Source organism: Pseudomonas sp. CP-1, from assembly GCF_021213715.1.
Taxonomy (GTDB): domain Bacteria; phylum Pseudomonadota; class Gammaproteobacteria; order Pseudomonadales; family Pseudomonadaceae; genus Pseudomonas; species Pseudomonas aeruginosa.
Genome location: NZ_JAJQKY010000009.1, coordinates 111,652 through 167,839 on the forward strand (window position 1 = coordinate 111,652; position 56,188 = coordinate 167,839).

55 protein-coding genes and 1 other RNA gene (1 of these 56 cut by a window edge) are annotated in these 56,188 nt (G+C 64.7%); 44 read left to right on the forward strand and 12 right to left on the reverse strand.

The window, feature by feature from the left end:
* Positions 1-663, reverse strand: partial view of an arabinose-5-phosphate isomerase KdsD gene (gene kdsD, locus LT948_RS18850; RefSeq protein WP_003094347.1) — the 5' portion only. It extends 318 nt beyond the left edge of the window; the window shows 663 of its 981 coding nt (coding positions 1-663); the start codon lies at positions 661-663; the stop codon falls past the left edge of the window.
* Between the two features lie 412 nt (positions 664-1,075).
* Here kdsD and LT948_RS18855 point away from each other — a divergent pair, with 412 nt between their 5' ends.
* From LT948_RS18855 to hisC, 10 genes are all read left to right on the forward strand, one after another.
* Entirely contained in the window at positions 1,076-1,885 is an 810-nt protein-coding gene (locus LT948_RS18855) for an ATP-binding cassette domain-containing protein (RefSeq protein WP_031636640.1), read from the forward strand.
* On the forward strand, positions 1,885-2,682 hold the full coding sequence (gene mlaE / locus LT948_RS18860; protein WP_003094341.1) for a lipid asymmetry maintenance ABC transporter permease subunit MlaE: 798 nt from the start codon (positions 1,885-1,887) through the stop codon (positions 2,680-2,682). The genes LT948_RS18855 and mlaE overlap by 1 nt, the downstream gene beginning before the upstream one ends.
* Positions 2,683-3,156 (forward strand): outer membrane lipid asymmetry maintenance protein MlaD, encoded by a 474-nt coding sequence (gene mlaD, locus LT948_RS18865; protein ID WP_003094339.1) that lies wholly within the window; start codon positions 2,683-2,685, stop codon positions 3,154-3,156.
* Positions 3,157-3,167: 11 nt separating this feature from the next.
* Positions 3,168-3,815: an MlaC/ttg2D family ABC transporter substrate-binding protein gene (locus LT948_RS18870; protein ID WP_003094337.1), complete on the forward strand. Its 648-nt coding sequence runs from the start codon at positions 3,168-3,170 to the stop codon at positions 3,813-3,815.
* Entirely contained in the window at positions 3,812-4,120 is a 309-nt protein-coding gene (locus LT948_RS18875) for an STAS domain-containing protein (protein ID WP_003094335.1), read from the forward strand. The genes LT948_RS18870 and LT948_RS18875 overlap by 4 nt, the downstream gene beginning before the upstream one ends.
* A gap of 116 nt (positions 4,121-4,236) precedes the next feature.
* A complete protein-coding gene (locus LT948_RS18880) occupies positions 4,237-4,476 on the forward strand; it encodes a BolA family protein (RefSeq protein WP_003094334.1) in 240 nt (79 codons plus the stop codon).
* A gap of 20 nt (positions 4,477-4,496) precedes the next feature.
* Positions 4,497-5,762 (forward strand): UDP-N-acetylglucosamine 1-carboxyvinyltransferase, encoded by a 1,266-nt coding sequence (gene murA, locus LT948_RS18885; RefSeq protein WP_003094332.1) that lies wholly within the window; start codon positions 4,497-4,499, stop codon positions 5,760-5,762.
* A gap of 17 nt (positions 5,763-5,779) precedes the next feature.
* The gene (gene hisG / locus LT948_RS18890) at positions 5,780-6,415 is read left to right on the forward strand and encodes an ATP phosphoribosyltransferase (protein WP_003094331.1); all 636 of its coding nucleotides are present in this window, start codon (positions 5,780-5,782) and stop codon (positions 6,413-6,415) included.
* 125 nt (positions 6,416-6,540) lie between these two features.
* Positions 6,541-7,863, forward strand: a complete 1,323-nt coding sequence (gene hisD / locus LT948_RS18895; RefSeq protein WP_003110025.1) for a histidinol dehydrogenase — start codon at positions 6,541-6,543, stop codon at positions 7,861-7,863.
* A 2-nt stretch (positions 7,864-7,865) separates the two neighbouring features.
* On the forward strand, positions 7,866-8,921 hold the full coding sequence (gene hisC, locus LT948_RS18900) for a histidinol-phosphate transaminase (RefSeq protein ID WP_073657112.1): 1,056 nt from the start codon (positions 7,866-7,868) through the stop codon (positions 8,919-8,921).
* Between the two features lie 42 nt (positions 8,922-8,963).
* Here the strand turns inward: hisC and algW are convergent, their stop codons facing one another.
* The gene (algW, locus tag LT948_RS18905; RefSeq protein WP_003134756.1) at positions 8,964-10,133 is read right to left on the reverse strand and encodes a Do family serine endopeptidase AlgW; all 1,170 of its coding nucleotides are present in this window, start codon (positions 10,131-10,133) and stop codon (positions 8,964-8,966) included.
* A 116-nt stretch (positions 10,134-10,249) separates the two neighbouring features.
* Here algW and LT948_RS18910 point away from each other — a divergent pair, with 116 nt between their 5' ends.
* Entirely contained in the window at positions 10,250-11,008 is a 759-nt protein-coding gene (locus LT948_RS18910; protein ID WP_003094318.1) for a Nif3-like dinuclear metal center hexameric protein, read from the forward strand.
* On the opposite strand, the gene mltB is transcribed toward LT948_RS18910, so the two are convergent.
* Complete coding sequence (gene mltB, locus LT948_RS18915; RefSeq protein ID WP_033995385.1) at positions 10,995-12,098, reverse strand: lytic murein transglycosylase B; 1,104 nt, start codon at positions 12,096-12,098, stop codon at positions 10,995-10,997. The genes LT948_RS18910 and mltB overlap by 14 nt on opposite strands.
* A 344-nt stretch (positions 12,099-12,442) precedes the next feature.
* Between mltB and cysD the strand changes: the two genes are divergently transcribed.
* Both cysD and cysN read left to right on the forward strand, forming a co-directional pair.
* Entirely contained in the window at positions 12,443-13,360 is a 918-nt protein-coding gene (cysD, locus tag LT948_RS18920; protein ID WP_003094311.1) for a sulfate adenylyltransferase subunit CysD, read from the forward strand.
* Positions 13,361-13,371: 11 nt separating this feature from the next.
* Entirely contained in the window at positions 13,372-15,273 is a 1,902-nt protein-coding gene (cysN, locus tag LT948_RS18925; RefSeq protein ID WP_003094306.1) for a sulfate adenylyltransferase subunit CysN, read from the forward strand.
* A 73-nt stretch (positions 15,274-15,346) separates the two neighbouring features.
* On the opposite strand, the gene LT948_RS18930 is transcribed toward cysN, so the two are convergent.
* The gene (locus tag LT948_RS18930) at positions 15,347-15,793 is read right to left on the reverse strand and encodes a YhcB family protein (protein ID WP_003094304.1); all 447 of its coding nucleotides are present in this window, start codon (positions 15,791-15,793) and stop codon (positions 15,347-15,349) included.
* 144 nt (positions 15,794-15,937) lie between these two features.
* On the opposite strand from LT948_RS18930, the gene LT948_RS18935 reads away from it, so the two are divergent.
* From LT948_RS18935 to zapE, 3 genes are all read left to right on the forward strand, one after another.
* Positions 15,938-16,567, forward strand: coding sequence for an alpha/beta hydrolase (locus LT948_RS18935; RefSeq protein ID WP_003094302.1), 630 nt, complete (start codon positions 15,938-15,940; stop codon positions 16,565-16,567).
* Positions 16,568-16,634: 67 nt separating this feature from the next.
* Positions 16,635-17,981 carry a tryptophan--tRNA ligase gene (locus tag LT948_RS18940; RefSeq protein ID WP_003094300.1) on the forward strand — a complete coding sequence of 449 codons (1,347 nt, stop codon included), beginning with the start codon at positions 16,635-16,637 and terminating at the stop codon, positions 17,979-17,981.
* 94 nt (positions 17,982-18,075) lie between these two features.
* Positions 18,076-19,170 carry a cell division protein ZapE gene (gene zapE, locus LT948_RS18945; protein ID WP_003094297.1) on the forward strand — a complete coding sequence of 365 codons (1,095 nt, stop codon included), beginning with the start codon at positions 18,076-18,078 and terminating at the stop codon, positions 19,168-19,170.
* Positions 19,171-19,234: 64 nt separating this feature from the next.
* Here zapE and LT948_RS18950 read toward each other — a convergent pair whose 3' ends face one another.
* On the reverse strand, positions 19,235-20,197 hold the full coding sequence (locus tag LT948_RS18950; RefSeq protein ID WP_003110032.1) for a hypothetical protein: 963 nt from the start codon (positions 20,195-20,197) through the stop codon (positions 19,235-19,237).
* Between the two features lie 158 nt (positions 20,198-20,355).
* On the reverse strand, positions 20,356-21,255 hold the full coding sequence (locus tag LT948_RS18955) for a GlxA family transcriptional regulator (protein WP_003120906.1): 900 nt from the start codon (positions 21,253-21,255) through the stop codon (positions 20,356-20,358).
* A 253-nt stretch (positions 21,256-21,508) separates the two neighbouring features.
* Between LT948_RS18955 and LT948_RS18960 the strand changes: the two genes are divergently transcribed.
* Positions 21,509-22,654 (forward strand): acyl-CoA dehydrogenase family protein, encoded by a 1,146-nt coding sequence (locus LT948_RS18960; RefSeq protein ID WP_003134747.1) that lies wholly within the window; start codon positions 21,509-21,511, stop codon positions 22,652-22,654.
* An 84-nt stretch (positions 22,655-22,738) separates the two neighbouring features.
* Here LT948_RS18960 and LT948_RS18965 read toward each other — a convergent pair whose 3' ends face one another.
* The gene (locus tag LT948_RS18965; protein ID WP_033995386.1) at positions 22,739-23,776 is read right to left on the reverse strand and encodes an NADP(H)-dependent aldo-keto reductase; all 1,038 of its coding nucleotides are present in this window, start codon (positions 23,774-23,776) and stop codon (positions 22,739-22,741) included.
* A gap of 245 nt (positions 23,777-24,021) precedes the next feature.
* Here LT948_RS18965 and rplM point away from each other — a divergent pair, with 245 nt between their 5' ends.
* From rplM to LT948_RS19000, 7 genes are all read left to right on the forward strand, one after another.
* Complete coding sequence (gene rplM / locus LT948_RS18970) at positions 24,022-24,450, forward strand: 50S ribosomal protein L13 (RefSeq protein ID WP_003094164.1); 429 nt, start codon at positions 24,022-24,024, stop codon at positions 24,448-24,450.
* Positions 24,451-24,464: 14 nt separating this feature from the next.
* Positions 24,465-24,857 carry a 30S ribosomal protein S9 gene (gene rpsI, locus LT948_RS18975; protein ID WP_003098810.1) on the forward strand — a complete coding sequence of 131 codons (393 nt, stop codon included), beginning with the start codon at positions 24,465-24,467 and terminating at the stop codon, positions 24,855-24,857.
* A 249-nt stretch (positions 24,858-25,106) separates the two neighbouring features.
* Positions 25,107-25,700, forward strand: a complete 594-nt coding sequence (gene petA / locus LT948_RS18980) for a ubiquinol-cytochrome c reductase iron-sulfur subunit (protein ID WP_003100631.1) — start codon at positions 25,107-25,109, stop codon at positions 25,698-25,700.
* Positions 25,700-26,911 carry a cytochrome b gene (locus LT948_RS18985; protein ID WP_003094159.1) on the forward strand — a complete coding sequence of 404 codons (1,212 nt, stop codon included), beginning with the start codon at positions 25,700-25,702 and terminating at the stop codon, positions 26,909-26,911. The genes petA and LT948_RS18985 overlap by 1 nt, the downstream gene beginning before the upstream one ends.
* Positions 26,911-27,693, forward strand: a complete 783-nt coding sequence (locus tag LT948_RS18990) for a cytochrome c1 (RefSeq protein WP_003455493.1) — start codon at positions 26,911-26,913, stop codon at positions 27,691-27,693. Before LT948_RS18985 ends, LT948_RS18990 begins: the two co-directional genes overlap by 1 nt.
* Before the next feature lie 85 nt (positions 27,694-27,778).
* Entirely contained in the window at positions 27,779-28,396 is a 618-nt protein-coding gene (locus LT948_RS18995; protein ID WP_003094155.1) for a glutathione S-transferase N-terminal domain-containing protein, read from the forward strand.
* Positions 28,397-28,407: 11 nt separating this feature from the next.
* A complete protein-coding gene (locus tag LT948_RS19000; protein WP_003094153.1) occupies positions 28,408-28,815 on the forward strand; it encodes a ClpXP protease specificity-enhancing factor in 408 nt (135 codons plus the stop codon).
* Positions 28,816-28,871: 56 nt separating this feature from the next.
* Here LT948_RS19000 and LT948_RS19005 read toward each other — a convergent pair whose 3' ends face one another.
* The 4 genes from LT948_RS19005 to LT948_RS19020 are packed head-to-tail and all read right to left on the reverse strand — an operon-like array spanning position 28,872 to position 32,257.
* Complete coding sequence (locus LT948_RS19005) at positions 28,872-29,450, reverse strand: BON domain-containing protein (RefSeq protein WP_003094151.1); 579 nt, start codon at positions 29,448-29,450, stop codon at positions 28,872-28,874.
* Positions 29,447-30,040: a phosphoheptose isomerase gene (locus tag LT948_RS19010; RefSeq protein ID WP_003094149.1), complete on the reverse strand. Its 594-nt coding sequence runs from the start codon at positions 30,038-30,040 to the stop codon at positions 29,447-29,449. The genes LT948_RS19005 and LT948_RS19010 overlap by 4 nt, the downstream gene beginning before the upstream one ends.
* Positions 30,041-30,068: 28 nt before the next feature.
* Positions 30,069-30,446: a YraN family protein gene (locus LT948_RS19015; protein WP_003110149.1), complete on the reverse strand. Its 378-nt coding sequence runs from the start codon at positions 30,444-30,446 to the stop codon at positions 30,069-30,071.
* A complete protein-coding gene (locus LT948_RS19020) occupies positions 30,443-32,257 on the reverse strand; it encodes a penicillin-binding protein activator (protein WP_015503531.1) in 1,815 nt (604 codons plus the stop codon). The genes LT948_RS19015 and LT948_RS19020 overlap by 4 nt, the downstream gene beginning before the upstream one ends.
* Before the next feature lie 126 nt (positions 32,258-32,383).
* On the opposite strand from LT948_RS19020, the gene rsmI reads away from it, so the two are divergent.
* The 18 genes from rsmI to lpxC all read left to right on the forward strand — a co-directional run bounded on the left by rsmI (position 32,384) and on the right by lpxC (position 51,690).
* Positions 32,384-33,232, forward strand: a complete 849-nt coding sequence (rsmI, locus tag LT948_RS19025) for a 16S rRNA (cytidine(1402)-2'-O)-methyltransferase (RefSeq protein WP_033995388.1) — start codon at positions 32,384-32,386, stop codon at positions 33,230-33,232.
* A gap of 40 nt (positions 33,233-33,272) precedes the next feature.
* An RNA gene (gene rnpB / locus LT948_RS19030) (RNase P RNA component class A) lies at positions 33,273-33,622 on the forward strand.
* Positions 33,623-33,936: 314 nt separating this feature from the next.
* On the forward strand, positions 33,937-34,392 hold the full coding sequence (gene mraZ / locus LT948_RS19035) for a division/cell wall cluster transcriptional repressor MraZ (protein ID WP_003103101.1): 456 nt from the start codon (positions 33,937-33,939) through the stop codon (positions 34,390-34,392).
* A gap of 2 nt (positions 34,393-34,394) precedes the next feature.
* Entirely contained in the window at positions 34,395-35,336 is a 942-nt protein-coding gene (rsmH, locus tag LT948_RS19040) for a 16S rRNA (cytosine(1402)-N(4))-methyltransferase RsmH (RefSeq protein WP_019485797.1), read from the forward strand.
* Entirely contained in the window at positions 35,333-35,626 is a 294-nt protein-coding gene (gene ftsL, locus LT948_RS19045; RefSeq protein ID WP_003094142.1) for a cell division protein FtsL, read from the forward strand. Before rsmH ends, ftsL begins: the two co-directional genes overlap by 4 nt.
* Positions 35,623-37,362, forward strand: coding sequence for a peptidoglycan D,D-transpeptidase FtsI (gene ftsI, locus LT948_RS19050; RefSeq protein WP_003094139.1), 1,740 nt, complete (start codon positions 35,623-35,625; stop codon positions 37,360-37,362). Before ftsL ends, ftsI begins: the two co-directional genes overlap by 4 nt.
* Positions 37,362-38,825, forward strand: a complete 1,464-nt coding sequence (locus tag LT948_RS19055; RefSeq protein ID WP_003094133.1) for a UDP-N-acetylmuramoyl-L-alanyl-D-glutamate--2,6-diaminopimelate ligase — start codon at positions 37,362-37,364, stop codon at positions 38,823-38,825. Before ftsI ends, LT948_RS19055 begins: the two co-directional genes overlap by 1 nt.
* Complete coding sequence (locus LT948_RS19060) at positions 38,818-40,194, forward strand: UDP-N-acetylmuramoyl-tripeptide--D-alanyl-D-alanine ligase (protein ID WP_033995390.1); 1,377 nt, start codon at positions 38,818-38,820, stop codon at positions 40,192-40,194. The genes LT948_RS19055 and LT948_RS19060 overlap by 8 nt, the downstream gene beginning before the upstream one ends.
* Positions 40,194-41,276, forward strand: a complete 1,083-nt coding sequence (mraY, locus tag LT948_RS19065; protein ID WP_003094129.1) for a phospho-N-acetylmuramoyl-pentapeptide-transferase — start codon at positions 40,194-40,196, stop codon at positions 41,274-41,276. The genes LT948_RS19060 and mraY overlap by 1 nt, the downstream gene beginning before the upstream one ends.
* A gap of 13 nt (positions 41,277-41,289) precedes the next feature.
* Complete coding sequence (gene murD / locus LT948_RS19070) at positions 41,290-42,636, forward strand: UDP-N-acetylmuramoyl-L-alanine--D-glutamate ligase (protein ID WP_033995392.1); 1,347 nt, start codon at positions 41,290-41,292, stop codon at positions 42,634-42,636.
* Positions 42,636-43,835: a putative lipid II flippase FtsW gene (gene ftsW / locus LT948_RS19075; protein WP_003094125.1), complete on the forward strand. Its 1,200-nt coding sequence runs from the start codon at positions 42,636-42,638 to the stop codon at positions 43,833-43,835. The genes murD and ftsW overlap by 1 nt, the downstream gene beginning before the upstream one ends.
* The gene (gene murG / locus LT948_RS19080) at positions 43,825-44,898 is read left to right on the forward strand and encodes an undecaprenyldiphospho-muramoylpentapeptide beta-N-acetylglucosaminyltransferase (RefSeq protein WP_003103107.1); all 1,074 of its coding nucleotides are present in this window, start codon (positions 43,825-43,827) and stop codon (positions 44,896-44,898) included. The genes ftsW and murG overlap by 11 nt, the downstream gene beginning before the upstream one ends.
* Complete coding sequence (murC, locus tag LT948_RS19085) at positions 44,891-46,333, forward strand: UDP-N-acetylmuramate--L-alanine ligase (RefSeq protein WP_003094121.1); 1,443 nt, start codon at positions 44,891-44,893, stop codon at positions 46,331-46,333. The genes murG and murC overlap by 8 nt, the downstream gene beginning before the upstream one ends.
* Entirely contained in the window at positions 46,330-47,289 is a 960-nt protein-coding gene (locus LT948_RS19090) for a D-alanine--D-alanine ligase (RefSeq protein ID WP_003145876.1), read from the forward strand. Before murC ends, LT948_RS19090 begins: the two co-directional genes overlap by 4 nt.
* 3 nt (positions 47,290-47,292) lie before the next feature.
* Positions 47,293-48,156, forward strand: coding sequence for a cell division protein FtsQ/DivIB (locus LT948_RS19095; RefSeq protein ID WP_003094118.1), 864 nt, complete (start codon positions 47,293-47,295; stop codon positions 48,154-48,156).
* Between the two features lie 21 nt (positions 48,157-48,177).
* A complete protein-coding gene (ftsA, locus tag LT948_RS19100) occupies positions 48,178-49,431 on the forward strand; it encodes a cell division protein FtsA (RefSeq protein ID WP_003094115.1) in 1,254 nt (417 codons plus the stop codon).
* A gap of 50 nt (positions 49,432-49,481) precedes the next feature.
* Positions 49,482-50,666 (forward strand): cell division protein FtsZ, encoded by a 1,185-nt coding sequence (gene ftsZ, locus LT948_RS19105; RefSeq protein ID WP_003094113.1) that lies wholly within the window; start codon positions 49,482-49,484, stop codon positions 50,664-50,666.
* A gap of 112 nt (positions 50,667-50,778) precedes the next feature.
* On the forward strand, positions 50,779-51,690 hold the full coding sequence (gene lpxC / locus LT948_RS19110; protein WP_003094111.1) for a UDP-3-O-acyl-N-acetylglucosamine deacetylase: 912 nt from the start codon (positions 50,779-50,781) through the stop codon (positions 51,688-51,690).
* A gap of 60 nt (positions 51,691-51,750) precedes the next feature.
* On the opposite strand, the gene LT948_RS19115 is transcribed toward lpxC, so the two are convergent.
* Positions 51,751-52,212: a DciA family protein gene (locus LT948_RS19115; RefSeq protein WP_003148130.1), complete on the reverse strand. Its 462-nt coding sequence runs from the start codon at positions 52,210-52,212 to the stop codon at positions 51,751-51,753.
* Positions 52,213-52,292: 80 nt separating this feature from the next.
* Here LT948_RS19115 and LT948_RS19120 point away from each other — a divergent pair, with 80 nt between their 5' ends.
* Positions 52,293-53,216: a M23 family metallopeptidase gene (locus LT948_RS19120; RefSeq protein WP_003094103.1), complete on the forward strand. Its 924-nt coding sequence runs from the start codon at positions 52,293-52,295 to the stop codon at positions 53,214-53,216.
* Between the two features lie 133 nt (positions 53,217-53,349).
* On the forward strand, positions 53,350-56,100 hold the full coding sequence (secA, locus tag LT948_RS19125) for a preprotein translocase subunit SecA (protein WP_003110155.1): 2,751 nt from the start codon (positions 53,350-53,352) through the stop codon (positions 56,098-56,100).
* Positions 56,101-56,188: the final 88 nt, after the last annotated feature.

Here is a 56,188-nt window from a genome sequence, read left to right on the forward strand (position 1 = left end):
CGAGGTGCCGAGCAGCACCTGCGGCAGCCCTTCGCCGACGTGCATGACGTCTTCCACCTTCAGCAGCAGTCGGCGGCCCAGCGCACCGCCCGGGTGCGAGAAGGCGAAGTCTTCCGCGGTAAAGCCGCGAGCTTCGAGCAGGGCGATCGCCAGGGCGTCGCCGAGGACCAGGGTTACGGTGGTGGAGGAGGTCGGGGCCAGGTTCAGTGGACAGGCTTCCTGGCCGACACTGGCGTCCAGGTTCACTTCCGCAGCCTTGGCCAGGGGCGACTCGGGGTTACCGGTCATGCTGATCAGGGTGATGCCCAGGCGCTTGATCAGAGGCAACAGGGTGACGATTTCGGCAGTCGAGCCGGAGTTGGACAGGGCGAGGACCACGTCGTCCTTGGTGATCATGCCCATGTCGCCGTGGCTGGCCTCGGCCGGATGCACGAAGAAGGAGGGGGTGCCGGTGCTGGCCAGGGTAGCGGCGATCTTCTTGCCGATGTGACCGGACTTGCCCATGCCGACGACGACGACCCGGCCCTTGCCGGCCAGCAGCAGCTCGCAGGCCTTGACGAAATCGTCGCCAATCCGCGCCAGCAGGCTGTCTACCGCGTCGCGCTCGAGGCCGATGGTGCGCTGGGCGGAATGGATGAAATCGAGGTTCTGGCTCATGTTCAACGAATGTGGCGCCTGGATTAAAGGCGGGATTATAACGGGAAAGCGTGTCCCGCTTACACCAGCCATGCTGTGAAGTCGGTCCGCATCCCCCGCGGCGCAATGTTGTATGGACTGCAATGCTCTGTTACGCCGCCGTTATCTGCACTCCGCGCTATGACTGCATAAATGTCGATATATTCGACGTCGACGCGATTTTTTTCTGTCCGTAGTGAACCTGAAGTGTGCGATATGTCCTAAAGGGCTGAGAGAACGCTCCGAACAAGCTGAATCCAATCTGAACGGCACGGTGCCAGGCCTTGGGCCAGAACCCGCCGCAGTGCTATAGTCCGCGCCCATTCGACCCCTCCCGGATGCGTGCCTTTGCAACGGGCAAGGCGTCCAGCATGGACGGGTCGCATCGCAAGGAGTCCTGATGAGCACCGATAGTGCCTACGCGGTCGAGTTGAAGGGCCTGACCTTCAAGCGCGGATCGCGGGCGATTTTCGACAACATCGATGTGCGTATCCCGCGCGGAAAGGTGACCGGCATCATGGGCCCGTCCGGTTGCGGCAAGACCACGTTGCTGCGGCTGATCGCCTCCCAGTTGCGTCCTTCGAAGGGGGAGGTCTGGGTCAACGGGCAGAACCTGCCGCAGCTTTCGCGCGGCGACCTGTTCGACATGCGCAAGCAGTTCGGCGTGCTGTTCCAGAGCGGGGCGCTGTTCACCGATCTCGACGTATTCGAGAACGTCGCGTTTCCGCTGCGCGTGCATACCCAACTGCCGGAAGAGATGATCCGCGACATCGTCCTGATGAAGCTTCAGGCCGTCGGCCTGCGCGGCGCCGTGGAACTGATGCCGGACGAGCTTTCCGGCGGCATGAAGCGCCGCGTCGCCCTGGCCCGGGCGATCGCCCTGGACCCGCAGATCCTGCTCTACGACGAGCCGTTCGTGGGGCAGGATCCGATCGCCATGGGCGTCCTGGTGCGCCTGATCCGCCTGCTCAACGATGCCCTCGGCATCACCAGCATCGTGGTTTCCCATGACCTGGCCGAGACCGCCAGCATCGCCGACTACATCTATATCGTCGGCGACGGCCGGGTACTTGGCCACGGGACGCCGGACGTCCTCAAGGAAACCGACGATCCTCGTATCCGCCAGTTCGTCAAGGGAATCCCGGATGGTCCCGTTCCGTTCCATTATCCGGCCCGCGACTACCGGGCCGACCTGCTGGGAGAGTGCTGATGCGTAGAGTCTCTCCCCTCGAGCGTATCCGCCTGTTCGGCCGCGCCGGCCTGGACGTGGTCGCCGCGCTCGGCCGCTCGACCCTGTTCCTCGGCCACGCCCTGCTCGGCCGGCGCACGCCAGGCACCGGGTTGCACCTGCTGGTGAAGCAACTCTACTCGGTAGGCGTGCTGTCGCTGGCGATCATCGTCGTCTCGGGCCTGTTCATTGGCATGGTGCTGGCCCTGCAGGGCTACAACATCCTGATTTCCTATGGTTCCGAGCAGGCGGTCGGGCAGATGGTGGCCCTGACCCTGCTGCGCGAACTGGGGCCGGTGGTGACCGGCCTGCTGTTCGCCGGCCGTGCCGGCTCTGCGCTTACCGCGGAAATCGGCAACATGAAGGCCACCGAACAGCTTTCCAGCCTGGAAATGATCGGTGTCGACCCGCTCAAGTACATCGTCGCGCCGCGCCTGTGGGCCGGTTTCATCTCCATGCCGCTGCTCGCCGCGATCTTCAGCGTGGTCGGCATCTGGGGCGGGGCGATGGTCGCGGTCGACTGGCTGGGCGTATACGAGGGGTCGTTCTGGGCGAACATGCAGAACAGCGTGCAGTTCACCGAGGATGTGCTCAACGGCGTGATCAAAAGTATCGTATTCGCCTTCGTGGTGACCTGGATCGCGGTCTACCAAGGCTACGACTGCGAGCCGACCTCGGAAGGAATCAGCCGGGCGACGACTCGGACCGTGGTCTATGCCTCCCTGGCGGTGCTGGGGCTCGACTTCATTCTGACTGCTTTGATGTTTGGAGATTTCTGAATGCAAACCCGCACCCTGGAAATCGGTGTCGGCCTGTTCCTCCTGGCCGGCCTGCTGGCCCTGTTGCTGCTGGCCCTGCGGGTCAGCGGCCTGAGCGTGGGCAACGCCGGCGATACCTACAAGGTCTACGCCTACTTCGACAACATCGCCGGTGTTACCGTGCGCGGCAAGGTCACCCTGGCCGGCGTGACGATCGGCAAGGTGACGGCGGTCGACCTGGATCGCGACAGCTACACTGGTCGCGTGACCATGGAGATCAACCAGAACGTGAACAACCTGCCGGTCGATTCCACGGCGTCGATCCTGACCGCCGGCCTGCTGGGCGAGAAATACATCGGCATCAGCGTCGGCGGCGACGAGGATGTTCTGAAGGACGGCAGCACCATCCACGACACCCAGTCGGCGCTGGTGCTGGAAGACCTGATCGGCAAGTTCCTGCTGAACTCGGTTAACAAAGACGAAGCCAAAAAGTGAGGTTTTCTTCCATGCTGACTCTTCTGCGTCGCGGCCTGCTGGTGTTCCTGGCGGCTTTCCCGCTGCTTTCCATGGCGGCGCCGACCCCGCAACAGGTGGTGCAGGGCACGGTCGACGAACTGCTTTCCGACATCAAGGCCAACAAGGCCGCCTACAAGGCCGATCCGCAAAAGCTCTATGCCACTCTCGACCGTATCCTCGGGCCGGTGGTCGATGCCGAAGGCATCGCCAAGAGCGTGATGACCGTCAAGTACTCGCGCCAGGCCTCACCCGAGCAGATCAAGCGCTTCGAGGAAGTGTTCAAGAACAGCCTGATGCAGTTCTACGGCAACGCGCTGCTCGAATACGACAACCAGGACATCCGCGTGCTGCCTAGCTCGGCCAAGCCGAGCGACGATCGTGCCAGCGTCAACATGGAAATCCGTGACAGCAAGGGCACGGTCTACCCGGTCTCCTACACCATGACCAACCTGGCCGGTGGCTGGAAGGTCCGCAACGTGATCATCAACGGCATCAACATCGGCAAGCTGTTCCGCGACCAGTTCGCCGACACCATGCAGAAGAACCGCAACGACCTCGAGAAGACCATCGCCGGCTGGGGCGAGGTGGTCGCCAAGGCCAAGGAAACCGCGAAAGCGGAAGAGGCCGGGGCGAAATGAGCCAGGCCAGCCTGCGCGAAGGCGCGGCCGGCGAACTGCAGCTCGCCGGCGTGCTCGACTACAGCAGCGGGCCGGCGTTGCGCGAGCAGGGCGGTCGGCTGATCCGCGCCAGCCAGGCGGCGGAACTGGTCGTCGACTGCTCGGCGGTGGAGCGCTCCAGCAGCGTGGGCATTTCCCTGTTGCTGGCCTTCATGCGCGACGCACGCAAGGCCGGCAAGGTTCTGAGCGTCAGGGCCTTGCCGGACGACATGCGGGAGATTGCCAAGGTCAGCAGCCTTCTGGAGATCCTGCCTCTGCAGGAATGACCGGACGGCGGAACGAGCGGCCCTCCGTCTGCGCGTCCCTTCCTGGGGTTCGCAGGCGGAGGGCTTTTTTGTATGATGGCCGACCGTGCGCGTAGGGCGCCCGATTGAGGTTGAGCATGCAGGCCGAAGACGTTAAGAGCCTTCTCCAGGAAAAACTCCCCGGCACCCAGGTGGAAGTCGAGGGCGAAGGGTGCAATTTCCAACTGAATCTGATCAGCGACGAACTGGCCGGCCAGAGCCCGGTCAAGCGTCAGCAGCAGGTCTACGCCCATTTGAACGCCTGGATCGCCGATGGCAGCATCCATGCCGTCACCATGAAATTCTTCAGCCGCGCCGCCTGGGCCGAGCGTTCCTGAGCCCACGGGGGATCATTGCAATGGATAAACTGATTATTACCGGCGGTAACCGCCTCGATGGCGAAATCCGCATTTCCGGCGCGAAGAACTCGGCGTTGCCGATCCTGGCCGCGACCCTGCTGGCCGATACTCCGGTCACCGTCTGCAACCTGCCGCACCTGCACGACATTACCACCATGATCGAACTGTTCGGCCGCATGGGCGTGCAGCCGATCATCGACGAGAAGCTCAACGTCGAAGTCGACGCCAGCAGCATCAAGACCCTGGTCGCGCCGTACGAACTGGTGAAGACCATGCGTGCCTCGATCCTGGTGCTGGGTCCGATGCTGGCGCGCTTCGGCGAGGCCGAAGTGGCCCTGCCGGGCGGTTGCGCGATCGGTTCGCGTCCGGTCGACCTGCATATCCGCGGTCTCGAGGCCATGGGCGCGCAGATCGAGGTCGAAGGCGGCTACATCAAGGCCAAGGCGCCCGCCGGCGGCCTGCGTGGCGGTCACTTCTTCTTCGATACCGTCAGCGTGACCGGCACCGAGAACCTGATGATGGCCGCCGCGCTGGCCAACGGCCGCACCGTGCTGCAGAACGCCGCTCGCGAGCCGGAGGTGGTCGACCTGGCCAACTGCCTGAACGCCATGGGCGCCAACGTCCAGGGCGCTGGCTCCGATACCATCGTCATCGAAGGCGTGAAGCGCCTCGGCGGCGCTCGCTACGACGTACTGCCCGACCGTATCGAGACCGGCACCTACCTGGTGGCCGCGGCCGCGACCGGCGGCCGGGTGAAGTTGAAGGATACCGATCCGACCATCCTCGAGGCGGTCCTGCAGAAGCTGGAAGAGGCCGGTGCTCATATCAGCACCGGCAGCAACTGGATCGAGCTGGACATGAAGGGCAACCGGCCGAAGGCGGTCAACGTGCGTACCGCGCCGTACCCGGCGTTCCCCACCGACATGCAGGCCCAGTTCATCTCCATGAACGCGGTTGCCGAAGGCACCGGCGCGGTCATCGAGACGGTCTTCGAGAACCGCTTCATGCATGTTTACGAAATGAACCGCATGGGTGCGCAGATCCTCGTCGAAGGCAACACCGCCATCGTCACCGGCGTACCCAAGCTCAAGGGCGCTCCGGTCATGGCGACCGACCTGCGCGCATCCGCGAGCCTGGTGATCGCCGGCCTGGTGGCCGAGGGCGACACCCTGATCGATCGCATCTACCACATCGACCGTGGCTACGAGTGCATCGAAGAGAAACTCCAGCTGCTCGGCGCCAAGATCCGCCGCGTACCGGGCTAGCGGAGGCTGTCGCGCAAATGCTGACCATCGCCTTGTCCAAGGGCCGGATTCTCGACGATACCCTGCCGCTGCTCGCAGCGGCGGGCATCGTGCCGTCGGAGAACCCGGACAAGAGCCGCAAGCTGATCATCCCGACGTCCCTGCCCGATGTGCGCCTGCTCATCGTGCGCGCCACCGACGTGCCGACCTATGTCGAGCATGGCGCCGCCGATCTCGGCGTGGCCGGCAAGGACGTGCTGATGGAGTACGGCGGCCAGGGACTCTACGAACCGCTGGACCTGCGTATCGCCAACTGCAAGCTGATGACCGCCGGCGCCATTGGCGCGCCTGAACCCAAGGGACGCCTGCGGGTGGCCACCAAGTTCGTCAATGTCGCCAAGCGCTACTACGCCGAGCAGGGCCGCCAGGTCGACGTGATCAAGCTGTACGGCTCGATGGAGCTGGCGCCGCTGGTCGGTCTCGCCGACAAGATCATCGACGTCGTGGATACCGGCAACACCCTGCGCGCCAACGGCCTGGAGCCCCAGGAACTGATCGCCACGATCAGCTCGCGCCTGGTGGTCAACAAGGCCTCGATGAAGATGCAGCATGGTCGCATCCAGTCGCTGATCGATACCCTGCGCGACGCCGTCGAGGCGCGACACCGTCACTGATACCCGTGCGGCTCCGCGCCGCACCTGCCTATCCGTGTCATAGCCAAATTTTCTCGGGTGCCCGCACGGTGGGCTTGGTAGTCTAGCGGCGCCCGAGACAACGCCATCCATAAAAGAGGCTCGCTATGACCGCTCCCTTCGCTATCCGTCGACTCAATGCCGCTGATCCGGACTTCGGGCGTCATCTGGATCATCTGCTGAGCTGGGAAAGTGTCTCCGACGATTCGGTCAACCAGCGCGTCCTCGACATCATCGCCGCCGTACGCAGCCGTGGCGACGCCGCCGTGGTCGAGTTCACCCAGCGCTTCGACGGTCTCCAGGCCGCCTCGATGGCCGACCTGATCCTGCCGCGCGAGCGCCTGGAGCTAGCTCTCACCCGTATCACCGTAGCCCAGCGCGAAGCCCTGGAAGTCGCCGCCGAGCGCGTGCGCAGCTACCACGAGAAGCAGAAGCAGGGTTCCTGGCGCTACACCGAGACCGACGGCACGGTGCTCGGCCAGCAGGTCACCCCGCTGGACCGCGCCGGGCTCTATGTGCCGGGCGGCAAGGCGTCCTACCCGTCCTCGGTGCTGATGAACGCGATCCCGGCCAAGGTCGCCGGGGTGTCCGAAGTGGTCATGGTCGTACCGACCCCGCGCGGCGAGATCAACGAGATCGTCCTCGCCGCCGCCTGCATCGCCGGTGTCGACCGTGTCTTCACCATCGGCGGGGCACAGGCCGTGGCCGCGTTGGCCTACGGCACCGAAAGCGTGCCGCGGGTGGACAAGATCGTCGGCCCCGGCAACATCTACGTGGCCACCGCCAAGCGTCACGTGTTCGGCCAGGTCGGCATCGACATGATCGCCGGTCCCTCGGAAATCCTCGTGGTCTGCGATGGCCAGACCGATCCCGACTGGATCGCCATGGACCTGTTCTCCCAGGCCGAACACGACGAAGACGCCCAGTCGATCCTGGTCAGTCCGGACGCGGCGTTCCTGGACCGCGTCGCGGACAGCATCGCTCGCCTGCTGCCGACCATGGAGCGCGCCGAGATCATCCGCACCTCCCTGGAGGGGCGCGGCGCGCTGATCCAGGTCGCCGACCAGGCCCAGGCCTGTGCGGTGGCCAACCGCATCGCCCCGGAACACCTGGAGCTGTCGGTGGCCGATCCGGAAAGCTGGCTGCCGGAGATCCGCCATGCCGGTGCGATCTTCATGGGCCGCTACACTGCCGAGGCCCTGGGCGACTACTGCGCCGGCCCGAACCACGTGCTGCCGACCTCCGGTACCGCGCGTTTCTCTTCGCCGCTGGGGGTATATGACTTCCAGAAGCGTTCGTCGATCATCAACTGCTCGGCCGAGGGCGCTTCGGTCCTCGGTCGCACCGCTTCGGTGCTGGCTCGCGGCGAGTCGTTGACCGCTCACGCGCGCAGCGCCGAATACCGCATCCTCGACGAGAAGGAGGCCTGAGCATGAGCAAATTCTGGAGTCCCTTCGTCAAGGACCTGGTGCCCTATGTGCCGGGCGAGCAGCCGAAGCTGTCGCGGCTGGTCAAGCTGAACACCAACGAGAATCCCTACGGTCCGTCGCCGCAGGCGCTCGCCGCGATGCAGGCGGAACTCAACGATGACCTGCGCCTGTATCCCGATCCCAACGGCGAGCGGTTGAAGCAGGCGGTCGCCGCGCACTACGGCGTACAGGCCAACCAGGTGTTCGTCGGCAACGGCTCCGACGAGGTGCTCGCGCACATTTTCCATGGCCTGTTCCAACACGACCTGCCGCTGCTGTTCCCGGACGTGACCTACAGCTTCTACCCGGTCTATTGCGGCCTGTACGGGATCGCGCACGAGAAGATCGCGCTGGATGAAAGGTTCCGCATCCGCGTCGAAGACTACGCGCGGCCCAACGGCGGGATCATCTTCCCCAATCCGAACGCGCCGACCGGCTGCCTGTTGCCGCTGGACGCCATCGAAGCGATGCTGAAGGCGTCGCCGGATTCGGTGGTGGTGGTCGACGAGGCCTATGTCGACTTCGGTGGCGAGAGCGCCATCGCCCTGGTCGATCGCTACCCGAACCTGCTGGTCACCCAGACGCTGTCCAAGTCGCGCTCCCTGGCCGGCCTGCGGGTCGGCCTGGCGGTCGGCCATGCCGATCTGGTCGAGGCGCTGGAGCGGATCAAGAACAGCTTCAATTCCTACCCGCTGGATCGCCTGGCGATCACCGGCGCGGCGGCGGCTTTCGAGGACGACGCCTATTTCCGTCGGACCTGCCAGGCAGTGATCGATAGCCGCGAGGCGTTGAGCGCCTCTTTGCAGGCGCTGGGCTTCGAGGTACTACCGTCGGCCGCCAACTTCGTCTTCGCCCGTCATCCGCGGCACGATGCCGGGCAGATTGCCTCGACCCTGCGCGAGCAGGGAGTGATCGTCCGCCATTTCAAGCAGGCGCGGATCGACCAGTTCCTGCGTATCACCATCGGCAGTCCGGAGCAGAACCAGGCGCTACTGGACGCCCTGCACTTCCTCAAGTGATACGAAAACGGCGCCCGAGGGCGCCGTTTTCAATGGCGAGGATCACTCGCCGCCGTCCTGTTTCTGCTGTGGAGCCGGTGCCGGCGGCGGACGCAGGCCGACCTCGGCGGTCAGGTTGACCTTCTGCCCGTTGCGCAGCACCACGATGCTGATCTTCTGTCCCGGACGGGTGCGCGCCACCTGGTTCATCGAGCGGCGGCCGTCGCTGGCTTCCTGCTTGTCGATGGTCAGGATCACGTCGCCCGGCAGCAGGCCGCCGCGCGCCGCCGGACCGTCGCGATAGACGCCGGCGACGACGATCCCGGCGGTTTCGCCGAGGCCCAGCGACTCCGCCAGTTCCGGGGTCAGCGCCTTGACCTCGACGCCGAGCCAGCCGCGGATCACCTGGCCGTGCTCGATGATCGACTGCATGACCTCCAGGGCCAGCTTGGTCGGGATGGCGAAGCCGATACCCTGGGAGCCGCCGGACTTGGAGAAGATCGCCGTGTTGATGCCGATCAGGTTGCCGGCAGCGTCCACCAGCGCGCCGCCGGAGTTACCGGGGTTGATCGCCGCGTCGGTCTGGATGAAGTCTTCGTAGGTGTTCAGGCCGAGCTGGTTGCGTCCGGTGGCGCTGATGATGCCCATGGTCACGGTCTGGCCGACGCCGAACGGGTTGCCGATGGCGAGGCAGACGTCGCCGGTGCGAATGCCGTCGGAGCGGCCGAGGGTCATCGCCGGCAGGTTCTTAAGGTCGATCTTCAGCACGGCCAGGTCGGTTTCCGGGTCGCTGCCGACCAACTGGGCGATGGTCTCGCGGCCGTCGCGCAAGGCCACGATGATCTGGTCGGCGCCAGCGGTCACGTGGTTGTTGGTCAGCAGGTAGCCTTCCGCGCTCATGATCACTGCCGAGCCGAGGCTCGATTCCATGCGCTTCTGTTGTGGCAGGTTGTCGCCGAAGAAGCGGCGGAACATCGGGTCGTCGAACAATGGGTGGGAGGGCTTGCTGACCATCTTGGTGGTGTACAGGTTGGCCACTGCCGGAGCCGCCCGGCTCACCGCATTGGCATAGGACACCGGGCCTTCCTGCAGGCGGCTGAGCAGAGGCGCCTGCTCGACGTGCACCTCCTGGCGTGGCAGGCCGACCAGCTCGGGGTTGCGCTGGATGATCAGCAGGGCCAGCAGCACGCCGACCAGCACGGGCCAGCCGAGGAAACGCAGGGCCTTGGGCATCGGGACAATCCTTGGGGTTGCGAGGCCGAAAAGCGGCCGATAAGGTGGCGCCCATTATAGGGGGAAGCCGTCCATTAGAGGAGCGGCGCGCCCTGCCTGAATGAAGAGGAATTTGCATGGCTATCGCCCTGAGCACCCTGGTCGAAGAGGCCGACCGTTATCTGGATGCCGCGCGCATCCAGGACTACTGCCCGAACGGCCTGCAGGTCGAGGGCCGGCCGCAGGTGCGGCGGATCGTCAGCGGGGTCACTGCCAGCCAGGCGCTGCTGGATGCCGCCGTGGAGGCCGACGCCGACGTGGTGCTGGTGCATCACGGCTACTTCTGGAAGGGGGAGAATCCCTGCGTGGTCGGCATGAAGCAACGGCGCCTGAAGACCCTGCTGAACAACGATATCAGTCTGCTCGCTTACCACCTGCCGCTGGATCTGCATCCGGAGGTGGGCAACAACGTGCAGCTCGCCCGGCAGCTCGGCTTCGAAGTGGAAGGGCCGTTGGAGCCGGGCAACCCGCGTTCCATCGTCCTCCTCGGTTCGCTTGCCGAGCCGATGCAGCCTGCCGATTTCGCTCGGCATGTGCGCGATGCGCTGGGGCGCGAGCCGCTGCTGGTCGACGCCGGCCAGCCGATCCGACGCATCGCCTGGTGCACCGGCGGCGCCCAGGGTTATATCGACCAGGCGATCGCCGCCGGCGTCGATGCCTACCTGACCGGCGAGGTTTCCGAGCAGACCGTGCACAGCGCACGGGAGAACGGCATCAGCTTCATCGCCGCCGGACACCATGCCACCGAGCGCTATGGGGTGCAGGCGCTGGGCGACTACCTGGGCAAGCGTTTCGCCATCGAGCACCTGTTCATCGACTGTCCTAATCCTGCCTGACGACGGAGCGATGACGTACCCGGTCGACCTCCTTGCCCAGTTCCCAGACGGCCATCGCGTAGTGGGTGCTGTGGTTGTAGCGGGTGATCACGTAGAAGTTCGGCAAGCCGTACCAGTACTGGTAGTTCCTGCCCATGTCCAGGCGCAGCAGGCTGGCTTGCCGGTGGCCGCCGAGCGGACCCTGCGGGCGTAGTCCGGCGGAAGCGAGCACGTCCAGCGGGTACAGCGTCTTGAAGCCATCCTCCAGCGAGGGCGCCCGGCCGCTGGCGGGAACCGCCACGCGATCGCCGTTGACCCAGCCGTGCTGCTTGAAATAGTTGGCGACGCTGCCGATCGCGTCACGCGGATTCCACAGGTCGATATGCCCATCGCCGTCGAAGTCCACTGCGTACTTGGTGAATGAAGACGGCATGAACTGGCCGTAGCCCATGGCGCCGGCATAGGAACCGCGCAGGGCCAGCGGATCGGCACCTTCCTTGCGAGCCTGGAGGAGGAATTGTTCCAGCTCGCCACTGAAGAACTCCGCGCGGCGAGGGTAGGAGAAGGACAGGGTGGACAGCGCATCGATGATCCGCGTCTTGCCCATCACCCGCCCCCAGCGGGTTTCCACGCCGATGATGCCGACGATGATCTCCGGCGGCACGCCGTAGATGCGCGACGCCCGTTGCAGGTCGGCTTCGTATTGGTCCCAGAACAGCACGCCGTTCTGTACGTTGCCTGGCGTGACGAACTTCTTCCGGTAGCGCAGCCAGGCGCCGTTCGGTCCGCTGGGTGGGGTATAGGTCGGAGCTTGCCGGTCCATCAGGCGGATCACCCAGTCCAGGCGCTGGGTCTGGGCGAACAGGTCGTGCAGTTGCTGGCGGTTGAAGCCGTGCTGGCTGACCATCCTGTCGATGAAGCGCTGTGCCGCCGGATTGTTCGCGTAATCGCCGCGCAGCGGCAGTATCGGTTGCACCGACTGGCGTACGGGGCGGGGGGAAATGACAGTGCGGGCCTGGGGTTTGGTGGCGGGTTTCGGTGGTGGCGTCGGTTCGCTGCTGCATGCTGAGACCAGAAGGAACAGGGGCAGGGCGAGGGCGGTACGGCGCATCTGGGGTCTTCTTGGCGGAATGACGATGCCCGCTATGCTAGCGCAGTGCCGCTGGCGTACAAGTCGAGCCGCCGAAAGGGGGGCGGACCGTCCTCTCGCGGTTGCGGCGGTGGCTTCGCTCGGTCCGGGGGCGATGCCGTCGCAGGCCTGTCCGTCCGCTCCGCGAAACGCCCAGGAAAGCCTCTCCATGCCAGTGTTTTCGCCGGCTGCAACCCTGAGCGCTGATGGCTATATGGGTATATTTTTTCGGTATAAATGGCGAATCTTTTAGAGCCTTGCGCTGTGATAGAGTGCGCGTTCGTCTACGGCCCGACGGCCGTCCATAAGCAATTCCGTGAGTAGCCATGGTCGACAAACTGACGCACCTGAAACAGCTGGAGGCGGAAAGCATCCACATCATCCGCGAGGTGGCCGCCGAGTTCGATAACCCGGTGATGCTGTACTCGATCGGCAAGGATTCCGCGGTCATGCTGCACCTGGCCCGCAAGGCCTTCTTCCCCGGCAAGCTGCCCTTCCCGGTGATGCACGTGGACACCCGCTGGAAATTCCAGGAGATGTACAGGTTCCGCGATCGGATGGTCGAGGAAATGGGCCTGGACCTGATCACCCACGTCAACCCGGACGGCGTCGCCCAGGGCATCAACCCGTTCACCCACGGCAGCGCCAAGCACACCGATGTGATGAAGACCGAGGGACTCAAGCAGGCCCTGGACAAGTACGGTTTCGACGCTGCCTTCGGCGGTGCGCGCCGCGACGAGGAAAAGTCGCGGGCCAAGGAACGGGTCTATTCGTTCCGCGACAGCAAGCACCGCTGGGACCCGAAGAACCAGCGTCCCGAGCTGTGGAACATCTACAACGGCAAGGTGAAGAAGGGCGAGTCGATCCGCGTCTTCCCGCTGTCCAACTGGACTGAGCTGGACATCTGGCAATACATCTACCTGGAAGGCATCCCGATCGTCCCGCTGTACTTCGCCGCCGAGCGCGAGGTTATCGAGAAGAACGGCACGCTGATCATGATCGACGACGAGCGCATCCTCGAGCATCTCTCTGACGAAGAGAAAGCCCGCATCGAGAAGCGCATGGTGCGCTTTCGTACCCTCGGCTGCTACCCGCTCACCGGCGCGGTCGAGTCCAGCGCCACCACGCTGCCGGAAATCATCCAGGAAATGCTCCTGACGCGTACTTCCGAACGCCAGGGCCGGGTCATCGACCATGACCAGGCCGGTTCGATGGAAGAAAAGAAACGTCAGGGCTATTTCTGAGGGTACGCAGCATGTCTCATCAATCCGATCTGATCAGCGAGGACATCCTCGCCTACCTGGGGCAGCACGAACGCAAGGAACTGCTGCGCTTCCTTACCTGCGGCAACGTCGATGACGGCAAGAGCACCCTGATCGGGCGCCTGCTGCATGACTCCAAGATGATCTACGAGGATCACCTCGAGGCCATCACCCGCGACTCGAAGAAAGTCGGCACCACGGGCGACGACGTCGACCTGGCGCTGCTGGTCGACGGCCTGCAGGCCGAGCGCGAGCAGGGCATCACCATCGACGTGGCGTACCGCTACTTCAGCACCGCCAAGCGCAAGTTCATCATCGCCGACACGCCCGGCCATGAGCAGTACACCCGCAACATGGCCACCGGTGCCTCGACCTGCGACCTGGCGATCATCCTGATCGATGCCCGCTACGGCGTGCAGACCCAGACCCGCCGGCACAGTTTCATCGCGTCCCTGCTGGGCATCCGGCATATCGTGGTCGCCATCAACAAGATGGACCTGAAGGACTTCGACCAGGGTGTCTTCGAACAGATCAAGGCCGACTACCTGGCCTTTGCCGAGAAGATCGGTCTGAAGACCAGTTCGCTGCACTTCGTGCCGATGTCGGCGCTCAAGGGCGACAACGTGGTCAACAAGTCCGAGCGTTCGCCCTGGTACGCCGGCCAGTCGCTGATGGAAATCCTCGAAACCGTCGAGATCGCCGCCGACCGCAACCTCGATGACATGCGCTTCCCGGTGCAGTACGTGAACCGGCCGAACCTGAACTTCCGCGGTTTCGCCGGTACCCTGGCCAGCGGCGTGGTGCGCAAGGGCGACGAAGTGGTGGCGTTGCCGTCGGGCAAGGGCAGCAAGGTGAAATCCATCGTCACCTTCGAGGGCGAACTGGAGCAGGCCGGTCCCGGCCAGGCCGTCACCCTGACCCTGGAAGACGAGATCGACGTTTCCCGCGGCGACATGCTGGTGCATGCCGACAATCGCCCGCTGGTCACCGACGGCTTCGATGCCATGCTGGTGTGGATGGCCGAGGAGCCGATGCTTCCGGGCAAGAAGTACGATATCAAGCGCGCTACCAGCTATGTGCCGGGTTCGATTCCGAGCATCGTCCACAAGGTGGACGTGAATACCCTGGAGCGGACCCCGGGCAGCGAGCTGAAGCTGAACGAGATCGCCAGGGTCAAGGTCAGCCTGGACGCGCCCATCGCGCTCGATGGCTATGAGCAGAACCGCACCACCGGCGCCTTCATCGTCATCGATCGCCTGACCAACGGCACCGTTGGCGCCGGCATGATCGTCTCCGCTCCGCCGGCGGCCCATGGCAGCAGCGCGCATCACGGTTCGAATGCCCATGTAACGCGCGAGGAGCGTGCCGGCCGCTTCGGCCAGCAGCCGGCGACCGTACTGTTCAGCGGCCTCTCCGGCGCCGGCAAGAGCACCCTGGCCTACGCCGTGGAGCGCAAGCTGTTCGATATGGGCCGCGCGGTCTACGTGCTGGACGGGCAGAACCTGCGCCACGACCTGAACAAGGGGTTGCCGCAGGACCGCGCCGGACGCACCGAGAACTGGCTGCGTACCGCCCATGTCGCCAAGCAGTTCAACGAGGCCGGGTTGATCAGCCTCTGCGCCTTCGTCGCGCCGAGCGCGGAAGGGCGTGAGCAGGCCAGGGCGCTGATCGGTGCCGAGCGCCTGATCACCGTCTATGTGCAGGCGTCGCCGCAGGTCTGCCGCGAACGCGATCCCCAGGGGCTGTATGCGGCGGGCGAGGACAATATCCCCGGCGAGTCCTTCCCCTACGACGTGCCGCTGGATGCCGACCTGGTGATCGATACCCAGTCGCTGAGCGTCGAGGACGGCGTGAAGCAGGTGCTCGACCTGTTGCGCGAACGCCAGGCGATCTGATCGTCTCGCAGCCATGAAAAAGCCCCGCGGATGCGGGGCTTTTTCATGGGCGTCGGCAGGTTCGCGCAGTGCGTCAGTACTTGCCTTTCAGGCCGTAGGTGGCGTCGAGGGTGCCGGGGCTGTCCGGGCTCTTCGGCGCATAGTCCTTCGGCACTTCGCCGGAGGCCGGCGGAGTCAGGCGCTCGCGGCGCTCGGCCGGGTAGGCCTCGTCGGCATGCAGCGCAGCCAGCAGACGCTGGCGGGTCTGTTCGTCCAGGGCCAGGCGCTGGGCGCCGTCGGAGAGGTGCTCCTGCACGTCCTGGTAGCTCTGGGTCAGCTTCTTCACGAGGCTGGCGGTGGTGTTGAAATGGGTCACGACTTCGCGCTGATAGCTGTCGAAGCGGTCCTGCAGGTCGTCCATCTGGCGTTGCACCTTGTTCGGCGCGGCGTTGGGCAGCAGGCGGGCGATCAGAAAACCGATGGCGACCCCGGCGACCAGGGCGAGGGCCGGCAGCAGCCAGGCGGTGAGCGACTGTTCCACGCGAATCCTTCCTCTATAGACGGCTTTGCTTTACGTTAACGGCTTGAGTCCGAGCTGTATACCACGGCGCGCGAGTAAGTGCCTGTGTCGCTTGGAGTAATCTGCTAGACGAGTCGACCCGAGCCGGGGTCACGGAGTTTCTGTTTGTCTACCCGCGAAATCCCTGTATCCATCGATGGCCCCTGCGGGCCGCTGGAAGCCCTGCACCTCGATCTGCCCGATGCCCGCGGCATCGCTCTGGTCTGCCATCCGCACCCGCTGTTCGCTGGCACCATGCAGAACAAGGTGGTCGCCACTCTGCAACGCAGCGCCCGCGATGCCGGCCTGGCGACCCTGCGTTTCAACTTCCGTGGCGTTGGCCAGAGCGCCGGCAGCTATGGCGAGGGGATCGGCGAAATCGACGACGCCGAGGCCGCTGCGCGCTGGTTGCTGGCACGCCATCCGGGGCTGCCGCTGACACTGATGGGCTTTTCCTTCGGTTCCTGCGTTGCCGGCAATCTGGCGGGTCGCCTGGAGGCGGAGGGTGTCGGGCTGGCGCGGCTGTTCATGATCGCGCCGCCGGTGGAGCGCTTCGCGGTCAGCCTGCCTGCGCGCTGCCCGCTGACCGTGGTGCAGCCGGAGGACGACGACGTGGTCACGCCGGCCGCGGTATATGCCTGGAGCGAGTCCCTGGCACGACCGCACGAGCTGTTGCGGGTGGCAGAAAGCGGACATTTCTTCCATGGCAAGCTGATCGATCTGAAGGACCTGTTGCTGCCACGCCTGCAGGACTGACGTCGTCGCGCCGGCCCTGCTACCATCCGGCGCGCCATTCTTTTCTTTGCCTGACATCTGGTATCGCATGACTACTCGTATCCTGACCGGCATCACTCCTACCGGCACTCCGCACCTGGGCAACTACGCCGGCGCCATCCGCCCGGCGATCCTCGCCAGCCGTCGGAGCGACGTGGATTCGTTCTACTTCCTGGCGGACTACCACGCCTTGATCAAGTGCGACGATCCCGCTCGTATCCAGCGCTCGCGCCTGGAAATCGCCGCGACCTGGCTGGCCGGCGGCCTGGACGTCGAGCGTGCGACCTTCTACCGGCAGTCGGACATCCCCGAGATTCCCGAGCTGACCTGGTTGCTCACCTGCGTCAGTGCCAAGGGTCTGCTCAACCGCGCGCATGCCTACAAGGCCGCGGTGGACCGCAATGTCGAGGCCGGCGAAGACCCGGACGCCGGCGTGACCATGGGCCTCTACAGCTATCCGGTGCTGATGGCCGCGGACATCCTGATGTTCAACGCGCACAAGATCCCGGTCGGCCGCGACCAGGTGCAGCACGTGGAGATGGCCCGCGACATCGGCCAGCGTTTCAACCACCTGTTCGGCAACGGCCGCGAGTTCTTCGTCCTGCCCGAAGCGGTGATCGAGGAAAACGTCGCCACCCTGCCGGGCCTGGACGGACGCAAGATGTCCAAGAGCTACGACAACACCATCCCGCTGTTCAGCCCGTCCAGGCAGCTCAAGGACGCCATCGCACGCATCGTCACCGACTCGCGCGCGCCGGGTGAGCCGAAGGACCCGGACAGTTCGCACCTGTTCCTTCTTTACTCGGCCTTCGCCAGCGCCGAACAGGTCGCCGCGTTCCGCCAGGAACTGCTCGACGGCCTGGCCTGGGGCGAAGCCAAGCAGCGCCTGTTCCAGTTGCTCGACAACGAACTGGGCGAGGCTCGCGAGCGTTACCAGGCGCTGATCGCCAAGCCCGACGATATCGAGGACATTCTCCTCGCCGGCGCCGCCAAGGCGCGCCGCATCGCCACCCCATTCATCGCCGAGTTGCGCGAGGCAGTCGGCCTGCGCTCCCTGCGCGAGCCGCTGAAAAGTACCGAGAGCGGCAAGAAGAAGGCCGCCAAGGCTGCGCGCCTGGTCAGCTTCCGCGACGACGACGGCAGCTTCCGCTTCCGCCTGCTGGACGCCGCCGGCGAACAGCTGCTGCTGTCCCGCGCCTTCGCCGACGGCAAGGCCGCCGGTGCGGTGAGCAAGCGCCTGCTGGCTGGCGAGACTGCTGACCTGCGGGCCGAGGGCAATGCCTTTGGCCTGTGGCTGGATGGCGAGGCGGTGGCGCAGAGCCCGGCCTTCGCCGACGCCGCCGCCCGTGACGCCGCCATCGAGCGCACCCGCGAAGCGCTGGCGCCGCAGGAGTAGGCCTCCCCGGTGCATCCTCGACGGATGGCCGATTGCCAAGAGACGGGGTCGTCGCTAAAGTGACGGCCCCGTTTTCGTTGCATTGCTACCGATCATGACGCCCCTCGAGCGCTACCAGGCCGATCTCCAACGCCCCGATTTCTTCCACGATGCCGCACAGGCGAATGCCGTGAAGCATCTGCAACGCCTCTACGATGACCTGGTCGCCGCCGACCACGCCAAGCCCGGCCTGTTCGGCAAGCTGCTCGGCAGGAAGTCCGGCGGGCCGGTGAAGGGCCTGTATTTCTGGGGCGGCGTCGGCCGTGGCAAGACCTACCTGGTGGACACTTTCTTCGAGTCGCTGCCGTTCGAGCAGAAGGTGCGCACGCACTTCCACCGCTTCATGAAGCGGGTGCACGAAGAACTGAAGACCCTCAAGGGCGAGAAGAACCCGCTGACCATCATCGGCAAGCGCTTCGCCGACGAGGCGCGAGTGATCTGCTTCGACGAGTTCTTCGTCTCCGACATCACCGATGCGATGATCCTCGCCACCCTGCTGGAAGAGCTGTTCAAGAACGGCGTGAGCCTGGTGGCGACCTCCAACATCGTGCCGGACGGCCTGTACAAGGACGGCCTGCAACGCGCCCGTTTCCTGCCGGCGATCGCCCTGCTCAAGGAGCATACCGAGATCGTCAACGTCGATAGCGGCGTCGACTATCGCCTGCGCGCGCTGGAGCAGGCCGAGCTGTTCCACTGGCCGCTCAGCGAACAGGTCGAGGAGGAGATGGCGCGCAGCTTCAAGGCCCTGACCCCGGACTGCGCCAAGGCCCAGCGCGACGAGGCGCTGATGATCGAGAACCGCGAGATCCGCGCGCGCCTGACCTGCGACGACGTGGCCTGGTTCGAATTCCGTGAGCTGTGCGACGGCCCGCGCAGCCAGAACGACTACATCGAGCTGGCGAAGATTTTCCACGCCGTGCTGATCTCCAACGTCGAGCAGATGGGCGTCACCAAGGACGACATGGCGCGGCGTTTCATCAACCTGGTGGATGAGTTCTACGACCGCAGCGTCAAGCTGATCATCTCCGCCGAGGTCGAGCTAAAGGATCTCTACAGCGGCGGCCGGCTGGAGTTCGAATTCCAGCGCACCCTCAGTCGTCTGCTGGAAATGCAGTCCCACGAATACCTCACGCGTCCGCACCGGCCCTGATCCGGGGCGGAAACGAGAAAGGGGTTGCCGATGGCAACCCCTTTTTTCATGGACGCGCGGCGTTTCAGCGCTGCGCGGTGTTCTGCTCGAAGCCGGCGAGGAGCTTCTTCGCATGGGCCACTTCGAGGGCTTCCATGGCGTTGATCGGCTTGATCGCCACGGCCTGCTTCAGTTGGGCGATGGCCTTCTCCCGCTCGTCGTCGCCGTATACGTAGGTCAGCGCGTTGGCGTACTCGTAGTGGCCGATCGGCAGGTCGTTGGCCTGGCGGAAGGAGCGGGCGAAGTACTGTTCCATCTTGTCGGCGCTGACCCCGTAGGTCATCTTGCCGACCAGCTTGCCGACCTTGCGGATCACTCCCGCCTCGTAGCCGCCGTAGAGCGCCAGGGCGAACGGCTGGTTGGGTTGCCTGGCCAGGAGGGCGTCCAGTTCCTTGGGGATTTCGCTGGTATAGCCGCGCTTGAGCACTACCGGTACCGATAGCTCCTCGGCCAGGCGCGCCTTGGCGTAGACGCTGCCGAACTGGGCGACGATATCGGCCTTGACCAGCGGGCCGGCCTGTTCGGTGTAGTCGATGACCTCTTCGAGCAGGCGCTGTTTCTCCGCCTGGTCGGGAGCCAGGAACATGGCGTAGAGCACCTGGGCGAACATCGCCGGTACCTGGCCGCCGACTCCCAGGGCCAGTCCCTGCTCCTTGGCCTTGGCGTAGTCGCCGCGGAACAGCAGGCGCCAGACATCCTGCAGGCGCGCCGCATATTGCGCGGCCTCTTCCGGCTTGCCGGTGAAGCCGGTGCCGGCCTTCACGGTCTTTTCCAGGGCATCCGGATGGGCGGTCGCCATGTTCACCACCCAGTCGGCGTCCGGATAGGGATAGTCGCCGAAGCCGCGGGTCAGGCGCGGCCAGGCTTCCTTCAACTTGTCGCCTGGATAGTCATAGGCGCTCTGGTCGTAGGGGAAGGCTTTCCAGTTGTCGGCGGCCATAGCATTCATACCGAAGAGGGCCAGGAAGGCGAGCAGATAAAGGCGCATGGCAAAGGTCCGTTCTTGTCGTTGTTCGGAACGCCCGCGTCTGCGGCGGGCCTGCGGATTCATGAGAACCCGCGAAGGCCGACCTGGCTACCTATCCTAGGTTCTGTAGGGAAAGCGCCGGCGCCGATGCCGTTCGGGCAGGCCCGGCGATGTCCGGCTCAGCTTTCCTTCTGCATGAACTGGCGACGGTAATGGTGGGGAGAGAGTTCGGTGTGCTGGCGGAACAGGCGGGCGAAGAAGCTGGCGTCGTCGTAGCCGACCTCGTAGCTGATCGTCTTGATGCTCTTGCGCGTGCTCGAGAGCATGCCCTTGGCGGTCTCGATCCGCAGTCGCTGCAGGTAGTGCAGTGGCTTGTCGCCGGTAGCGGCCTGGAAGCGCCGCATGAAGTTGCGGATGCTCATGCCGTGGTCGCGGGCGACGTCCTCGAAACGGAACTTGTCGGCGAAGTGGTCTTCCAGCCATTGCTGGATCTGCAGGATCGTCGGGTCATGGTGCAGCTTCTGTCCGCCGAAGCCGATACGCCCTGGGGTGTAGCTGCGCTGTACTTCGTAGAGGGTATCCCGGGCCACCGCCTGGGCCACCGATCCGCCGCAGAAACGCTCGATCAGATAGATGTAGAGGTCGCAGGCGGAGGTGACGCCGCTGGCGCAGAACAGGTCGTCGGCATCGGTCAGGTGCTTCTCCTGGTTGAGCAGCACGTTCGGGAAGCGTTCGGCGAATTCCCGATAGAAGCGCCAGTAGGTGGTCGCTTCCTTGCCATCCAGCAGGCCTGCCTGGGCCAGCCAGAAGACCCCGGTCGCCTCGCCGCAGAGGGCGGTTCCCTCGGCATGGCTGCGGCGCAACCAGGGAACGATTTGCGGATAGCGCCGTTCGAGCGCGTCGAAGTCGCCCCAGAAGGCGGGCAGGACCACTATATCGCAGGCGGCGAGGGGACCGTCGACGGCGATGCTGTCGCCGCTGAAGCTGCGTACCGGCTGGCCGTCGGGGCTGAGGATGCGGGTGCGGAAGGCCGGCTGGAGACCGAGGCCCTGCTGCTTGCCGTGGCGCAGGCTGGCCATGTGGAAGAAGTCCTTGGCCTGCATCAGGGTCGAGGCGAAGACGCCGTCGATGGCGACGATGCCGACATGTTTCAGCACCGGAGCGGATTGAGCGCGCATGGATTTTTATCGTTGTTGTGAGTAAGGGAAAGCGGTCAAAAGGCGGCTGGATCGTCTTATTTTTTGGCGCAACTGTCCAGTGCGTCGGTCGGGGCATTTCCCTACAGTCGAAGACCTGCCGCGTGCAGCCAACCCGATCCCAGACCGTTTCCAGGTGACCACGATGATACCGAGAACCCTGTTCAGCTCCGACCACGAACTGTTTCGCGACAGCGTGCGCAAGTTCCTCGAACAGGAAGCCGTGCCTTTCCATCACCAATGGGAAAAGGATGGGCATGTCGACCGCGCGCTCTGGAACAAGGCCGGCGAGGCCGGAATGCTCTGTTCGCACCTGCCGGAAGAGTATGGCGGGATGGGCGCGGACTTCCTCTACAGCGCCGTGGTCATCGAAGAGATCGGTCGGGCCGGCCTGACCGGGATCGGTTTCTCCCTGCATTCGGACATCGCTGCGCCCTACATCCTCCACTACGGCAGCGAGGCGCTGAAGCGCAAGTACCTGCCGAAGCTGGTATCCGGCGAGATGGTCGCGGCCATCGCCATGACCGAGCCGGGGGCCGGTTCCGACCTGCAAGGGGTGAAGACCACGGCGGTACTGGATGGCGACGAGTACGTCATCAATGGCTCGAAGACCTTCATCACCAACGGCTTCCTCGCCGACCTGGTGATCGTGGTGGCGAAGACCGATCCGAAGGCTGGCGCCAAGGGCATAAGCCTGTTCGTGGTCGAGGCGGGTACGCCGGGCTTCAGCAAGGGCAAGCGCCTGGAGAAGGTCGGGATGAAGGCCCAGGACACCTCCGAGCTGTTCTTCCAGGATGTGCGGATTCCCCGGGAGAACCTGCTCGGCAAGGACGGCCAGGGATTCATCTACCTGATGCAGGAGCTGCCGCAGGAGCGCCTGACCGTCGGTATCGGCGCGCTGGCGTCGGCCGAGGCGGCCCTGCAATGGACGCTCGACTACACTCGCGAGCGCAAGGCGTTCGGCAAGTCGGTGGCGGACTTCCAGAATACCCGCTTCAAGCTTGCCGAGATGGCTACCGAGATCCAGGTCGGCCGGGTCTTCGTCGATCGCTGCATGGAGCTGCATCTCCAGGGCAAGCTGGACGTACCCACCGCCGCCATGTGCAAGTACTGGACGACGGACCTGCAATGCAAGGTGCTCGACGAATGCGTGCAGTTGCACGGCGGCTACGGCTTCATGTGGGAATATCCGGTGGCGCGGGCCTGGGCCGATGCCCGGGTACAGCGGATCTACGCCGGTACCAACGAGATCATGAAGGAGATCATCGCGCGGGCCCTGTGAGGCGCTCCTGGCCACCGGGAGGGGCGAACGACCGCATCGCGCGGTTGTCCGCCGAACCCGCGGCAGCGCCAGGCCCCTGGAGCCTCAGGGAGCCGGGTTCGGTTGCTCCCGGTGGATCGCATCGATACCGGCGAGTACCTCCTCGTCCAGCCTCAGGTCGACGCTGCCGAGATTGGCTTCCAGCTGTTCCAGCGAGGTCGCGCCGATGATGTTGCTGGTCACGAACGGCCGCGAGGTGACGTAGGCCAGTGCCATCTGCGCCGGTTCCAGTCCATGTTCGCGGGCCAGCGCCACGTAGCGCGCGCAGGCCGCTTCCGCCTGCGGGTTGGTGTAGCGGGTGAAGCGGCTGTAGAGACTGATGCGCGCGTTGGCCGGGCGGGCGCCGTCCGCGTACTTGCCGGAAAGCATGCCGAAGGCCATCGGCGAGTAGGCCAACAGGCCGCACTGCTCGCGGATGGCGATTTCCGCCAGGCCCACCTCGAAGCTGCGGTTGAGCAGGTTGTAGGGGTTCTGGATCGATACCGCGCGCGGCCAGCCGCGCTCCTCGGCGAGCCTGAGGAAGGTCATGGTGCCCCAGGGTGTCTCGTTGGACAGGCCGATGTGGCGGATCTTGCCGGCGCGCACCTGCTCGTCGAGCACTTCCAGGGTTTCCTCCAGCGGTGTGAAGCTCTCTTCCTGGTGCTGGTAGCCGAGCTGGCCGAAGAAGTTGGTCCGCCGCTCCGGCCAGTGCAACTGGTAGAGGTCCAGCCAGTCTGTCTGCAGGCGCTCCAGGCTGGCATCGAGGGCGGCGACGATGTGCTGGCGGTTGAACTTGAGGTTGCCGTCGCGCACATGGCTGATGCCGTTGCCGGGGCCGGCGATCTTGCTGGCGAGGATCCAGTCGGCGCGGTCGCCGCTGCGGCGGAACCAGTTGCCGATGATGCGCTCGGTGCTGGCGTAGGTCTCGGCGCGGGGCGGCACCGGATACATTTCGGCGGTATCCATGAAATTGATCCCGGTGGCCTTGGCCCTGGCGATCTGGGCGAAGGCGTCCTGCTCGCTGTTCTGCTCGCCCCAGGTCATGGTGCCGAGGCAGAGGGCGCTGACTTTCAGATCGGTGCGGCCGAGCGGGCGATACTCCATGCGGGTGTCCTCGTGAAATTAAGTGGTTAATGCGGTTGTAAATTCTGGCGAAATCTGCATAATTCCGCAGCCTTTCATCGGTGGGGGATGCCAAGCCTGCCGATCGATGTATCTAGTCGTTACGGACGCACACCGACCCGAGCCCCAATTCGTGTCTGTTTTCGGCTGTCCTTGACTTGTCAAGGCAACCACTGTCCAGTAAGATTCGCCGTCTTATTTTCAGGCGGCCCCTGAGGCTATAACGAATGAAAACCTATACCGCGAAACCGGAAACTGTACAGCGCGACTGGTTCGTCGTCGACGCTGCCGGCCAGACCCTGGGTCGTCTGGCGACCGAAATTGCCCGCCGCCTGCGTGGCAAGCACAAGCCTGAGTACACTCCGCACGTTGACACCGGCGACTACATCGTCGTCATCAACGCCGAGCAGGTGCGTGTGACCGGTGCCAAGACCACCGACAAGATGTACTACCACCACTCCGGCTTCCCGGGCGGCATCAAGTCGATCAACTTCGAGAAGCTGATCGCCAAGGCCCCTGAGCGCGTCATCGAGACCGCTGTAAAAGGCATGCTGCCGAAGAACCCTCTGGGTCGCGATATGTATCGCAAGCTGAAGGTGTACAAGGGTGCCAGCCACCCGCACACCGCTCAGCAGCCCCAAGAACTGAAGATTTAACGGGATAGCTCATTATGTCGGCGACTCAAAATTACGGCACTGGCCGTCGTAAGACCGCTACCGCTCGCGTCTTCCTGCGTCCGGGTACTGGCAAGATTTCCATCAACAACCGTGGTCTCGATCAGTTCTTCGGTCGTGAAACCGCTCGCATGGTCGTGCGTCAGCCGCTCGAGCTGACCGAGACCGTCGAGAAGTTCGACATCTTCGTTACCGTCGTTGGCGGTGGCGTAAGCGGTCAGGCCGGTGCGATCCGTCACGGCATCACCCGTGCCCTGATCGAGTACGACGAAACCCTGCGTAGCTCGCTGCGCAAGGCCGGCTACGTGACTCGCGATGCCCGTGAAGTCGAGCGTAAGAAAGTCGGTCTGCGTAAAGCGCGTAAGCGTCCGCAGTACTCCAAGCGTTAATTCGACGCTTGCTGAAAAACGCCCACCTCTTCGGAGCTGGGCGTTTTTTTATGTCTACGCTTTAACTCTGCGGCAAGGTGTCGCATGGCCGAAGGGCGCGCCCTACAAGGGTTTCGGGCGTTTTGTGTCAGGCTATTACCTTGTCATCAAAGGGGGTTTTCTTTACCATTTGGCGAATTTTTTGCGCGGCTCGAATTTTTACTTAAAGGCCTGATTAGAACAGGTCTGAAGCTGATGGGAGACGACTGAATGAGTAATGACGGCGTGAATGCAGGCCGGCGTCGCTTCCTCGTCGCGGCCACCTCTGTGGTTGGCGCGGCGGGAGCGGTGGGTGCTGCGGTCCCGTTCGTAGGGTCATGGTTCCCCAGTGCCAAAGCCAAGGCTGCTGGCGCGCCGGTGCAGGTGAACGTGGGCAAGATCGATCCAGGTCAGCAGATCATCGCTGAATGGCGCGGCAAGCCTGTATTCATCGTGCACCGCACGAAGGAGATGCTGGACGCCCTGCCGAGCCTCGAAGGACAACTGGCCGACCCGGACTCCAAGGCCTCGGAGCAGCCGGAGTACGTCGATCCCAAGCTTCGCTCGATCAAGCCGGAACTGGCGGTGATCGTCGGCATCTGCACCCACCTGGGCTGCTCGCCGACCTTCCGTCCCGAAGTCGCCCCCGCCGACCTCGGTCCGGACTGGAAGGGTGGCTACTTCTGCCCTTGCCACGGCTCCCATTACGACCTCGCCGGTCGTGTCTACAAAGGCCAGCCAGCGCCGCTGAACCTGCCGATTCCGCCTTATACGTTCGATGCTGACGACGTCATCACCATCGGCGTGGACCAGGAGAAAGCCTGATGAACAAGTTCATGGCTTGGGTCGATGCGCGTTTTCCCGCGACCAAGATGTGGGAAGACCATCTGAGCAAGTACTACGCACCGAAGAACTTCAACTTCTGGTATTTCTTCGGTTCCCTGGCGCTGCTGGTGCTGGTCAACCAGATCCTCACCGGCATCTGGCTGACCATGAGCTTCACGCCGTCGGCCGAAGAGGCGTTCGCTTCCGTCGAATACATCATGCGCGATGTCGACTACGGCTGGATCATTCGCTACATGCACTCCACCGGTGCATCGGCGTTCTTCATCGTGGTCTACCTGCACATGTTCCGCGGCCTGCTCTACGGCTCCTATCAGAAGCCGCGCGAGCTGGTGTGGATCTTCGGCATGCTGATCTACCTGGCGCTGATGGCCGAGGCCTTCATGGGCTACCTGCTGCCTTGGGGTCAGATGTCCTACTGGGGCGCCCAGGTGATCATTTCCCTGTTCGGCGCGATTCCGGTGGTCGGCGAAGACCTGGCCCAGTGGATCCGCGGTGACTTCCTGATCTCCGGCATCACCCTGAACCGCTTCTTCGCCCTGCATGTGATCGCCCTGCCGATCGTCCTGCTCGGCCTGGTCGTGCTGCACATCCTGGCGCTGCACGAAGTCGGTTCGAACAACCCGGACGGCGTTGACATCAAGAAGAAGAAGGACGAGAACGGCGTACCGCTGGACGGCATCGCGTTCCATCCGTACTACACCGTGAAGGATATCGTCGGTGTGGTGGTGTTCCTGTTCATCTTCTGCACCGTGATCTTCTTCTTCCCGGAAATGGGCGGCTACTTCCTCGAGAAGCCCAACTTCGAGATGGCCAACCAGTTCAAGACCCCCGAGCACATCGCTCCGGTCTGGTACTTCACCCCGTTCTACGCGATCCTCCGCGCGGTTCCGGACAAGCTGATGGGCGTGGTGGCGATGGGTGCGGCGATCGCCGTGCTGTTCGTCCTGCCGTGGCTGGATCGCAGCCCGGTTCGCTCGATCCGCTACAAGGGCTGGCTGAGCAAGCTGTGGCTGGTGATCTTCGCGGTGTCCTTCGTGATCCTCGGCTACTACGGCGCCCAGGCTCCGAGCCCGCTGGGTACTACCCTGTCGCGCGTTTGCACCGTCCTGTATTTCGCCTTCTTCATCCTGATGCCGTTCTACACCCGGATGGAGAAGACCAAACCGGTTCCGGAAAGGGTGACTGGCTGATGAAAAAGCAATTCGCTGCACTGATTCTGGCGGTACTGCCAGTCCTGGGTTTTGCCGCTGGCGGCCATGGGCCGCAACTGGATCATGTCGACATCGACCTGACCGACAAGGCGGCCATGCAGGATGGCGCGCGTACCTTCGCCAACTACTGCATGGGCTGCCATAGCGCCAAGTTCCAGCGTTACGAGCGTGTCGCCACCGACCTGGGCATTCCTACCGATCTGATGATGGAGAAGCTGGTGTTCACCGGCGCCAAGATCGGCGACCACATGGACATCGGCATGAAGCCGGCCGACGCCAAGACCTGGTTCGGCGCCGCTCCGCCGGACCTGACCCTGGTTGCCCGCGTACGCGGCACCGACTGGCTGTACAGCTACCTGCGCTCGTTCTACGAGGATCCCAAGCGTCCGTGGGGCGTGAACAACGTGATCTTCCCCAACGTCGGCATGCCGAACGTCCTGGCGCCCCTGCAGGGACGCCAGGTGATCGGCTGCAAGCAGGTACAGGTGGTCGAGGATGGCAAGAAGCAGTTCGATCCGTTGACCGGTACCCCGCTGACTCACGAAGCTTGTGACCAGTTGACCGTGGTGCCGAAGACCGGCGAGCTGAACGAAGCCCAGTTCGACGAGAAGGTCAAGAACCTGGTGACCTTCCTGGCCTATTCGGCCAACCCGAACAAGCTGGCCTCCGAGCGTATCGGTACCTACGTCCTGCTCTACCTGGCCTTCTTCTTCGTATTCGCCTATCTCCTCAAGCGCGAGTACTGGAAGGACGTGCACTAACCCGCACGTTGGTCTTCGAAGCGGGGGCCCTACGGGGCGCGCGCGTCTTTTCACCTCCCACAAGTCGACCTGCGAGGAGGGCTCCATGGCTTCAATCAACAAGCTGACCTGCTATTCCGACCCTGCCGATCATTACTGCCATCGCATCCGCCTGGTCCTGGCCGAGAAGAACGTGGCGGTAGAGGTGATCGATATCGAGGCGGGCCGCTGTCCGCCGATGCTGGCGGAGGTCAACCCCTACGGCAGCGTACCGACCCTGGTCGATCGCGACCTGGCGCTGTATGAGCCGACGGTGGTCATGGAATACCTCGACGAACGCTATCCGCATCCGCCGCTGCTGCCCGATTATCCGGTGAAGCGTGCCAACAGCCGCCTGTTGATCCATCGTATCCAGCGGGACTGGTGTTCCCTGGTGGACCGGATCCTGGATGCGCGCAGCAAGGAGGCCGAGCGGGTCCAGGCGCGCAAGGAGTTGCGCGAGAGCCTGACCGGGGTTTCCCCGCTGTTCGCCGACAAGGCATATTTCCTCAGCGAGGATTTCAGCCTGGTGGATTGCTGCCTGTTGCCGATCCTCTGGCGTCTGCCGCTGCTGGGCATCGAGTTGCCGCGGCAGGCCAAGCCGTTGCTCGACTACATGGAGCGCGGATTCGCCCGGGAAAGCTTCCGGGCCAGCCTGTCTTCCGTTGAACGAGATATGCGTTAAGGAACATGAAGATGAATTCCAGCCGTCCCTATCTGGTCCGCGCGCTCTATGAATGGATCGTCGACAACGATTGCACGCCGCATATCCTGGTGAACGCAGAGTTCGCCGGGGTAAAGGTGCCTCCGGGCTATGCCAGCGATGGGCAGATCGTGCTCAATGTCTCGCCCTCTGCCGTGCGGCATCTGCACATGGACAACGAGGCGGTCAGCTTCGAGGGGCGTTTCGGCGGCGTGGCGCAGAGCCTGTACATTCCAGCGCTGGCGGTAATGGCCATCTACGCCCGGGAAAACGGCCAGGGCATGGTCTTCGATCTGGAGCAGCCGGGTCCGGTGGACGACGAGCCGGGCGATGACGATGGTGGGCCGTCCGATGAGCCGCCGCGTCCCAGTGGCAGGCCATCCCTGAAGGTGGTCAAGTAAACGGCGAGCAATGAAAAAGGCGATCGAAGGATCGCCTTTTTTTCGTTCGCTGTTCTTCAGTTTATGTATTCGAACAGCTTGACGATCTTCTGCACCCCGTCGACGCCCTGGGCGACGCGGACAGCCTGGGCGGCTTCCTGCTGGTTGACCAGGCCCATCATGTAGACGATGCCGTTCTCGGTGACCACCTTGATCCGCGACGAGGGCACGTTGGGATCGCTGAGCATCTGGGTCTTCAGCTTGGTGGTGATCCAGGCGTCGTTGTTGCGGGCGAGCAGGGAGGAGGGCGAGGTCACCTGCAGTTCGTTATGCACGTTCTTGACCTTCTGCACCGTGCGCGCGGCCTGTTCGGCCTTGCTCTTGAGGTCAGCGCGCGGGGTCTGGCCGGCGATCAGCACGATGCCGTTGTAGCTGACCACGACGATGTGAGAGTCCTTGTCCAGGGCCGGATCGGCCTTGGCGATGTTCACCGCGGCCTTGGTCTCGATCAGCGAGTCGTCGATCTTGCTGCCGATGGTTCGGGTCCCGCGATCGTCGTCGATCGGTTTGTCCCGGGTGGCGCTGAGGAAACTGCTGCAGCCTCCCAGGGCCAGGCTCAGGGCCAGGGTGGCGGCGACGAAGGCGGTACGGCTCATTCTTCACTCCCGAACAGTTGGCGGTCGATCAGGTCGCAGAGGCAGTGGATGGCCAGCAGGTGGACTTCCTGGATGCGTGCGGTGATCTTGGAAGGAACGCGAATCTCCACGTCTTCCGGCAGCAGCAGCGAAGCCATGCCGCCACCGTCGCGGCCGGTCAGGGCGACCACCAGCATCTCGCGGTCGTGGGCAGCCTGGATGGCCTGGATCACGTTGGCCGAATTGCCGCTGGTGGAAATCGCCAGCAGGACGTCGCCCGGCTGGCCCAGGGCGCGGATCTGCTTGGAGAAGACTTCGTTGTAGCTGTAGTCGTTGGCGATCGAGGTGATGGTCGAGCTGTCGGTGGTCAGGGCCACGGCCGGCAGGCTCGGACGTTCGCGCTCGAAGCGGTTGAGCAGTTCGGAGGAGAAGTGCTGGGCATCGCCGGCCGAGCCGCCATTGCCGCAGGAGAGGATCTTGCCCTCGTTGAGCAGCGCATTGACCATCACCAGGCTGGCTTGCTCGATATAGGGAGGCAGTACTTCCAGGGCCTGCTGCTTGGTCTCGATGCTGGCCTGGAAGAGCTGGCGGATACGGTGTTGCATGTCCATCGGTAATGACCTTCGGTGGGGCGGCTGATCAGGCGTCGAATGCGTTCTGAATCCAGTCCAGTCGCGGTGGTGATTGTCCGTCGCTGGTATCGACGGTGACCACATCGAAGCGACAGGGGCGTTTGGCCCAGCGCGCCTCCTGTTGCAGAAAAAGTTCGGCGGAGAGAATCAGGCGTTGCCGCTTGCGCGCGTCGATGCTCTCCAGGGCTCCGCCCCAGGCGCGATGCCGGCGGGAGCGGACTTCGACGAATACTACTGTATCGCCGTCGAGCATGACCAGATCGAGCTCTCCGCGGCGACAGGTCCAATTCTTGCCAAGTGTGGCAAGGCCCTGTCGCCGTAGATGGGCGCAGGCCAGTTCCTCGGCCTGGCGCCCCTTGTCCCGGGAGCTTTCCCTATCGGTCAAAAGCTGCTGGTCCCCAGCGGCTGGACCTGGCCATTGCGGAACTCGGCCCATTGCAACTGGCGTTCGATGCGCTGGGTCGGATTCAGGCTCAGGGTACCGGTCAGGCCGTCGATCTGCAGGCTCGGCACGGCCTTCAGTTCAGGCAGACGCGGAGCGAGGCGGTAGGCGTCGACGCCCATGGCGTAGAGGCGGCCCATGCTGCCGTTGGCCTGGGGCCATTGGGCGGCGACCTGCTGGCGGGTCGGGTCGCTGGGGTTGAGCAGCCACGGGGTCTCGCAGAAGCGGATGCCGTTGAGGTCCTGGTCCTGGGTCGGGTTGTTGGTCCCGGTGTAGAGGTGCGAAGTGGCGTAGACCGGAAGGTCGCCGGCGTACTGGAAGGCCAGGGTCGGCTTGATCTGGCGGGCCTGCTGCGGGGTGGCGGCGAGGAACACGAAGTCGATGTCCTGGCGGCGCGACGGCTGGGTGGCGATCTGGCTGCCGAGGGCGCCCTGCAGGCGCTGGGCGCGGCCTTCGCTCTGGCGCAGTTGCAGCAGGTCGGCGATCTGTTGCGCCAGTTGTACCGGCTGGTCGACATGCTCGGCGGCGATCAGGCTGCCGCCCGCGGACTGCCAGCTCTGGCTGAAGGCGGCCAGCACGCGGTCGCCCCATTCGCCGCGCGGCACCAGCGCCACGGCCCGGCGCATGCCGTCGCCCCAGGCCCGGCTGGCCACCGCGCGCGCTTCGTCCTCGGCGGCGAGGCCGAACTGGAACAGCTGCGCCGGGCCTTCCTGGCTGTTGTCGCTGTAGTTGAGTGCGAGGGTGGTGATCGGTAGTTGCTCGCGGCTGGCGAGTTGCTTGACCAGCGGCTTCTCCAGTGGACCGACGACCAGTTCGACGCCATCGGCCTGGGCCTGGCGGTAGAAGTCATCTAGCGAGCGCACCTGGGTACTGTCGTAGAGTTTGATCGAAGGAGGGTTCTGGCCGGCCTGCTGGGCCTGGAAGTGGGCGGCGAGGAAGCCGTCCTGCAGGGCCCGGGCGACGTTGGCCAACTGCCCCTGCTGGGGTAGCAGGAGGGCGATGCGGGTCAGCGGCTGCTGGGACAGCGTCTTGAGTTTCTCCAGCGCCGCCGGCAAGTGCTTGGCCGCCGGGTGCTCGGGGTTCTGCTGTTGCCAGCTCTCGATGCTGGCCTGCTGTTGCTGCAGGGTCGGCGAGGTCTTGGTGATGCGTGCCAGGGCCAGCCAGCCACTGAGGTCGCCTTCGTTGGCGCTCGGTTGCAACTGGTCGACCGGCAGGCTGCTGACCAGGGTCCAGATCTTTTCCTGGTTCTCGATCACCGCCGGGCCCTCGAGCAGCGGGGCGAAGTAGATGCGCTCCTTGGCTGCGGCAAGGACCTGGCCGTCGGCGGCGAGGGCCTGGGCCTTGGCGCGCTGGGTACGAACCTGCTGGGTCACCGGCAGCTCGCTGAGATGCTGCATGCTCGGATGCTGCAATGCCTGCAGGGCGGCCTTGGGCTTGCTGCGGGCGAGGGCCAGTTCGGCGTTCAGGGTGCTGGCGAAGACCTGCTGGGCCGGCTTCAGGCTTTCCAGCGGGATCTGTCCCAGGATGGCGGTGGACCTGGCGAGGTCCTTCTGCTGGTAGGCAAGGTCCGCTGCCGAGAGGCGCAGCAGCGCCGCTTCCTCGGGCTTGCTCTGGCTGGCCTGTTGCAACAACTGCTCGATGCTGGCATTCGGCGTACGGGGAAGTTCGCCCAGTCCGGAATTGGACGAGGTCGCGCAGGCGGTCAGCAGACCGGCCAGGATCAGAGCAGAAAGCGGACGCAGGCAAGCGATCATATAGGGCTTCTCATGGCGCATTCACGAAGAGTCGCCGATTGTACCGGAGGCCCGCCTCGGGTGCGATGGCGGCACCCTGAATCGCGATACAATGCCGCCTTTTCAGATAGCTCCCGAGGTATTTTCGTGTCAGCAGGCACTCTGTTCGTAGTGGCGACCCCGATCGGCAATCTCGACGACATCACCCCGCGCGCCCTGCGGGTGCTGCGGGAGGTGGCCCTGGTGGCTGCGGAGGATACCCGCCATTCGATCCGGCTGTTCCAGCACTTCGGCATCGAGACGCCATTGGCGGCCTGCCACGAGCACAACGAGCGCGAGGAGGGCGGGCGCTTCATCTCCCGGCTGCAGGGGGGGGAGGACGTCGCGCTGATCTCGGACGCCGGTACCCCGCTGATTTCCGATCCCGGCTTCCACCTGGTGCGCCAGGCACAGGCGCTGGATATCCGGGTGGTCCCGGTGCCGGGCTCCTGCGCGCTGATCGCGGCGCTGTCGGCGGCGGGATTGCCGTCGGACCGGTTCATCTTCGAAGGTTTCCTGCCCGCCAAGGCTGCGGGACGACGCAGCCGCCTCCAGGCGGTACAGGAAGAGCCACGCACGCTGATTTTCTACGAGGCGCCCCATCGTCTGCTGGAAAGCCTGGCGGACATGCGCGACGTGTTCGGCGGGGAGCGCCGTGCGGTGCTGGCGCGGGAGCTGAGCAAGACCTTCGAGACCATTCGCAGCCTGCCGTTGGCCGAACTGCACGATTGGGTCGCGTCGGACAGCAACCAGCAGCGCGGCGAGTGCGTTGTGCTGGTGGCGGGGTGGCAGGCGCCGGAAGGCGAGGAGTCGATCGGTGCAGAGGCGCTCAGGGTGCTCGACCTGCTGCTTGCCGAGCTGCCGTTGAAGAAAGCCGCGGCGCTGGCGGCGGAAATCACCGGGGTGCGAAAAAACCTTTTGTATCAACAGGCTTTGCAACGCCAAGGGAAGAGTTGAGCTTGTTCTTCGCGCCTGCTCCCGCTAACCTTGTCGGCGGAGAGTCGATTGGACAGTCGCTGTCGCGCAATAGCGCGGTGGAGGAAAGTCCGGGCTCCATAGGGCAGAGTGCCAGGTAACGCCTGGGAGGCGCGAGCCTACGGAAAGTGCCACAGAAAATAACCGCCTAAGCGCAACAGCGCCGGTAAGGGTGAAAAGGTGCGGTAAGAGCGCACCGCACGGCTGGCAACAGTGCGTGGCTAGGTAAACCCCACTCGGAGCAAGACCAAATAGGAATCCATTGGCGCGGCCCGCGTTGGATTCGGGTAGGTCGCTTGAGGCGTACAGTGATGTGCGTCCCAGAGGAATGGCTGTCCTCGACAGAACCCGGCTTATAGATCGACTCTCCCACTTCTTCCCACTCTCTTCGCTTTTTCCCGGTTTTATCCGTCCGTCGCAAAAGCGAAAAGCCGCAACTCTTGATAAATCACTTTAAGTTCGAAGGCTAAGACTTTGGACTTATTGTGTTTTGTCATCTCTTTTACTTCTAAAAGCGCTCCGCAACCTTCCAAAAGCACGCTAAATCTCCGTCCTGTAAGGATTTTTCACTTCTGACGCGCCTTGACGGTGGGGAGTGTGGATTTCTATAGTGTGCAGAAGTGGTATGAAGTGGGTAAAAGTGGGATCAATTGGCATGGAAAGCCAACCACAGGGGAAGCGCTGACGTGTTTCGCGGAGCTAATGCCATAAGTCTTGACGCCAAAGGGCGCCTCGCGATGCCGAGTCGGTATCGTGACGAGCTCGTTTCGCGTTGTGCCGGCCAGCTCATCGTCACTATCGACGCAGTCGACCCCTGCCTCACCGTTTACCCCTTGCCCGAATGGGAACTGATCGAAGCCAAGCTGCGCGAGCTGCCTTCTTTGCGAGAAGAAACGCGGCGCCTGCAGCGGCTGCTGATCGGTAATGCCGTCGATCTGGAACTGGACGGAAACGGGCGTTTCCTGATTCCGCCGCGCCTGCGCGAGTACGCCAAGCTGGACAAGCGGGCGATGCTGGTGGGGCAACTGAACAAGTTTCAGTTGTGGGATGAGGATGCCTGGAACGCCATGGCTGAAGCCGACCTGGCGGCAATCAAACAACCCGGTGGGCTGCCGGACGAACTACGCGACCTGATCCTTTGACTATGAATGCCACCTACCGCCATATCACCGTTCTGCTCGAGGAGGCCGTTTCCGCACTGGCCCCGCGGGAGGACGGCTGCTATCTGGACGGTACCTTCGGAAGAGGGGGCCATAGTCGAGCCTTGCTCGAGAAACTGGGCACCGGGGGACGCCTGCTCGGATTCGACAAAGATCCCCAGGCCATCCAGACAGGAAAAGCATTGGCGGCCGAAGACGGCCGCTTCGTCATTGTGCAGCGCTCGTTCGCCGAACTGGGCGATGAGGTGCGCGCACGCGGTCTCGAAGGGCGGGTCGATGGCGTCCTGCTCGACCTTGGCGTGTCGTCGCCGCAACTCGACGATCCCGAGCGCGGCTTCAGCTTCCTCAACGATGGTCCCCTGGACATGCGCATGAATCCCGGCCAGGGCATCAGCGCAGCGGAGTTCATCGCCAATGCCGCCGAAGAGGAAATCGCCCGGGTCTTCAAGGAATATGGCGAAGAGCGCTTCGCCAAGCGGATGGCCCGCGCCATCGTGCAGCGCCGCCAGGAGCGCCCGTTCGAACGGACCGCCGATCTGGCCGAAGTGATCACGGTTGCCAACCCCGCCTGGGAGAAGGGTAAGAATCCGGCGACCCGCGCATTCCAGGGCCTGCGCATCCATGTGAACAATGAATTGGGCGATCTCGAGCGCGGCCTTGACGCCGCGCTCGAATCGCTGGCCGTCGGCGGCCGCCTGGTGGTGATCAGTTTCCATTCCCTGGAAGACCGCATCGTCAAGCTGTTCATGCGCAAGCACGCCAAGGGCGAGGCGGACAACCTGCCGCGCGACCTGCCGATCCGTTCCAAGGTCTTCGAACCGCGCCTGAAGCTGCTGGGCAAGCCGCAGTACGCTTCGGAAGAAGAACTCAAGGCCAACCCGCGCTCGCGCAGCGCGGTCATGCGCGTGGCGGAGAAGCTGAGATGAGCCGTCTCTTCGTCAAGCGCCTGCCTACCGGCAGCTTCCTCATGTTGCTGCTTTATATAGGTCTGCTGCTCTCGGCGATAGCCGTGGCCTACAGCACCTACTGGAACCGGCAACTGCTCAACTCGCTGTATTCCGAGCTGAGTGTGCGCGACAAGGCGCAGGCCGAGTGGGGCCGGTTGATTCTCGAGCAGAGCACCTGGACCGCCCATAGCCGTATCGAAAGCCTGGCGGTGGAACAGTTGCGCATGCGCGTTCCCGACCCGGCCGAGGTCAGGATGGTGGCGCCATGAAACTGAATTATTTCCAGGGCGCTCTCTACCCATGGCGGTTCTGCGTGATCGTCGGCCTGCTGCTGGCGATGGTCGGCGCCATCGTCTGGCGAATCGTCGACCTGCACGTGATCGACCATGACTTCCTCAAGGGCCAGGGCGACGCGCGTAGCGTGCGGCATATCGCCATCCCTGCGCACCGGGGCCTGATCACTGACCGCAACGGCGAACCGCTGGCGGTGAGCACCCCGGTCACCACCCTGTGGGCCAACCCCAAGGAGCTGATGACCGCCAAGGAACGCTGGCCGCAACTGGCGGCGGCGCTCGGGCAGGATACCAAGCTGTTCGCCGACCGCATCGAGCAGAACGCCGAGCGCGAGTTCATCTACCTGGTCCGTGGGCTGACCCCGGAACAGGGCGAAGGTGTGATCGCCCTGAAGGTGCCGGGCGTGTACTCCATCGAGGAGTTTCGGCGTTTCTACCCGGCTGGCGAAGTGGTGGCCCATGCGGTCGGCTTCACCGATGTCGACGACCGTGGTCGCGAAGGTATCGAGCTGGCTTTCGACGAATGGCTGGCCGGCGTGCCGGGCAAGCGCCAGGTGCTCAAGGATCGCCGTGGCCGCGTGATCAAGGACGTGCAGGTCACCAAGAATGCCAAGCCGGGCAAGACCCTGGCGCTGTCCATCGACCTGCGCCTGCAGTACCTGGCTCATCGCGAACTGCGCAACGCTCTGCTGGAGAACGGCGCCAAGGCCGGCAGCCTGGTGATCATGGACGTGAAGACCGGGGAGATCCTGGCCATGACCAACCAGCCCACCTACAACCCGAACAATCGTCGTAACCTGCAGCCGGCGGCCATGCGCAACCGGGCGATGATCGACGTGTTCGAGCCGGGCTCGACGGTCAAGCCGTTCTCGATGAGCGCGGCGCTGGCCAGCGGGCGCTGGAAACCCAGCGATATCGTCGACGTCTACCCGGGCACCCTGCAGATCGGCCGCTACACCATTCGCGACGTATCGCGCAATTCGCGGCAACTCGATCTCACCGGCATCCTGATCAAGTCGAGCAACGTCGGCATCAGCAAGATCGCCTTCGACATCGGCGCCGAATCCATCTACTCGGTCATGCAACAGGTCGGCCTCGGGCAGGACACGGGGTTGGGCTTCCCCGGCGAGCGCGTCGGCAACCTGCCCAACCACCGCAAGTGGCCGAAGGCGGAAACCGCGACCCTGGCCTACGGCTACGGTCTCTCGGTCACCGCGATCCAGTTGGCGCATGCCTATGCGGCCCTGGCCAACGACGGCAAGAGCGTGCCGCTGAGCATGACCCGAGTCGACCGCGTGCCGGATGGCGTGCAGGTGATTTCGCCGGAAGTGGCTTCCACCGTGCAGGGCATGCTGCAACAAGTGGTCGAGGCCCAGGGCGGGGTGTTCCGCGCCCAGGTGCCGGGTTACCACGCCGCCGGCAAGAGCGGGACCGCGCGCAAGGTCTCGGTCGGCACCAAGGGCTACCGGGAAAACGCCTATCGCTCGCTGTTCGCCGGTTTCGCCCCGGCCACCGATCCGCGCATCGCGATGGTCGTGGTGATCGACGAGCCGAGCAAGGCGGGCTACTTCGGCGGCCTGGTGTCGGCGCCGGTGTTCAGCAAGGTCATGGCTGGCGCGCTGCGCCTGATGAACGTGCCGCCGGATAACCTGCCGACGGCCACCGAACAGCAGCAGGTCAATGCTGCGCCCGCAAAAGGAGGGCGTGGCTGATGCCTATGAGCCTGAACCAACTGTTTCCCCAGGCCGAGCGCGATCTGCTGATCCGCGAGCTGACCCTGGATAGCCGCGGCGTTCGTCCGGGCGACCTGTTCCTGGCGGTGCCGGGCGGGCGCCAGGATGGTCGCGCGCACATCGCCGATGCCCTGGCCAAGGGCGCGGCTGCCGTGGCTTACGAGGCGGAAGGCGCCGGAGAGCTGCCGCCCAGCGATGCGCCGCTGATCGCGGTGAAGGGGCTGGCCGCACAACTGTCGGCGGTCGCCGGGCGTTTCTACGGCGAGCCGAGCCGCGGGCTGGACCTGATCGGCGTCACCGGCACCAACGGCAAGACCAGCGTCAGCCAACTGGTGGCCCAGGCCCTGGATCTGCTCGGCGAGCGCTGCGGCATCGTCGGCACCCTCGGCACCGGTTTCTACGGCGCCCTGGAGAGCGGCCGGCACACCACGCCGGACCCGCTCGCGGTGCAGGCCACTCTGGCCACGCTGAAGCAGGCTGGCGCCCGCGCGGTAGCGATGGAAGTGTCTTCCCACGGCCTCGACCAGGGCCGCGTGGCGGCGCTCGGTTTCGATATCGCGGTGTTCACCAATCTGTCCCGCGACCACCTCGACTATCACGGTTCGATGGAAGCCTATGCCGCCGCCAAGGCCAAGCTGTTCGCCTGGCCGGGCCTGCGCTGCCGGGTGATCAACCTGGACGACGATTTCGGCCGTCGATTGGCCGGCGAGGAACAGGACTCGGAGCTGATCACCTACAGCCTCACCGACAGCTCGGCGTTCCTCTATTGCCGCGAAGCGCGCTTCGGCGACGCCGGCATCGAGGCGGCACTGGTCACTCCGCACGGCGAGGGCCTGCTGCGCAGCCCGTTGCTCGGCCGCTTCAACCTGAGCAACCTGCTGGCGGCGGTCGGTGCGTTGCTTGGCCTGGGTTATCCCCTGGGCGATATCCTCCGCACCTTGCCGCAACTGCAGGGGCCGGTCGGCCGCATGCAGCGCCTGGGAGGCGGCGACAAGCCGCTGGTGGTGGTGGACTACGCGCATACTCCCGACGCCCTGGAAAAAGTCCTGGAGGCCCTGCGTCCGCACGCGGCCGCGCGCCTGCTGTGCCTGTTCGGCTGCGGCGGCGATCGCGATGCCGGCAAGCGTCCGCTGATGGCTGCGATCGCCGAACGCCTGGCGGATGGGGTGCTGGTCACCGACGACAACCCGCGCACCGAGGCCAGTGCGGCGATCATCGCCGATATCCGCAAAGGCTTCGCTGCCGCTGACAAGGTTACCTTCCTGCCGTCGCGCGGTGAGGCGATCGCCCATCTGATCGCTTCCGCTGCGGTGGATGACGTGGTGCTCCTGGCTGGCAAGGGTCACGAGGATTATCAGGAGATCGACGGCGTACGCCATCCGTTCTCCGACATCGAGCAGGCCGAGCGCGCCCTGGCCGCCTGGGAGGTGCCGCATGCTTGAGCCTCTTCGCCTCAGCCAGTTGACGGTCGCGCTGGACGCCCGCCTGATCGGCGAGGACGCCGTCTTTTCGGCGGTTTCCACCGACAGTCGCGCCATCGGGCCCGGCCAACTGTTCATTGCCCTGAGTGGGCCGCGTTTCGACGGCCACGACTATCTCTCCGAGGTTGCCGCCAAGGGCGCGGTGGCTGCGCTGGTGGAGCGCGAAGTCGCCGACGCGCCCCTGCCGCAATTGCTGGTGCGCGATACCCGTGCGGCCCTGGGGCGACTGGGCGCGCTGAACCGGCGCAAGTTCACCGGCCCGCTGGCGGCCATGACGGGCTCCAGCGGCAAGACCACGGTCAAGGAGATGCTCGCCAGCATCCTGCGTACCCAGGCCGGCGATGCCGAGTCGGTGCTGGCTACCCGTGGCAATCTGAACAACGACCTCGGCGTACCGCTGACCCTGCTGCAACTGGCGCCGCAGCACCGTAGCGCAGTGATCGAACTGGGCGCCTCGCGCATCGGCGAGATCGCCTACACGGTCGAGCTGACCCGCCCGCACGTGGCGATCATCACCAATGCCGGCACCGCCCATGTCGGCGAGTTCGGCGGACCGGAGAAGATCGTCGAGGCGAAGGGCGAGATACTCGAAGGGCTGGCCGCCGACGGCACCGCCGTGCTGAACCTGGACGACAAGGCCTTCGACACCTGGAAGGCCCGTGCCAGCGGCCGTCCGTTGCTGACTTTCTCCCTCGACCGGCCCCAGGCCGATTTCCGCGCCGCCGATCTGCAGCGCGATGCGCGCGGCTGCATGGGCTTCAGGCTGCAGGGCGTAGCGGGTGAAGCGCAGGTCCAGCTCAACCTGCTGGGGCGGCACAATGTCGCCAATGCCCTGGCTGCCGCCGCTGCCGCCCATGCACTGGGCGTACCGCTGGGTGGGATCGTCGCCGGGCTGCAGGCGCTGCAACCGGTCAAGGGCCGCGCGGTAGCGCAACTGACCGCCAGCGGGCTGCGTGTGATAGACGACAGCTACAACGCCAACCCCGCGTCAATGCTGGCGGCGATTGATATACTGAGCGGCTTTTCCGGGCGCACCGTCCTGGTCCTCGGAGACATGGGCGAACTCGGTTCCTGGGCCGAGCAGGCCCACCGCGAGGTGGGCGCCTACGCCGCTGGCAAGGTGTCCGCGCTCTATGCGGTCGGACCGCTGATGGCCCACGCCGTACAGGCGTTCGGCGCCACGGGCCGGCACTTCGCCGACCAGGCCAGCCTGATCGGGGCGCTGGCCACCGAACAACCGACAACCACCATTTTGATCAAGGGTTCCCGCAGCGCGGCGATGGACAAAGTCGTCGCGGCGCTGTGCGGTTCCTCCGAGGAGAGTCACTAATGCTCCTGCTGCTGGCCGAATACCTGCAACAGTTCTACAAGGGCTTCGGCGTCTTCCAGTACCTGACCCTGCGCGGCATTCTCAGCGTGCTCACTGCGCTGTCGCTGTCGCTGTGGCTGGGGCCCTGGATGATCCGTACCTTGCAGATCCGCCAGATCGGCCAGGCCGTGCGCAACGACGGTCCGCAGTCGCACCTGTCGAAGAAGGGCACCCCGACCATGGGCGGCGCCCTGATCCTTACCGCCATCGCCATCAGCACGCTGCTGTGGGCGGATCTTTCCAACCGCTACGTGTGGGTGGTGCTGGTCGTTACCCTGCTGTTCGGTGCCATCGGCTGGGTGGACGACTACCGCAAGGTGATCGAGAAGAACTCCCGCGGCCTGCCGAGCCGCTGGAAGTACTTCTGGCAGTCGGTGTTCGGCATCGGCGCCGCCGTGTTCCTCTATATGACTGCCGAAACCCCGATCGAGACTACCCTGATCGTGCCGATGCTGAAGAGCGTCGAGATCCAGTTGGGCATCTTCTTCGTGGTCCTGACCTACTTCGTCATCGTCGGTTCGAGCAATGCGGTGAACCTCACCGACGGTCTCGACGGCCTGGCGATCATGCCGACGGTAATGGTTGCCGGCGCGCTGGGCATCTTCTGCTACCTGTCGGGCAACGTGAAGTTCGCCGAGTACCTGCTGATTCCCAACGTACCGGGCGCCGGCGAGCTGATCGTGTTCTGCGCCGCGCTGGTCGGCGCCGGCCTCGGCTTCCTCTGGTTCAACACCTATCCGGCGCAGGTCTTCATGGGCGACGTCGGCGCGCTGGCGCTGGGCGCCGCGCTGGGCACCATCGCGGTGATCGTGCGCCAGGAGATCGTGCTGTTCATCATGGGTGGGGTGTTCGTCATGGAAACCCTCTCGGTGATGATCCAGGTCGCTTCCTTCAAGCTGACCGGACGCCGCGTCTTCCGTATGGCGCCGATCCATCACCATTTCGAACTGAAAGGCTGGCCGGAGCCGCGCGTGATCGTGCGCTTCTGGATCATCACCGTGATCCTGGTGCTGATCGGCCTCGCCACCTTGAAGCTGCGTTGAGGACGAAGAGAGCATGAGCCTGATCGCCTCCGACCACTTCCGCATCGTTGTCGGCCTCGGCAAGAGCGGCATGTCCCTGGTGCGCTACCTGGCGCGCCGCGGCTTGCCTTTCGCCGTGGTCGATACCCGAGAGAACCCGCCGGAGCTGGCCACCCTGCGTGCCCAGTATCCGCAGGTGGAAGTGCGTTGCGGCGAACTCGACGCCGAGTTCCTCTGCTCCGCCCGCGAACTCTATGTCAGCCCCGGCTTGTCGCTGCGCACCCCTGCGCTGGTACAGGCCGCCGCGAAAGGCGTGCGCATCTCCGGTGACATCGATCTCTTCGCCCGCGAGACGAAGGCCCCGATCGTCGCCATCACCGGTTCCAACGCGAAGAGTACCGTGACCACCCTGGTGGGCGAAATGGCGGTGGCCGCGGACAAGCGTGTCGCCGTCGGCGGCAACCTCGGCACCCCGGCGCTCGACCTGCTGGCCGACGACATCGAGCTGTACGTGCTGGAGCTGTCGAGCTTCCAGCTGGAAACCTGCGATCGCCTCAACGCCGAGGTGGCGACTGTGCTGAACGTCAGCGAAGACCATATGGATCGCTACGACGGCATGGCTGACTACCACCTGGCCAAGCACCGGATCTTCCGCGGTGCCCGCCAGGTCGTGGTGAATCGCGCCGATGCCCTGACCCGACCGCTGATCGCCGATACCGTGCCGTGCTGGTCGTTCGGCCTGAACAAGCCGGACTTCAAGGCTTTCGGCCTGATCGAGGAAGACGGCCAGAAGTGGCTGGCGTTCCAGTTCGACAAGCTGCTGCCGGTTGGCGAACTGAAGATCCGTGGCGCCCACAACTATTCCAACGCGCTCGCCGCGCTGGCGCTGGGCCATGCGGTCGGCCTGCCGTTCGACGCCATGCTCGGCGCGCTGAAGGCGTTTTCCGGCCTGGCTCATCGCTGCCAGTGGGTACGCGAGCGGCAGGGCGTGAGCTACTACGACGATTCCAAGGCCACCAACGTCGGCGCCGCCCTGGCGGCGATCGAGGGGCTGGGTGCCGACATCGACGGCAAGCTGGTGCTGCTCGCCGGCGGAGACGGCAAGGGCGCCGATTTCCATGACCTGCGCGAGCCGGTCGCGCGCTTCTGCCGGGCGGTGGTACTGCTTGGCCGTGACGCCGGGCTGATTGCCCAGGCACTGGGCAACGCGGTACCGCTGGTGCGCGTCGCAACGCTGGACGAAGCAGTCCGGCAGGCCGCCGAGCTGGCCCGCGAAGGCGATGCGGTGCTGTTGTCGCCGGCCTGCGCGAGCCTGGACATGTTCAAGAACTTCGAAGAACGCGGACGCCTGTTCGCCAAAGCCGTAGAGGAGCTAGCGTGATGCTGTCGGTGTTGCGCCCCTTCCCGTCGCCGCTGTTGAGCCGGCACGGCATCGACCTGGACTTCCCGCTGCTGGCGGGTTGCCTGGCGCTGCTCGGCCTCGGCCTGGTGATGGTGACTTCCGCCTCTTCCGAGGTGGCGGCGGCGCAGTCGGGCAACCCGCTGTACTTCTCCGTCCGTCACCTGATCTACCTGGTGATCGGCCTGATTTCCTGCGGCCTGACCATGATGGTCCCGATGGCCACCTGGCAGCGCTGGGGCTGGAAGCTGTTGCTGGTCGCCTTCGGCCTGCTGGTGCTGGTGATCACCCCCGGTATCGGCCGCGAGGTGAACGGCTCGATGCGCTGGATCGGCTTCGGCCTGTTCAACATCCAGCCTTCGGAGATCGCCAAGGTCTGCGTGGTGATCTTCATGGCCGGCTACCTGATCCGCCGCCAGCAGGAGGTCCGGGAAAGCTGGATGGGCTTCTTCAAGCCCTTCGTGGTGTTGCTGCCGATGGCCGGCCTGCTGCTGCGCGAGCCGGACTTCGGCGCCACCGTGGTAATGATGGGCGCTGCCGCGGCCATGCTGTTCCTCGGCGGGGTGGGGCTGTTCCGCTTCGGCCTGATGGTGCTGCTGGCGGTCGGCGCGGTGGTCCTGCTGATCCAGACCCAGCCCTACCGGATGGCACGCCTGACCAACTTCACCGACCCCTGGGCCGACCAGTTCGGCGCCGGCTATCAGTTGAGCCAGGCGCTGATCGCCTTCGGCCGCGGCGGCTGGTTGGGCATGGGACTGGGCAACAGCATCCAGAAGCAGTTCTACCTGCCGGAGGCGCACACCGATTTCGTCTTCGCCGTGCTTGCAGAGGAGCTGGGCATCGTCGGCGCCCTGGCGACCGTCGCCCTGTTCGTGTTCGTCAGCCTGCGCGCGCTGTACATCGGCATCTGGGCCGAGCAGGCCAAGCAGTTCTTCTCCGCCTACGTGGCCTACGGCCTGGCCTTCCTCTGGATCGGCCAGTTCCTGATCAACATCGGGGTGAACGTCGGCCTGCTGCCGACCAAGGGCCTGACCCTGCCGTTCCTCAGCTACGGCGGCAGTTCGCTGGTGATCTGCTGTGCCTGTCTGGGGATGTTGCTGCGCATCGAATGGGAACGGCGAACCCACCTGGGTAGCGAGGAATATGAGTTCAACGAAGAGGACTTTGCCGATGAAAGGTAATGTCCTGATCATGGCGGGTGGCACCGGCGGACACGTGTTCCCGGCGCTCGCCTGTGCGCGGGAGTTCCAGGCGCGCGGCTATGCCGTGCACTGGCTGGGGACGCCGCGCGGCATCGAGAATGACCTGGTACCCAAGGCCGGCCTGCCGTTGCACCTGATCCAGGTCAGCGGGCTGCGCGGCAAGGGCCTGAAGTCGCTGGTCAAGGCGCCGCTGGAGCTGCTCAAGTCGCTGTTCCAGGCGCTGCGGGTGATCCGCCAGCTGAGGCCGGTCTGCGTGCTCGGCCTGGGTGGCTATGTCACCGGCCCGGGCGGCCTGGCTGCGCGCCTCAACGGCGTGCCGCTGGTGATCCACGAGCAGAACGCCGTGGCCGGCACCGCCAACCGCAGCCTGGCGCCGATCGCCAGGCGCGTCTGCGAGGCATTCCCGGATACCTTCCCGGCCAGTGACAAGCGTCTGACCACCGGCAATCCGGTGCGCGGCGAGCTATTCCTCGACGCGCACGCCCGCGCGCCGCTGACCGGCCGTCGGGTCAATCTGCTGGTGCTCGGCGGCAGCCTTGGCGCGGAACCGCTGAACAAGCTGTTGCCAGAGGCCCTGGCGCAGGTGCCGCTGGAAATCCGTCCGGCAATCCGCCATCAGGCCGGTCGTCAGCATGCCGAGATTACCGCCGAGCGTTATCGCACAGTGGCGGTCGAAGCGGACGTCGCGCCCTTCATCAGCGACATGGCCGCGGCCTATGCCTGGGCCGACCTGGTGATCTGTCGCGCCGGCGCGCTGACCGTCAGCGAGCTGACGGCGGCGGGATTGCCCGCCTTCCTGGTGCCGTTGCCTCACGCGATCGACGATCACCAGACCCGCAATGCCGAATTCCTGGTACGCAGCGGCGCCGGCCGCCTGCTGCCGCAAAAGTCTACCGGCGCGGCCGAACTGGCTGCGCAGCTGTCCGAGGTCCTGATGCATCCCGAAACCCTGCGCTCCATGGCAGACCAGGCACGCAGCCTGGCGAAACCCGAGGCTACCCGGACGGTGGTCGATGCCTGCCTGGAGGTGGCCCGTGGTTAAAGAACCGAATGGCGTCACCCGGACCATGCGCCGTATCCGCCGCATCCATTTCGTCGGCATCGGCGGCGCCGGTATGTGCGGGATCGCCGAAGTGCTGCTGAACCTCGGCTACGAGGTATCCGGCTCGGACCTCAAGGCCTCGGCGGTGACCGAGCGCCTGGAGAAGTTCGGCGCGCAGATCTTCATCGGCCACCAGGCGGAAAACGCCGACGGCGCCGACGTGCTGGTGGTGTCCAGTGCCATCAACCGGGCCAACCCGGAAGTGGCATCGGCCCTGGAACGGCGGATTCCGGTGGTGCCGCGTGCGGAGATGCTCGCCGAGCTGATGCGCTACCGGCACGGCATCGCGGTAGCCGGCACCCACGGCAAGACCACCACTACCAGCCTGATCGCCTCGGTGTTCGCCGCCGGCGGCCTGGACCCGACCTTCGTCATCGGCGGCCGGCTGAACGCCGCCGGGACCAACGCCCAGCTCGGCGCCAGCCGCTACCTGGTGGCCGAGGCCGACGAGAGCGACGCCAGCTTCCTGCACCTGCAACCGATGGTCGCGGTGGTCACCAATATCGACGCCGACCACATGGCGACCTACGGCGGCGACTTCAACAAGCTGAAGAAGACCTTCGTCGAGTTCCTCCACAACCTGCCGTTCTACGGACTGGCGGTGATGTGCGTGGATGATCCGGTTGTGCGTGAGATCCTCCCGCAGATCGCCCGCCCGACCGTGACCTACGGCCTCAGCGAAGACGCCGACGTGCGCGCGATCAACATCCGCCAGGAAGGCATGCGCACCTGGTTCACCGTGTTGCGCCCGGAGCGCGAGCCGCTGGACGTCTCGGTGAACATGCCCGGCCTGCACAACGTGCTGAATTCCCTGGCGACCATCGTCATCGCTACCGACGAGGGCATCTCCGACGAAGCCATCGTCCAGGGGCTGTCCGGCTTCCAGGGCGTAGGCCGGCGCTTCCAGGTCTACGGCGAGCTGCAGGTCGAGGGTGGCAGCGTGATGCTGGTGGACGATTACGGCCACCATCCGCGCGAAGTCGCCGCGGTGATCAAGGCGATCCGTGGCGGTTGGCCGGAGCGTCGCCTGGTGATGGTCTACCAGCCGCATCGCTATACCCGTACCCGCGACCTGTACGAAGACTTCGTGCAGGTGCTGGGCGAAGCCAACGTGCTGCTGTTGATGGAGGTCTATCCGGCCGGCGAAGAGCCGATCCCGGGAGCCGACAGCCGCCAGCTGTGCCACAGCATCCGCCAGCGCGGCCAGCTTGACCCGATCTACTTCGAGCGCGACGCCGACCTGGCGCCGCTGGTCAAACCGCTGCTGCGCGCTGGCGACATCCTGCTTTGCCAGGGCGCTGGCGATGTCGGCGGCCTGGCCCCGCAACTGATCAAGAACCCGCTGTTCGCCGGCAAGGGAGGGAAGGGCGCATGAACCTTTGCCTCGATAGCCTGCTGAACGGCACCCAGGATCCCAAGGCGTTCGGCCGTGTCGCCGTGCTGTTCGGCGGCAAGAGCGCCGAGCGCGAGGTGTCGCTGAAGTCCGGCGCGATGGTCCTGCAATCCCTGCTGGCCGCCGGGGTCGATGCCTTCGGCATCGATGTCGGCGAAGACCTGCTGCAACGCCTGGTCGAGGAGAAGATCGACCGTGCCTTCATCATTCTCCACGGTCGTGGCGGCGAGGATGGCAGCATGCAGGGCCTGCTCGAGTGCGCGGGCATTCCCTACACCGGCAGCGGCGTGCTGGCCTCGGCGCTGGCGATGGACAAGCTGCGGACCAAGCGGGTCTGGCTCAGCCTCGGCCTGCCGACCCCGGACTACGCGGTGCTGGCCAACGAGGATGACTGCCGCGAAGCGGCGCAGCGACTGGGTTTCCCGCTGATCGTCAAGCCGGCTCACGAAGGCTCGAGCATCGGCATGGCCAAGGTCGGCGGGCTCGACGAATTGATCGCGGCGTGGCGCGAAGCGGCCCGCTACGACTCGCAGGTGCTGGTCGAGCAGTGGATCAGCGGCCCGGAATTCACCGTGGCGACCTTGCGCGGGCAGGTGCTGCCGGCGATCCGCCTGGGCACGCCGCACACCTTCTACGACTACGACGCCAAGTACCTGGCCAGCGATACCCGCTACCAGGTGCCCTGCGGTCTCGACGAGGCCAAGGAACGCGAGCTGAAGGAACTCACCGCGCGCGCCTGCGACGCCCTGGGCATCCAGGGCTGGGGGCGGGCGGACGTGATGCAGGACGCCGAAGGGCGTTTCTGGCTGCTTGAAGTCAACACCGCACCGGGCATGACCGACCACAGCCTGGTGCCTATGGCCGCGCGGGCCGCCGGCCTGGATTTCCAGCAACTGGTGCTGGCGATCCTGGCCGATAGCCGCGAGGCGAGGGGATAAGCCATGAATGGCGTACTGCTCCGTCATCAGCAACCCGGTGGACTCGGCCGCGCTCCGCGCAAGCCGATGCCGCGCGGCGCCAGCCGTCTGGTGGCCAAGGAACCGCTGAGCGTGCGCCTGCCGAAAGCCGACTTCAGTTTCCTCAAGTACCTGGCCTGGCCGCTGTTGCTGGCCGTTCTCGGCTATGGCGCCTATCGCGGCGCCGAGTACATCCTGCCGTACGCCGACCGGCCGATCGCCAAGGTCAGTGTCGAGGGCGACCTCAGCTACATCAGCCAGCGCGCGGTGCAGCAGCGGATCTCCCCGTACCTGGCGGCGAGCTTCTTCACCATCGACCTGGCGGGCATGCGCGGGCAACTGGAACAGATGCCCTGGATCGCCCACGCCGAGGTGCGCCGGGTGTGGCCGGACCAGGTGGTGATCCGCCTGGACGAGCAACTGCCGATCGCGCGGTGGGGCGACGAAGCGCTGCTGAACAACCAGGGACAGGCTTTTACGCCAAAGGAACTGGCGAATTATGAACATCTGCCCCGCTTGCATGGTCCACAGCGGGCGCAACAGCAGGTGATGCAGCAATACCAGTTGCTCAGCCAGTTGCTGCGTCCCCTCGGGTTCTCCATCGCCCGCCTGGAAATGAGCGATCGCGGCGGTTGGGCGCTGACCACGGCCCAGGGCGTCGAGATCCAGATCGGGCGCGACCACGTGGTAGACAAGATTCGCCGCTTCGTAAGCATCTACGACAAGGCACTCAAAGATCAGATTTCGAACATTGCGCGGATCGACCTGCGTTACCCCAACGGCCTCGCCGTTGCGTGGCGCGAGCCGGTCACGCCCGCGACGGTGGCCACGGCCAGCGCCGTGCAGTGAGTTGAGGAGACAGTAATAACCATGGCAAGCGTGCAGAGCGGCAAGATGATCGTCGGCCTCGACATCGGTACCTCCAAGGTGGTGGCGCTGGTGGGCGAGGTGACGGCCGATGGCCAGCTGGAGGTCGTTGGCATCGGTACTCATCCGTCCCGCGGCCTGAAGAAGGGCGTGGTGGTGAACATCGAGTCCACCGTGCAGTCGATCCAGCGCGCCATCGACGAGGCCCAGCAGATGGCCGGTTGCCGTATCCACTCGGCGTTCGTCGGCATCGCCGGCAACCACATCCGCAGCCTCAATTCCCACGGCATCGTGGCGATCCGCGATCGCGAGGTGAACCCGGCGGATATCGAACGGGTACTGGATGCCGCCCAGGCGGTGGCGATCCCGGCGGACCAGCGGGTGCTGCATACCCTGGCCCAGGATTACGTGATCGATAACCAGGAAGGCGTGCGCGAGCCGCTGGGCATGTCCGGGGTGCGCCTGGAAGCCAAGGTGCACGTGGTGACCTGCGCGGTGAATGCTTCGCAGAACATCGAGAAGTGCGTGCGCCGCTGCGGCCTCGAGGTCGACGACATCATCCTCGAGCAGTTGGCCTCGGCCTATTCGGTGCTGACCGAGGACGAGAAGGAACTGGGCGTGTGCCTGGTGGATATCGGCGGCGGCACCACCGATATCGCGATCTTCACCGAAGGCGCGATCCGCCATACCGCGGTGATCCCGATCGCCGGCGACCAGGTCACCAATGACATCGCCATGGCCCTGCGTACGCCGACCCAGTACGCGGAAGAGATCAAGATCCGCTACGCCTGCGCCCTGGCCAAGCTGGCCGGTGCCGGCGAGACCATCAAGGTGCCCAGCGTCGGCGACCGGCCGCCGCGCGAACTGTCGCGCCAGGCCCTGGCCGAAGTGGTCGAGCCTCGTTACGACGAGCTGTTCACCCTGGTCCAGGCCGAGCTGCGCCGCAGCGGCTACGAGGACCTGATCCCGGCAGGGATCGTCCTCACCGGCGGCACCTCGAAGATGGAAGGCGCGGTCGAGCTGGCCGAGGAAATCTTCCACATGCCGGTACGCCTCGGCGTGCCGTATAGCGTGAAGGGCCTCACCGACGTGGTGCGCAACCCGATCTATTCGACGGGCGTCGGCCTGCTGATGTACGGACTGCAGAAGCAGTCCGATGGCATGTCGATGTCTGTGTCAGGCAGCAGCTACAGCAGCGACGAACCCAAGGCACCTGTCCTGGAGCGGCTCAAACGCTGGGTCCAGGGCAATTTCTGATTCAACGCGGTAACAGTAGGCGACAAAACTAGAAAGGAAGGAGAGGGGAAATGTTTGAACTGGTCGATAACATCGCACAAACCGCCGTCATAAAAGTGATCGGTGTAGGTGGTGGTGGCGGCAACGCCGTCAATCACATGGCCAAGAACAACGTCGAGGGCGTCGAGTTCATCTGCGCCAACACCGACGCACAAGCGCTGAAGAACATCGCGGCGCGCACCGTTCTGCAACTCGGCCCGGGCGTCACCAAGGGGCTGGGTGCCGGCGCCAATCCGGAAGTCGGTCGTCAGGCGGCTCTGGAAGATCGCGAGCGCATTTCCGAAGTGCTGGAAGGCGCCGACATGGTCTTCATCACCACCGGCATGGGTGGCGGCACCGGTACCGGCGCCGCGCCGATCATCGCCGAAGTGGCGAAGGAAATGGGCATCCTCACCGTCGCGGTGGTGACCCGCCCGTTCCCGTTCGAAGGTCGCAAGCGCATGCAGATCGCCGACGAGGGCATCCGCGCGCTGGCCGAGAGCGTCGATTCGCTGATCACCATCCCGAACGAGAAGCTGCTGACCATCCTCGGCAAGGACGCCAGCCTGCTGGCCGCCTTCGCCAAGGCCGATGACGTGCTGGCCGGTGCCGTGCGCGGTATCTCCGACATCATCAAGCGTCCGGGCATGATCAACGTCGACTTCGCCGACGTGAAGACCGTCATGAGCGAAATGGGCATGGCGATGATGGGTACCGGCTGCGCCAGCGGTCCGAACCGTGCCCGCGAGGCCACCGAGGCGGCAATCCGCAACCCGCTGCTGGAAGACGTCAACCTGCAGGGCGCGCGCGGCATCCTGGTGAACATCACCGCGGGTCCGGACCTGTCCCTGGGCGAGTACTCCGATGTCGGCAACATCATCGAACAGTTCGCTTCCGAGCACGCCACTGTGAAGGTGGGCACCGTGATCGACGCGGACATGCGCGATGAGCTGCACGTCACCGTAGTCGCCACCGGCCTGGGCGCGCGCCTGGAGAAACCGGTGAAGGTCGTCGACAACACCGTGCAGGGCAGTGCAGCCCAGGCAGCCGCTCCGGCCCAGCGCGAGCAGCAGTCGGTGAACTACCGCGACCTCGACCGTCCTACCGTGATGCGCAACCAGTCTCACGGCAGCGCGGCGACCGCGGCCAAGCTGAACCCGCAGGATGACCTGGATTACCTGGATATCCCGGCGTTCCTGCGTCGTCAGGCCGATTGAAGTAATTAATCAGGAGTAGAGATGTGATTGGTGTTCAGCAAAGGCCGGTTCTGCTATCATCGCCGGCCATTGTTGAAAACAGTTCGCAGTCAGCGCTTAAGCGGCCAAAGCCATGATCAAACAACGCACCTTGAAGAACATCATCCGGGCTACTGGCGTCGGTCTGCACTCGGGGGAAAAGGTTTACCTGACCCTGAAACCGGCGCCGGTGGACACCGGTATCGTGTTCTGCCGCACCGACCTGGATCCGGTCGTGGAAATCCCGGCCCGGGCCGAGAACGTCGGCGAAACCACCATGTCGACCACCCTGGTCAAGGGTGACGTCAAAGTGGATACGGTGGAGCACCTGCTCTCGGCCATGGCCGGCCTGGGTATCGACAACGCCTACGTCGAGCTGTCCGCTTCGGAAGTGCCGATCATGGATGGCAGCGCTGGTCCGTTCGTATTCCTGATCCAGTCCGCCGGATTGCAAGAGCAGGAAGCTGCCAAGAAGTTCATCCGCATCAAGCGCGAAGTCAGCGTGGAAGAGGGCGACAAGCGCGCCGTCTTCGTTCCGTTCGACGGCTTCAAGGTCAGCTTCGAGATCGATTTCGATCATCCGGTCTTCCGTGGTCGCACCCAGCAGGCCTCGGTCGATTTCTCCAGTACTTCCTTCGTCAAGGAGGTCAGCCGCGCCCGTACCTTCGGGTTCATGCGCGACATCGAGTACCTGCGTTCGCAGAACCTGGCACTCGGCGGTAGCGTGGAGAACGCGATCGTGGTCGACGAGAACCGCGTGCTCAACGAAGACGGCCTGCGTTACGAGGACGAGTTCGTCAAGCACAAGATCCTGGATGCCATCGGCGACCTGTATCTGCTCGGCAACAGTCTTATCGGCGAGTTCCGTGGCTTCAAGTCCGGCCATGCCCTGAACAACCAACTGCTGCGTACGTTGATCGCAGACAAGGATGCTTGGGAAGTGGTGACCTTCGAAGACGCGCGTACCGCGCCTATTTCCTATATGCGCCCGGCGGCGGCAGTGTAGGAAAACTCTCCTTTCCATATTTGGAGGCCACCTCAGGGTGGCCTCTTTTTATTTCGGGATTTATTCTTGCCGGCTTTTCTCGGCGCGGCTTGCCAACCGCTCGAGCGCTTCCCGCAGGCGTGGATTGCCGACGATCTCGGCGGATTCGCGAAGGTTTTCCGCCGCGACGGCAGACAGGGTCAAGCTGCGACGTGCCGCACGTTGTGTGGACGTGGTGGGTTGCACCTTGAAAAGGATTTTCGCTAAGTTCGCGAATTCTTCGAAAGCCTGCAGCTGCCGCTGCAGGCGCCGCTGCTGATAGCGCAGGCGTGTGGCCCAGTGGCCATCGGTGACGATCAGCAGCAGGCAACCGCCGCGCCACGAAGCCACATGGCAGTACGGGCGCGCCGCCGGTTGCAACTGGCTTTCCAGCAGTTGCTGCAGGCGGCAGATGCGCTGGGCTTCGGCGAACAGCATCTGCAGCGGCCTGGCCTGGCGCAGCAACTGGGTCGATGCCTGGGCGGGCAAGGGACGAAAAGACATGGCGGGAAGCCTGGGGGTTACTGAGTCGGAATGGTAGCAGAAAGCGTTTCGCTACTGCCGGCCCGTATGAAGGATAAGTCATGCACATCATTTTTCTGAGCCGGCACCATGGGGCCGCTCGCTCCGTCCATCTGCAGCCGCGGTTGCTGATGCTGGCCGGGGCCTGCGTGGTCGGTGCCAGCCTGTTGGCCGGGGGCTTCATGGGCGCCTGGCTGTTCCGCGCGCCGGCTCCGGTGGCCGGCATCGAAGTCGATGCCGCGCTGCAGGCGCAGAGCGCCGAGATCAGCAGCGCCCGCGAGGACGCGCAGCGGCAGATGGACGCACTGAGCGTGCATCTCGGCGAACTGCAGGCGCGCCTGGTTCGGCTGGATGCCCTCGGCGAACGTCTCACCGAGCTGGCCGACGTCGACCCCGACGAGTTCGACTTCTCCCTGAGCGTCGGCCAGGGTGGCGTCGACGAACCGCTGGAGGGCAGCGCCTATGCCCCGCCGTCGTTCATGGCGACGCTGGACGAACTGGCGGCACGCCTGGATACCCGCGAGCAGCAGCTCGAGGTGCTGGAGCAACTGCTCGCCGACAAGCACATCAGCCAGTCGACCTACCTGGCCGGCCAGCCGGTGCGCCAGGGCTACATCTCCTCGCCGTTCGGGCGCCGGGTCAATCCGGTGAGCGGCCGCCTGAGCATGCACAAGGGCATCGACTTCGCCGCGCCGGCCGGCAGCGACGTGGTGGCCGTGGCGGCGGGGGTGGTGACCTGGTCCGGGCGCAAGAACGGCTATGGCAACGTGGTCGAGGTCGGGCACGCCGATGGCTACACCACGTTGTATGCCCATAACCAGAAGAACCTGGTCGAGGTCGGTGACCTGGTCAAGCGCGGCCAGGTGCTGGCCAAGGTCGGCAGCACCGGACGCTCCACCGGCTACCACGTACATTTCGAAGTGATGAAGGATGGCCGGGTAATGAATCCGCAAAGCTTCATCGCACGCGCGTCTGTTTCCGAGTGAGCGACGCGCATTGATCTGCTGTACTTTTCTCATACCCGTTTCCGGGTAGAATGTTCCCTTTCATGCCGTTGATCGGCACGGGCCGCCGGATGGGTGAGCCTTCCATTCCCCACGTGTGGATGACCAAGTCGATATGTTTGCGCCTTTGTTGAAGAAACTCTTTGGAAGCAAGAACGAGCGTGATGTAAAGCGCATGGCCAAGGCTGTACAGGCCATCAATGCGCTCGAGCCCCAGATGGTGGCGCTCTCCGACGAGCAGTTGAAGGCGAAAACGGCTGAATTCCAGCAGCGCTACGCCAAGGGCGAAACGCTCGACCAATTGCTGCCCGAAGCCTTCGCCGTGGTTCGCGAGGCTGGCAAGCGGGTGATGGGCATGCGCCACTTCGACGTCCAGCTGATCGGTGGCATGACCCTGCACGACGGCAAGATCGCCGAAATGCGTACCGGCGAGGGCAAGACCCTGGTGGGCACCCTGCCGGTCTACCTCAACGCGCTGTCCGGCAAGGGCGTGCACGTGGTCACGGTGAACGACTACCTGGCGCGCCGCGACGCCAACTGGATGCGCCCGCTGTACGAGTTCCTCGGCCTCAGCGTCGGCGTGGTCACTCCCTTCCAGCCGCCGGAAGACAAGCGCGCCGCCTACGCCGCCGATATCACCTACGGCACCAACAACGAATTCGGCTTCGATTACCTGCGCGACAACATGGCCTTCAGCCTGGACGACAAGTTCCAGCGCGAGCTGAACTTCGCCGTGGTCGACGAAGTGGACTCGATCCTCATCGACGAGGCGCGTACCCCGCTGATCATCTCCGGCCAGGCCGAAGACAGCTCCGAGCTGTACATCAAGATCAACAAGCTGATCCCGCGTCTCAAGCGCCAGGTCGAAGAGGTCGAGGGCAAGCCGACCGAGGAAGGCCACTACAGCATCGACGAGAAGACCCGCCAGGTCGAACTCAACGAGCAGGGCCACCAGTTCATCGAGGACCTACTGAGCCAGAACGGCCTGCTCGGCGAAGGCGAGAGCCTCTACTCGGCGCACAACCTGAGCCTGCTGACCCACGTCTACGCAGCGCTGCGCGCGCACACCCTGTTCCACCGCAACGTCGAGTACATCGTCCAGGGCGACCAGATCCTCCTGATCGACGAGCACACTGGCCGCACCATGCCTGGCCGTCGCCTGTCCGAGGGCCTGCACCAGGCCATCGAGGCGAAGGAAGGCCTGCCGATCCAGGCCGAGAGCCAGACCCTGGCCTCCACCACCTTCCAGAACTACTTCCGCCTGTACAACAAGCTGGCCGGCATGACCGGCACCGCCGATACCGAGGCCTTCGAGTTCCGCCAGATCTACGGTCTCGACGTGGTGGTGATCCCGACCCACCGGCCGATCGCGCGCAAGGACTTCAACGACCTGGTCTACCTGACCCAGGAAGAGAAGTACGCGGCGATCATCACCGACATCAAGCAGTGCCAGGCCCTCGGCCGGCCGATCCTGGTCGGCACCGCGTCGATCGAGAGTTCCGAGTACGTTTCCAAGCTGTTGCAAGAGGCAGGCATCGAGCACAAGGTGCTCAACGCCAAGTACCACGAGAAGGAAGCCGAGATCATCGCCCAGGCTGGCGCGCCCGGTTCGGTGACCATCGCCACCAACATGGCCGGCCGCGGTACCGACATCCTCCTCGGCGGCAACTGGGAAGTCGAAGTCGCGGCCCTGGAGAACCCCACCGAGGAGCAGATCGCCCAGATCAAGGCCGAATGGCAGAAGCGCCACCAGCAGGTGATCGAGGCGGGTGGCCTGCACGTGATCGCCTCCGAGCGCCACGAATCCCGCCGGATCGACAACCAGTTGCGCGGCCGTGCCGGTCGTCAGGGCGACCCGGGTTCCAGCCGCTTCTACCTGTCGCTGGAAGACAACCTGATGCGGATCTTCGCCTCCGACCGGGTGAAGAACTTCATGAAGGCGCTGGGCATGCAGTCCGGCGAGGCGATCGAGCACCGCATGGTGACCAACGCCATCGAGAAGGCCCAGCGCAAGGTCGAAGGGCGCAACTTCGACATCCGCAAGCAACTGCTGGAATTCGATGACGTAGCCAACGAGCAGCGCAAGGTGATCTACCACATGCGCAACACCCTGCTGTCGGCAGAGGACGTGGGCGAGACCATCAAGGAGTTCCGCGAGGAAACCCTCAGCGCCACCATCAACCAGCACATTCCGCCGCAGTCGCTGCCCGAGCAGTGGGACATCGAAGGCCTGGAGGCTGCGCTGTACAGCGACTTCGCCGTGCGCCTGCCGATCCAGCAGTGGCTGGACGAAGACGACAAGCTGTACGAGGAAACCCTGCGTAGCAAGATCCTCGAGCAGATCGTCGCCGCCTACTACGAGAAGGAAGAGCTGGCCGGCGCCGAAGCCCTGCGCGCCTTCGAGAAGCAGATGCTGCTGCGGGTACTGGACGACCTGTGGAAGGACCACCTGTCGACCATGGACCACCTGCGGCACGGCATCCACCTGCGTGGCTACGCGCAGAAGAATCCGAAGCAGGAATACAAGCGCGAGTCCTTCACCCTGTTCCAGGAGCTGCTGGACTCGATCAAGCGCGACACCATCCGCGTGCTGTCCCACGTCCAGGTCCGTCGCGAAGACCCGGCCGAAGAGGAGGCCCGCCTGCGTCGCGAGGCCGAGGAACTGGCCAAGCGCATGCAGTTCCAGCACGCCGAGGCTCCCTCGATGGAGCAGGCCGTGGCCGGCGAGGAAGAAGCGCTTCCCGAGGGCCCGGCTCCGGTCGTGCCGCTCGAGCCTGTGCGCAACGAGCAGAAGATCGGCCGCAACGAGCCTTGCCCGTGCGGTTCCGGCAAGAAATACAAGCACTGCCACGGGCAGCTGGACTAAGCTTCCCGCCTGGTTCACCAACGCCGCGACCGGTCCTGCCGCTCGCGGCGTTTGTTCGAATTGGCGCCAGACCGGCGCCGATGCGTTT

Bases quoted from the DNA above. Each gene is read 5' to 3' on its own strand.
- LT948_RS18855 (WP_031636640.1), top strand. From the start codon at position 1,076: ATGAGCACCGATAGTGCCTACGCGGTCGAGTTGAAGGGCCTGACCTTC.
- mlaE (WP_003094341.1), top strand. From the start codon at position 1,885: ATGCGTAGAGTCTCTCCCCTCGAGCGTATCCGCCTGTTCGGCCGCGCC.
- mlaD (WP_003094339.1), top strand. From the start codon at position 2,683: ATGCAAACCCGCACCCTGGAAATCGGTGTCGGCCTGTTCCTCCTGGCC.
- LT948_RS18870 (WP_003094337.1), top strand. From the start codon at position 3,168: ATGCTGACTCTTCTGCGTCGCGGCCTGCTGGTGTTCCTGGCGGCTTTC.
- LT948_RS18875 (WP_003094335.1), top strand. From the start codon at position 3,812: ATGAGCCAGGCCAGCCTGCGCGAAGGCGCGGCCGGCGAACTGCAGCTC.
- LT948_RS18880 (WP_003094334.1), top strand. From the start codon at position 4,237: ATGCAGGCCGAAGACGTTAAGAGCCTTCTCCAGGAAAAACTCCCCGGC.
- murA (WP_003094332.1), top strand. From the start codon at position 4,497: ATGGATAAACTGATTATTACCGGCGGTAACCGCCTCGATGGCGAAATC.
- hisG (WP_003094331.1), top strand. From the start codon at position 5,780: ATGCTGACCATCGCCTTGTCCAAGGGCCGGATTCTCGACGATACCCTG.
- hisD (WP_003110025.1), top strand. From the start codon at position 6,541: ATGACCGCTCCCTTCGCTATCCGTCGACTCAATGCCGCTGATCCGGAC.
- hisC (WP_073657112.1), top strand. From the start codon at position 7,866: ATGAGCAAATTCTGGAGTCCCTTCGTCAAGGACCTGGTGCCCTATGTG.
- algW (WP_003134756.1), bottom strand. From the start codon at position 10,133: ATGCCCAAGGCCCTGCGTTTCCTCGGCTGGCCCGTGCTGGTCGGCGTG.
- LT948_RS18910 (WP_003094318.1), top strand. From the start codon at position 10,250: ATGGCTATCGCCCTGAGCACCCTGGTCGAAGAGGCCGACCGTTATCTG.
- mltB (WP_033995385.1), bottom strand. From the start codon at position 12,098: ATGCGCCGTACCGCCCTCGCCCTGCCCCTGTTCCTTCTGGTCTCAGCA.
- cysD (WP_003094311.1), top strand. From the start codon at position 12,443: ATGGTCGACAAACTGACGCACCTGAAACAGCTGGAGGCGGAAAGCATC.
- cysN (WP_003094306.1), top strand. From the start codon at position 13,372: ATGTCTCATCAATCCGATCTGATCAGCGAGGACATCCTCGCCTACCTG.
- LT948_RS18940 (WP_003094300.1), top strand. From the start codon at position 16,635: ATGACTACTCGTATCCTGACCGGCATCACTCCTACCGGCACTCCGCAC.
- zapE (WP_003094297.1), top strand. From the start codon at position 18,076: ATGACGCCCCTCGAGCGCTACCAGGCCGATCTCCAACGCCCCGATTTC.
- LT948_RS18950 (WP_003110032.1), bottom strand. From the start codon at position 20,197: ATGCGCCTTTATCTGCTCGCCTTCCTGGCCCTCTTCGGTATGAATGCT.
- LT948_RS18955 (WP_003120906.1), bottom strand. From the start codon at position 21,255: ATGGCCAGCCTGCGCCACGGCAAGCAGCAGGGCCTCGGTCTCCAGCCG.
- LT948_RS18965 (WP_033995386.1), bottom strand. From the start codon at position 23,776: ATGGAGTATCGCCCGCTCGGCCGCACCGATCTGAAAGTCAGCGCCCTC.
- rplM (WP_003094164.1), top strand. From the start codon at position 24,022: ATGAAAACCTATACCGCGAAACCGGAAACTGTACAGCGCGACTGGTTC.
- rpsI (WP_003098810.1), top strand. From the start codon at position 24,465: ATGTCGGCGACTCAAAATTACGGCACTGGCCGTCGTAAGACCGCTACC.
- petA (WP_003100631.1), top strand. From the start codon at position 25,107: ATGAGTAATGACGGCGTGAATGCAGGCCGGCGTCGCTTCCTCGTCGCG.
- LT948_RS18985 (WP_003094159.1), top strand. From the start codon at position 25,700: ATGAACAAGTTCATGGCTTGGGTCGATGCGCGTTTTCCCGCGACCAAG.
- LT948_RS18990 (WP_003455493.1), top strand. From the start codon at position 26,911: ATGAAAAAGCAATTCGCTGCACTGATTCTGGCGGTACTGCCAGTCCTG.
- LT948_RS18995 (WP_003094155.1), top strand. From the start codon at position 27,779: ATGGCTTCAATCAACAAGCTGACCTGCTATTCCGACCCTGCCGATCAT.
- LT948_RS19000 (WP_003094153.1), top strand. From the start codon at position 28,408: ATGAATTCCAGCCGTCCCTATCTGGTCCGCGCGCTCTATGAATGGATC.
- LT948_RS19005 (WP_003094151.1), bottom strand. From the start codon at position 29,450: ATGAGCCGTACCGCCTTCGTCGCCGCCACCCTGGCCCTGAGCCTGGCC.
- LT948_RS19010 (WP_003094149.1), bottom strand. From the start codon at position 30,040: ATGGACATGCAACACCGTATCCGCCAGCTCTTCCAGGCCAGCATCGAG.
- LT948_RS19020 (WP_015503531.1), bottom strand. From the start codon at position 32,257: ATGATCGCTTGCCTGCGTCCGCTTTCTGCTCTGATCCTGGCCGGTCTG.
- rsmH (WP_019485797.1), top strand. From the start codon at position 34,395: ATGAATGCCACCTACCGCCATATCACCGTTCTGCTCGAGGAGGCCGTT.
- ftsL (WP_003094142.1), top strand. From the start codon at position 35,333: ATGAGCCGTCTCTTCGTCAAGCGCCTGCCTACCGGCAGCTTCCTCATG.
- ftsI (WP_003094139.1), top strand. From the start codon at position 35,623: ATGAAACTGAATTATTTCCAGGGCGCTCTCTACCCATGGCGGTTCTGC.
- LT948_RS19055 (WP_003094133.1), top strand. From the start codon at position 37,362: ATGCCTATGAGCCTGAACCAACTGTTTCCCCAGGCCGAGCGCGATCTG.
- LT948_RS19060 (WP_033995390.1), top strand. From the start codon at position 38,818: ATGCTTGAGCCTCTTCGCCTCAGCCAGTTGACGGTCGCGCTGGACGCC.
- mraY (WP_003094129.1), top strand. From the start codon at position 40,194: ATGCTCCTGCTGCTGGCCGAATACCTGCAACAGTTCTACAAGGGCTTC.
- murD (WP_033995392.1), top strand. From the start codon at position 41,290: ATGAGCCTGATCGCCTCCGACCACTTCCGCATCGTTGTCGGCCTCGGC.
- ftsW (WP_003094125.1), top strand. From the start codon at position 42,636: ATGCTGTCGGTGTTGCGCCCCTTCCCGTCGCCGCTGTTGAGCCGGCAC.
- murG (WP_003103107.1), top strand. From the start codon at position 43,825: ATGAAAGGTAATGTCCTGATCATGGCGGGTGGCACCGGCGGACACGTG.
- LT948_RS19090 (WP_003145876.1), top strand. From the start codon at position 46,330: ATGAACCTTTGCCTCGATAGCCTGCTGAACGGCACCCAGGATCCCAAG.
- LT948_RS19095 (WP_003094118.1), top strand. From the start codon at position 47,293: ATGAATGGCGTACTGCTCCGTCATCAGCAACCCGGTGGACTCGGCCGC.
- ftsA (WP_003094115.1), top strand. From the start codon at position 48,178: ATGGCAAGCGTGCAGAGCGGCAAGATGATCGTCGGCCTCGACATCGGT.
- ftsZ (WP_003094113.1), top strand. From the start codon at position 49,482: ATGTTTGAACTGGTCGATAACATCGCACAAACCGCCGTCATAAAAGTG.
- lpxC (WP_003094111.1), top strand. From the start codon at position 50,779: ATGATCAAACAACGCACCTTGAAGAACATCATCCGGGCTACTGGCGTC.
- LT948_RS19115 (WP_003148130.1), bottom strand. From the start codon at position 52,212: ATGTCTTTTCGTCCCTTGCCCGCCCAGGCATCGACCCAGTTGCTGCGC.
- LT948_RS19120 (WP_003094103.1), top strand. From the start codon at position 52,293: ATGCACATCATTTTTCTGAGCCGGCACCATGGGGCCGCTCGCTCCGTC.
- secA (WP_003110155.1), top strand. From the start codon at position 53,350: ATGTTTGCGCCTTTGTTGAAGAAACTCTTTGGAAGCAAGAACGAGCGT.